This is a genomic window from Mesorhizobium sp. WSM4837 (assembly GCF_055811435.1).
In genome coordinates this window covers 110298-167554 of sequence record NZ_JBVVQE010000003.1, presented here as the reverse complement: position 1 = coordinate 167554, position 57257 = coordinate 110298, and the positions used below count along the sequence as shown (strand labels likewise).

Genomic DNA, 57257 nt, shown 5'->3' with positions numbered 1-57257 from the left:
CGATGGTCAGCGCACCGTTCAGTGCGAATTTCATGTTGCCGGTGCCGGAGGCTTCCATGCCTGCGGTCGATATCTGCTCCGAAAGATCGGCGGCCGGCATCATGATCTCGGCCAGGCTGACATTGTAGTTCGGTACGAACACCACTTTGAGCAAGCCGCGAACGGCCGGGTCGCGGTTGATGACCTTGGCGACGTCGTTGGCGAGTTTGATGATCAGCTTGGCATTGTGATAGCTGGGCGCCGCCTTGCCGCCGAAGAACTTGACGCGTGGCATCCAGTTGCGCTCGGGATGGGAGCGGATCTGGTCGTAGAGGGCGACTGTTTCGAGGATGTTCAGGAGCTGGCGCTTGTATTCGTGGATGCGCTTGATCTGGATGTCGAACAGCGCCGAGGGATCGATCCTGATGCCGAGGCGGTCGGCGACGAGATTGGCAAGCTTGGCCTTGTTCGCCCGCTTGACTGCCGCGAACTTGTCGCGAAAGGCGGCGTCGTCGGCAAAGGCATCGAGCTCCTTGATCGCGTCTATATCGTCGAGGAAGCGGTCGCCGATCGCCTCACGGGTGAGCGCGGTGAGACCGGGATTGCACTGGATCAGCCAGCGCCGCGGCGTGATGCCGTTGGTCTTGTTGTTGATGCGGTCGGGGTAGAGTCGGTGGAGCTCGGCAAACACCGTTTCCTTCATCAGCTCGGTGTGAAGGGCAGAGACGCCGTTGATCGAGTGCGAGCCGACAAACGCCAGATTGCCCATGCGCACCCGGCGCTCGCCGTTTTCCTGTATCAGCGAGATCTGGCTGATCTGCTCGTCAGAAAACTGATCGGAGGCGCGCGCCTCCAGCAGCACTTCGGCGTTGATGGCGTAGACGATCTGCATATGGCGCGGCAACAGCCGCTCGAACAGCGGCACCGGCCAGCTTTCGAGCGCCTCTGGAAGCAGCGTGTGGTTGGTGTAGCCGAAAGTGCGCTTGGTGATGCTCCAGGCCTGATCGAAATCCATGCCGTGGACATCCATCAACAGGCGCATCAGCTCGGGCACGGCGATGGCCGGATGGGTGTCGTTCAGATGGATCGCCGCCTTGTCGGGCAGCGACTGCAGGTCGCCATACTGGCTGAGATGACGCTGAACGATATCCTGCAACGATGCGGTGGAAAAGAAATACTCTTGCCTGAGCCGCAGCTCCTGACCGGCCTTGTGGGAATCGGCAGGGTAAAGGACGCGCGACAAGGCATCGGCCTTGTTGCTTTCGGCGAGCGCACCGATGTGGTCGCCGGCGTTGAACTTGTCGAGCAGGATCGGATCGATCGGCATGCCGGACCAGAGCCGCAGCGTGTTGACGCGGTTGGCCCGCCAGCCAACCACCGGCGTATCGTAGGCAACCGCCAGAACATGTTCGATCGGCTTCCAGACGTGGCGCTCAAGCCTGCCGTCCTTCGAGGTGATCGATTCCACCGAGCCGCCGAAACCGACCTCGAATGAGCGTTCGCGCCGCTCGAACTCCCAGGGGTTGCCGTGATCGAGCCAGGTCTCGGGCAGCTCAACCTGCCAGCCGCCATGGATTTCCTGCCGGAACATGCCATTGGCGTAGCGAATGCCATAGCCATGCGCGGGAATGTCGACGGTTGCCATGCTTTCCATGAAGCAGGCGGCGAGCCGGCCGAGACCGCCATTGCCAAGCGCTGCATCTGGTTCGAGGGCCGCGATGAGGTCGAGGTCGACGCCGAGAGACCGCAGTGCTTCGCGCATATTATCCATCAGGCCGAGATTGGAGAAGGCGTCGCGCATCAGGCGGCCGATGAGGAATTCCAGTGACAGGTAATAGACGCGCTTTTCCTGATGGGCGTAGGCCTCTTGCGTTGCCTGCATCCAATGATCGACGATATGGTCGCGCACGACCTTTATCGAGGCGGTGAGCCAGTCGTATTGCGTCGCGACGCTGGTATCCTTGCCGAGCCTGTATTTGAGGGCCTTCAAGACTTCGTCGGCAAGCGCCTTGGGATCGGAGTTTTCGAGAATGGGAGTTTTGGATGTCATCGCGCGCGTCATGCTGCCTCTCGTGCGGTTGCCATGATCATACCGGCTTTCACTATTCCTCCCAGCCCATGCTAGCGCATATTGTTATGCGTTCAATCGAGTTAGATTGCCGCGGGGAAGCTTACCCAGCGGCAGTTTAGCAACTTGAAGTGCGTCGCGTTTGGGCGGCGTCTGCGACGCATCTTAGATTCTAAGTTATGTGCATATCGTCCCAAAACCGCTGTGCACCCTCGGTTCGCGCCCGAGGGCATGCTTTTGGGCGACATGCATCAGGCCCCCAGTGCCGCCTCCGGCGGAAGCTTCGCTCCGGTCATGAAGGCGACGGCGTCCGACATCGTATATTGCTTGGGATCGATGACACAGAGGCGACGGCCCAGCCGATGGATGTGAATGCGGTCGGCCACCTCGAAGACATGCGGCATGTTGTGGGAGATCAGCACGATCGGCAGGCCGCGCTTCTTCACGTCGAGGATCAGTTCGAGCACGCGGCGGCTCTCCTTGACACCTAACGCCGCCGTCGGCTCATCCATGATGACCATCTTCGAGCCGAAGGCGGCGGCGCGCGCCACCGCCACGCCCTGGCGTTGGCCGCCCGACAGCGTTTCCACGGCCTGGCTGATGTTCTGGATGGTCATCAGGCCAAGTTCGGTGAGCTTGTCGCGGGCGCGCTTTTCCATTGCCGGGCGGTCGAGCATGCGCAGCCAGTCGCCCAGAAAACCCGGTTTGCGGATCTCGCGACCGAGGAACATGTTGTCGGCGATCGACAGCGCCGGCGACAGCGCCAGGTTCTGGTAGACGGTTTCGATGCCGGCTTCGCGGGCTTCGATGGGCGACTTGAAGAGCACCTGCTTGCCGTCCAACTCGATGATCCCCTCGTCCGGGACAACGGCGCCCGAGATCGCCTTGATCAGCGTCGACTTGCCTGCTCCATTGTCGCCGATCACGGCCAGGATCTCTCCCGGATAGAGATCGAAGTCGCAGCTGTTCAGTGCGGTGACGCGGCCGTAGCGCTTGACGAGGCCGCGCGCGGTGAGGATGGGCTCCTGGGTCATGGTTACACCGAAACCTTTCTGATCCACTGGTCGATCGCCACGGCGCCGATGATCAGCACACCGGTGAGCAGCACTTTCCATTGCGGATCGGCGCCCAGCATGTTGAGGCCCATCGAAACGACGCCGACGATCATCGCGCCGAACAGCGTGCCCAGAATAGAGCCGCGCCCGCCGAAGAGGGAAATGCCGCCGATCACTGTCGCAGTGATCGCCTGCAAATTGTAGTCGGTGACGGCGGCGGATGGCGAGATCGAGCCGTTGCGGCCGATGGAGACCCAGGCAGCGAAAGCGGCGATCAGCCCGGCAAGGGTATAGACCGAAATCAGCACCTTCTTGGTCTGGATGCCCGACAACTTGGCCGCCTCCGGATCGTCGCCGACGGCGTAGACATGGCGGCCCCAGGCCGTGTGATTGAGCACGTACCACAGGATCAGCACCAGCACGACCATGGCAATGACGCCGAACGTCAGCACTGCCGTGCCGACCTTGAAGTTCAGGCCGAACAGATGCAGCAGCGGCGCCTCGACCTCGACGTCGGCGTCACGGATCGTCTCATTGGCCGAATAGATGAAGTTGGTGGCCATGACGATGTTCCAGGTGCCGAGGGTGACGATGAACGGCGGCAGCTTCATGTAGGCGACGAGCAGCCCGTTGAGCAGCCCGCAGGCCGCGCCGGCGCCAAGCCCGATCACCACGGCAAGCAAGGTCGGCAGACCATAGGTGACGGCGCAATTGCCCATGATCACGGCCGAAATCACCATGATCACGCCGATTGATAGGTCGATGCCGGCTGTAAGGATGACCAGCGTCTGCGCGGCTCCCAGAATACCGACGATGGCGATCTGCTGAAGGATCAGCGTCAGCGTGTAGGACGAAAAGAACCGTCCTCCGATCGTGACCCCGAAGACAGCAATTGACAGAACCAGCACGATCAGCGGCACCGCAGCCGGAGTGGAATGCAGGAAATGCTGGATGCGCTTGACGAACGACGTGCCGTGCTCGTCAAAAGCAGCAACGCTTGTCTCGCTGTTCGCGAGAGCCTTTTCGAATTCCTGAACCTGAGACATGTTTCCTCCCATGAGGCTTCAGCCACGCGCCGACGCCCGTCCAACCGTTCCCGATCTGCCGCCGGAATTTTCGCGCTTGCGATTACCGCATCGTCCAACCGAAACGGCCGGGGATCAAGCCCTGGCCGCTTCGGTCTGTTGCCTGTCAGACCGGCATCAGCCCCAGCACTTGGCGAGGCCTTCCTTGGTGTCGATGGACTTCACGCCCTCTGCCGGCTTGTCGGTCACGAGATTGACGCCGGTGTCGAAGAAATCCTTGCCTTCGGTCGGCTTGGGCTTCGTCCCGTCCTTGGCGTAAGCGGCGATCGCTTCAATGCCGAGTGCCGCCATCTGCAGGGGATACTGCTGTGAGGTCGCACCGATCACGCCCTCGGCGACCGACTTCACGCCGGGGCAGCCGCCGTCAACCGACACGATCAGCACATTGCCTTCGAGGCCCACGGCCTTGAGTGCCTGGTAGGCGCCAACCGCTGCGGGCTCGTTGATGGTGTGGATGACGTTGATGCCGGGATCCTTCTGCAGAAGGTTCTCCATGGCCTTGCGGCCACCCTCTTCATTGCCGTTGGTGACATCGTGCCCGACGATGCGAGGATCATCCTCGTCGCCGATCTTGTTGGGGTCCTTCACGTCGATGCCGTAGCCCATCATGAAGCCTTGGTCGCGCAGCACATCGACCGTCGGCTGCGAGGGCGTCAGATCGAGGAAGCCTATCCTGGCATCCTTCGCTTTGTCGCCGAGCGTCGCTGCGGCCCACGCGCCGATCAGCTTTCCGGCCTCCAGATTGTCGGTCGCGAAGGTCGCGTCGGCAGCGTCGAGCGGGTCAAGCGGCGTGTCCAGCGCGATCACCAGCAGACCGGCGTCACGTGCCTTCTTCACCGCCGGGACGATGCCCTTGGTATCCGACGCGGTGATCAGGATGCCCTTGGCGCCGTCGGCGATGCAGCTTTCGATCGCCGCCACCTGGCTTTCGCTGTCGCCGTCGATCTTGCCGGCGTAGGCTTTGAGTTCGACGCCGAGTTCCTTGGCCTTGGCGCTCGCGCCTTCTTTCATTTTGACGAAGAACGGGTTGGTGTCGGTCTTGGTGATCAGGCAGGCGCCGACATCGGCGGCGGACGCAGCCGAGGTGAACGCCATCAGACCCAGTCCGGCCGCGGCAAAAACGGTGGATCTTAGCAGTGCTGTCTTGGTCACGATTTTCCTCCCAGTGGAACCAGTTCGGACGCCGGCCAACCGGCATCGCATGAGCATCCAGCGACTTCTCCCAGCGTGGACGCTTGCCCCAAGAGAATACCAGACTGAGGTTTCTGTCAATAATTAAATCACTCTTATTTATTATTGACACCGTGGCGTCGGTCACTCATTCTGGCCAAAAGCATTGAGGGAACGACGGGAGGAGAAGGGGTGGAGACCGGCATCACAAGGCACGGTTCGCCCGAGGCAGCCAAAAGCCGCATTCACCGCGGCACCAACCAGAGCGGCATGCGGGACCACAATGAGCGGCTGGTGCTGTCGCTGGTGCGTCAGCACGGCAGCCTGGCGAAGTCCGACATTGCGCGCATGACCGGACTTTCGGCCCAGACGGTTTCGGTCATCATGCGCGAGCTCGAGGAGGACAAGCTTCTTGTCCGCCAGGCGCCGTTGCGCGGCAAGATCGGCCAACCTTCCATTCCGATGGCGCTCAATCCCGATGGCGCCTATTTCATCGGCCTGAAGATCGGCCGTCGTAGCGCCGAACTCGTGCTGATCGATTTTCTCGGCAATGTGCGCTCGATGCTGCAGCATTCCTACCGCTATCCGGCACCGCGCGAGACGGTCGAGTTCGTGACCTCCGGCATGAAGACGATGCGCGGCGAACTCACCCCGGCGCAGGACAAGCGCATTGCCGGACTTGGCATCGCCATGCCATTCGAATTGTGGAGCTGGGCCGATACGGCAGGTGCGCCGCGCGACGTCATGGACGAATGGCGCGAACGAGACATCCGCGCCGACATCCAGGCACAGTGCGAATTCCCGGTCTACCTGCAAAATGACGCCACCTCTGCCTGCGGCGCCGAACTGGTGTTCGGCAAAGCGGGCACGGCACGCGACTTCGTCTATTTCTATATCGGTGCCTTCGCCGGCGGCGGCATTGTGCTGAACGGTCACCTTTTCGGCGGACCGACCGGCAATGCCGGCGCGCTGGGTTCGATGCCGGTGCCTGGACCGGACGGCAAGCCCGCCCAATTGATCGACGTGGCGTCGATCGCCATGCTGGAAAAGGCACTCAACGCGCGCGGCGTCGAAGCCTCACATCTGTGGACTTCACCGGAGGATTGGGGCGAAATCGGCGTCGAGCTCGACGATTGGATCGCCTGCGCCTCGCAGGCGCTCGCCTATGCCATTGTGGCGGCGTCATCGGTTATCGATTTCGAGGCGGCGGTGATCGACGGATGGATGCCGAAGGCCGTGCGGCGCCGGCTCGTCGATGCCGTTATCGAAGCCATCGGCAAGATCGACGGTGAAGGCCTGAAGCTTCCGGCCGTGCGCGAGGGGACTGTGGGCATTCATGCACGCGCCCTGGGCGGTGCCAGCCTGCCGCTTTCCGAGCGCTTCCTCATCGGTTCGACCACGATTTCCAGGAGCACCTGAATGCTGATCGGAATCCCGGCCCTGCTCGGCCCGGAGCTGCTGGCGTTGCTGCGTGCCATGGGCCATGGCGACGAGATCGCCGTTGTCGACGGAAACTACCCGGCGAAGGAACAGGCACACCGGCTCATCCGCGCCGACGGTCATCATCTTGTTCCGACGCTCGACGCCATCCTCAGCGTATTGCCTGTCGATGACGCAGTGCCGGAGGCGCTGTTTCGCGCCTCGGTCAAGGGTGATCCCCTGATTGCCGATCCCGTTCATCACGAGATGGAGGCGATCTGCGCCAAGCGTGCTCCGGGCCGCAGGGTGGTTGCGCTTGCCGGCGCCGACTTCTATTTACGGGTGAGGTCCGCGCACGCGATCGTCGCGACAAGCGAGCCGCGGCTCTACGCCAACATCATCATCCGCAAGGGTGTGATCTATCCGCCGGAGAACAGGAAATCATGATCCTCTGTTGCGGCGAAGCCCTGATCGACATGCTGCCACGCACCACGACTGAGGGCGAGCCGGCCTTTGCCCCCTATGTCGGCGGCGCGGTCTTCAACACCGCAATAGCGCTCGGCCGACTGGGAGCACCCGCCAGTTTCTTTTCCGGCCTGTCGACGGATCTGTTCGGCGGCCAGTTCAGGGACGCGCTGGCGGCAAGCAAGGTCAGTTCCACCTATGCGCACACATCGCCCCGGCCGACCACGCTTGCCTTCGTGCGGCTGGACAACGGCCAGGCGACTTACACGTTCTACGATGAAAACACAGCCGGACGGATGCTGACCATCGACGATCTGCCGAAACTCGGCAGCGAGATCGAAGCCATGCTGTTCGGCGCCATCAGCCTGATCTCGGAGCCGGCCGGATCAGCCTACGAGGAATTCATGCGGCGCGAGCACAGCCACCGCGTCATGATGCTCGACCCCAACCTCCGGCCGAATTTCATACCGGACAAGGCCAGGCATCTCAGGCGTATCCGCTCGATGATGGCCATGGCCGACATCGTGAAACTGTCGGATGAGGACCTCAACTGGTTCGGCGAAGCCGGCTCGCACGAGGACGTCGTCCGCAACTGGCTGGAGCGCGGCCCGACGCTGATCGTCGTTACCCATGGCAGCGAAGGCGCCATCGGCTACACCAGGGATCACAACGTCACGGTCGTGCCGGACAAGGTCGAGGTGGTCGATACGGTCGGCGCCGGCGACACGTTCAACGCCGGCATCCTGGCCTCGCTGCACGAGCAAGGCCTGCTGTCGAAGGAGGCGATCGCCGATCTGTCGGAAGACGCGATCCACAAGGCGCTGGCGCTCGGCGCCAAGGCTGCGGCGGTAACCGTGTCGCGGGCCGGCGCCAATCCGCCCTGGCGGCATGAAATCGCCTGATTGGACGGCGATGCGCTGAAGATGCGCTAAACATCGATCACTTTATGTTTCGCCCAGCCCAGCGCGTGCGACACGAAGGCCGTGTCGTGCGCAACAAAGCCCCGGATTTCCGGCGTCTGATGGGGACCTGTCGGACTGAGAGGTAACAGGCTGCGACATTTGAGCAATTCGTGGTTTGGTCCGTGCAGCTTTCTCGGCCGCGCCAAGTCTGATACCAGCGGCCGGTTATCTGGCTAGTACCGTTTTGAGGCCTACATGCAGTTCATCGATCTTGGCGCGCAGCGCGAACGAATCCGCGACAGGCTGAAAGCCGCCATAGACCGCGTCGTCGACGAGGGGCGCTACATTCTCGGACCTGAGGTCACCGAATTCGAAAACAAGCTCGCCGCCTATATCGGCACCAAGCATGTCATCGCCTGCGCCAACGGCACTGACGCACTGCTGCTGCCGCTGTTTGCGGCCGGCATCGGCCCAGGTGACGCGGTGTTCGTGCCGAGCTTCACCTTCGCCGCCACGGCGGAAGTGGTGGCGCTTGCCAAGGCCGAGCCGGTTTTCGTCGATGTCGACCCCGAGACGTACAATATCGACATCGCCAGCCTCGAAGCCGCCATCGCCATGATCAAGGCGGAAGGCCGGCTGAAGCCAAGGGCGATCATTCCCGTCGACCTGTTCGGGCTAGCCGCCGATTACGACGCGATCATGGCCATCGCCAACCGCGAAGGGCTGATGGTGATCGAAGATGCCGCGCAGGCGATCGGCGGCTCGAGCGACGGCAAGATGTTAGGTTCGTTCGGCGCGGTCGGCTCGACCAGCTTCTACCCGGCAAAACCGCTCGGCTGCTATGGCGACGGCGGCGCGATGTTCACCAATGACGATGCGCTGGCCGAGCAACTTCGCTCGTTCGCCTTCCACGGCAAAGGCGAAACCCAATATGACAATGTCCGCGTCGGCATCAATTCGCGGCTCGACACTCTGCAGGCGGCGATCCTGATCGAGAAGCTGGCCATTCTTGAAGACGAGATGGTTGCCCGGCAAGCGGTCGCCAAACGGTATGCCGAAGGCCTCGGCGACATCGTCAAGGCAGCGCGCAACCTGGACGGCGGCCGTTCGGCCTGGGCGCAATATGCCATCGAGACGCCGAAGCGCGACGGGCTGAAGGCGCATCTCGGGGAAAAAAATATCCCGTCGGTGATCTATTATGTGAAGCCCTTGCATAGCCAGATCGCCTACCGCGACTATCCACACACGCCGACAGGTCTTGCCGTTTCTGAGGAGCTGCCGAAGCGTATCCTGTGCCTGCCCATGCATCCCTATCTGAGCGAGGCCGACCAGGACCGGATCATCGAGACCATTCGGAACTATATCGGCTCGAATTCGGCGCAAATCGCCGCCGCGTAGGCACGCACCCTTGAGGGGGGAGATTACTGGCCCGCGCTCTTCCCGCTGGCGATGAAATGCGGATTGGCAAAATCCACGTCATCGCTCTGGTTGCGCTTGCCGTAGGCCAGCGGCTGACCATCGAGCAAGCGCGTCATCCCGCCTGCGGCGCGCAGCACCGCGTCACCCGCCGCGGTGTCCCACTCCATGGTGCGGCCGAAGCGCGGGTAGACGTCGGCCTCGGCGCTGGCGACAAGACAGAATTTCAGCGACGAGCCGACCGAGACGATCTCGGCAGCGCCCACCGTGCGGATATAGGCTTCGGTCTCCGGCGTGTTGTGGGACCGGCTGGCGACGACGGTCAGTGGCGCCACGCCCGTTCTGGCAGAAATCGGCCGACGGCCGATGATCTGGTAATCGCCATTGATATCGATTGCTTCCGCCCTGCCCGGCCGGCCGGAAAAGAAGCGTCCGGTGCATGGCGCAAAGACCACACCGATCTCCGGCACGCCGTGGCGAACGAGCGCGATGTTGACGGTGAAGTCGGTCCTGCGGTTGACGAATTCCTTGGTGCCGTCGAGTGGGTCCACCAGGAAGAAGGCGTCATCGAGGTCCGGCGGCACGATGCCGGCCGATGCCTCTTCCTCAGCCACGCAAGGGATATCAGGGAACGCCGCGCGCAGCCCGGCGAGAATGATCTTTTCGCTCTCGCGATCGGCTTCGGTCACTGGCGAGCTGTCAGATTTCTGGTCGACTGCGCAGCCGGCATCAAAAACACGCATCACCTCTCGCCCCGCCGCCAGGGCAAGGCGCTCGAACACCCCGAGCATCGCTTCGTCGTCAGATACCGCCGCCGCTATCGTATTGGTTTTCGGCAATGTCGCGCTCGTTCAGCCAGAGTTCCAGGGCCTCTACCATCTCCTCGGCCGACTTGCCGAGTGTCTTGAGATGGATTTCGGGATTTTCCGGGGCTTCATACGGTGAATCGACGCCGGTGAAATTCTTGATTTCGCCATTCAATGCCCGCGCATAGAGGCCCTTCGGATCGCGTCTGGCGCATTCCTCAAAGGGAGTGTCGACAAACACCTCGACGAATTCACCGCTGGCCATCAATTCCCTGGCCATGCGCCTTTCGGCGCTGAATGGCGAAATGAAGGAAACAATGACGATCAGCCCGGCATCGGCCATCAGGCGCGCCACTTCGGCCACGCGGCGAATGTTTTCGACGCGGTCGGCGTCGGTGAAGCCAAGATCGCGATTGAGCCCGTGGCGGACATTATCGCCATCCAGGATGTAGGTGTGGCGGCCGGTGGCGAACAGCTTCTTCTCGAAAAGGTTGGCGATGGTCGACTTGCCCGACCCCGAGAGCCCGGTGAACCAGAACACGGCAGGCCGCTGGTTCTTCAGATCGGCGCGGCCATGCTTGCCGACATCGAGCGATTGCCAATGGATGTTTTCGGCGCGGCGCAGCGAATGCAGGATCATGCCGGCGCCGACCGTGGCGTTGGTGATGCGGTCGATCAGGATGAAGGCGCCGGTCGTGCGGTTTTCAGCGAAAGTATCGAAGGCGATCGGCGCCCGCGTCGAGATGTTGCAAATGCCGACCTCGTTCATTTCGAGCGACTTGGCCGCCTCATGGGCAAAATCGTTGACGTTGACGCGGTATTTCAGGTCGGTGACGGTAGCGCTGGTCTGATCGGTCTCGGTCCGCAGGATATAGGAGCGGCCCGGCAGCAGCGCGTGCTCGTCGAACCAAACGATGTTGGCGGCGAACTGGTCGGCGACCTGCGGCCGCGCCGCCGGCGACACCAGCATGTTACCGCGCGAGACCTCGACCTCGTCGTCGAGGACAAGAGTGATGGCCTGGCCGGCCACCGCCTGGCTCAGATCGCCGCCATACGAGACGATGCGCCTGACATGAGCGGACTTGCCGGATTTGGCGACAACGACCTCGTCGCCTGGTGAGACCGAGCCGGACGCAATCGTGCCGGCAAAACCGCGAAAATCGAGATTCGGGCGGTTCACATACTGCACCGGAAAACGGAACGGCAGTTCGACAACGGCTTCATCGACTGACACGGCTTCCAAATGTTCGATCAGCGTCGGGCCGGAATACCACGTCGTCTTATCCGAGCGGCTGGTGACGTTGTCGCCGTAACGGGCAGACATCGGGATGGGTACGATCGTCTCGAAGCCAAGCTTGTGCGAAAATTGCCGATAGTCCTCGATGATCCGTTCGAACACCGCCTTGTTGAAGCCGACGAGATCGATCTTGTTGACGGCGAGCACAATGTGCCGGATGCCGAGCAGCGAGGCAATGATCGAGTGGCGCCTTGTCTGGCGCAGCACGCCCTGCCGGGCGTCGATCAGCACAATGGCCAGATCGGCGGTCGACGCGCCCGTCGCCATGTTGCGCGTGTATTGTTCGTGGCCGGGTGTGTCGGCAACGATGAATTTGCGTTTTGGCGTGGCGAAAAAGCGATAGGCGACATCAATGGTGATGCCCTGCTCGCGCTCGGCCTCGAGGCCATCGACCAGCAGCGCGAAGTCGACGTCGTCGCCCGTCGTCCCGTGCTTGCGCGAATCACGCTCGAGCGCAGCAAGCTGGTCCTCGAAAATCTGCTTGGTGTCCGAAAGCAGGCGCCCGATCAACGTCGACTTGCCGTCGTCGACGGAACCGCAGGTCAGGAAGCGCAGCAGCGATTTTTGTTCCTGCACCGCCAGATAGTCGCGAATGCCGTCGGTGGGGGCGAGGCTCTCGGCCGTGATGTGGCGCATGCTCAGAAATACCCCTCGCGCTTCTTCTTTTCCATCGAGCCGGCTTCATCACGGTCGATCAGGCGGCCCTGCCGTTCGGAGGTGCGCGCCGTGAGCATTTCGCCAACAATGGCCTCCAGCGTGTCGGCGGCCGATTCGATCGCGCCGGTCAGCGGATAGCAGCCGAGCGTGCGGAACCGTACCAGCCGGTTCTCCACCGTCTCGCCGGGACGCAATTGCATGCGGTCGTCATCCCTCAGAATGAGCATGCCGTCACGTTCGACGACCGGCCGCTCCTTGGCGAAATAGAGCGGCACGATCGGGATGTCTTCCTGGAGAATGTACTGCCAGATATCGAGTTCGGTCCAGTTCGACAACGGAAAGACCCGGATCGATTCACCGGTCGCGACGCGGGTGTTGAATATCTTCCACATCTCCGGCCGCTGGTTCTTCGGATCCCAGACGTGGTGGGCATTGCGGAAAGAGAATATCCGTTCCTTGGCACGCGATTTCTCCTCGTCGCGCCGCGCCCCGCCGAAGGCTGCATCGAAGCCGTATTTGTCGAGCGCCTGGCGCAGCGCCACAGTCTTCATCACATGCGTATGGGTGTTGGAGCCATGGTCGAAGGGGTTGATATTGTCGCGCACACCATCGCCGTTGACATGGACCAGGAGATCGAAGCCGAGCTTTTGCGCCATCTGATCGCGAAAGGCGATCATCTCGCGGAATTTCCAGGTCGTGTCGACGTGGAGAAAGGGAAAGGGCGGCTTGGCCGGATAAAACGCCTTCATCGCAAGATGCATCAGCACGGAGGAGTCCTTGCCGACCGAATAGAGCATGACCGGCTTGGCGAAGGTCGCCGCAACCTCGCGAAAGATATGGATGGATTCGGCTTCAAGCCGCTGCAGATGCGTAAGCGCGATGTTCATGGACTTTAAGCGTTCTCTCGTGCCGCCCGGATCTTGCATCGATGCATCAGGCGCAATTTTTCAGCGGCCCGTCCAAGCTTCACCTCTGGACGATGTTCTTTTCGTGCAGGGGTTCTAGCAGATCGCCATTATCTATAACAATGCAAGACAGGCCTGCGCTGGAATGGTTCGAGAAAGAATTTTCCACGCAGGGACCAGAACCCGGAAATTCCTGCCTAGATCGCAGGGCCGTCGCCAGGAGGCGCTAGGACGGCGTTCCGATGGGAACAAGTAATTTTTCACCGTTGTGGTCGATCTCGATCAATTCACTCTTCTGGCGGGCTGCAAATCCTTTGTGGAAGATAATGGCGTTCATAAAGGCAAAAGTCATTGCAAGCGCCTCGGTCCGCAACGGATAATCGACGAGTGAATGAATGAGAAGAAAAAACACGGAGAGAAACGCCGCCTTTTGAAGGGGATCGCGACGAACTCTCGCAAGCGCCATAAAAAGAATCACGAAATAAAGCGCCATCAATAGAACAGCAAGAACTCCGCCTTCGAAAGCGATTTCAAGATACTCGTTGTGAGCATGATTTACATACTGCCTGAAAATCATCCCTTCCTTTTCATATATCTGGTAGGCCTTTTGAAAATTTCCAAACCCGACGCCGGTTGCCCAATTCTCTTTGATCCCCTCAATGGTGGTGCGAGCAATCTCTCCTCGTCCGAAATCGGGGTCGATAGCTTCGGCCTCGATCTTCGTCCACGCGCCTATCGTAAACACCGAGAGTCCTATGAAAACTGCAAGGATGCTGAGTCCACCCACCCTGGAACGCGTTGAAAGGAAGACTATGGATAGCACGGTGATCGCTAACCCGATCAGAACGCCGGCACGCGAACCGACGGCCAAAAGGAGCAGCAAAAGCGTGGCCAGCCCGAGCGATCCCGACAAAAGATGTCCGCGGAACAGACCGTAATAAACGACGAAGGGAATAGATACAAAAAGTAACGCCGCAAAATGATTCTCGTTGGCAAAAAGCCCGGCGTTTATCGTGAACGGCAATAATCCCTTTATGGCAATGTCGTCCGAGAGCGAATATTGAATCGCGCCTGCCAAGCCGTTACAGATAACACCCATAAAAAAGAACGGCAGAAGCGCAGGGACTTGCTCGGCACGCAAACGCAAAACGCTCAAAAAAAACGCCGCCAACGCCACCAGATACAACAGACATTCGATCGTCCGTCCAACGCCGACACTGACGAAACGAAATTCGGATTCCCCAACAAGCTCGGAATCTGCGAGCAACAGTTCCGGTCGCAATCCGCTGAATATCGCCGCAGGCAGCGGAACGATTTGCAAAACCACCAGCGCCACAGCGAAGACAAGCAGCCACAGAACAGAATGGGGGGTCCTTTGGCCAGAGGCCTGTGAAAAGACCGCCGCTGCCGAGACAATTGCCGCAACCTCGATCAGCGTGTCCGTGTAAAGGCCGCTCGCAGTGCCGCCGCCGGTCAGCAGCGCTATAAACAGAACCGATCCGAGGAGATATTTGTCCCATTCCGACGGACGGTCGCTCAAGATGAAAGTCTCTCGATGCTCAATTTGTGCATTACCAATGTGCCGACGTAGCGAAAGCGCCAGCTCTCGGCAATGGCGGCAGTTTCCAGCTTCAATAATTGCATGGGGCACCCAGCCGATCCAACCGAAAAATCCTGACTGAGCGCCTGACGATTATATGTACCCTCCGGAATATTGAACCGCGCTATTTCGCCGGCAGGCCCCACGCACCTGATCGACCAGAACAACTCCTTTGGAAGCTTCAGGTTTCTTGCGGACGCAGCCATAGAAACCTTGTAGGAGCCCGGAGGCAGTTGGATATACTGCTGAAGGGCTGCGTTCTTGACCGGCGTATTCAGGAAGCGGACCGTCGCCCCCCCCTCACCTTCAACCGCATTTTGAGCCGTTGCAAGCGTAACTTCGAGACCCGACTGATCGCCGACCTGCCAATCGAAAGGCTTGCCGCCGGACACAGGCTCAAATGTGCTGTTGAAAATGTATCCGCCCAATTTCCGTTCTTGATCGGACAGACTGAAAAGAAACAACCGATACGCTTGTTCATATTTTTTCTGACCAAAATAGCTGTGGATCAGATAGGACACCTCGCTCGAGTTTGGTGGCGCACTTGACCCAGTCAAATCGAGCAGCAACCGATTTGCGAAATCGAGCCCGTCGGGGGTTTTCCCCAGCGTGACCAACAGATTGGACCTCCAGGGCGCCGCGGCCCTGATGGCTGCCAGCACAGCCTGATATCCATCGGGATTCGAGAGGATTGTCGGCAGCCCCTCGGCGATATCAGGAAATTGATCTGGCCATCGCCGCAGCAAAATATCGATCTCGCGGACGGCCCCGGACAGATCGCCTATTTCGATGGAGCGGCCTATTGACCTCTGGAGCGCGAGGATTTCGGTCTTGGATAAATTTCTAGCTTGATCGAAAAACTCATAGGCCTGATCTTTTTCACCCTTCCGGTACGTGATCTCGCCGATCAGGCTGTAGAGACGTGCGTCCGCAAGGTCAAAGCGAAGCGCGCTTTCGAGCTTGGCAAGCATTGCGTCGAGATCGGGAGCATTGCTTGTATCGTTCAGGTCGTGAGTAATCTCGCCTATCAAGGCATTGACGTTCAACGGATCCAGCGCGAGGGAAACGGTTGGCGTTTCGGTTTCAAGAAACCGACTTAGCCCGATCGACGAAGCCGCCAACACTAGAACGGATGCGGCGAACCAAACGCCTGAACGCCGGAGATTTTGCATAAGCGGGCTGGTCTGCTCCGTCATCGACTTTGCCCTCAAGCTTCGGGGTGCCATAGTCGTAATACTGGTAGTTCATATATTTGTAGGCGTAGTTGTAATCGAACTTGTTCACTGCAAACTTCGACATTGCGGCTCCGACCACATTCGCGCCGGCAGATCGCAAGCGCTTCAACGCTGTCTTCGCCGACTTGCGCGTGACCTGGTGGGTAGAAATGACCATCAATGTGCCCTCGGCAAGCCGGCTGAGGATGGGCGCATCTGAAAGGCCGACGACCGGCGGGGCATCGATTATGACAAGGTCGAAGCGCTTGCCGAGATTGGTGATGATCAGCGCCATCTTTGGTGAAGAGAGAAGGTCCGCGGGGTTCGGCGGGATCGTTCCGGAAGTCAGGACGGTCACATTGGGATATTTCGTCGCCCTGAAAATGCTTGCCAGATCCTCCTTGCGGACGGTGTTCGTCAAGAGATTGCTTAGGCCAATCGTGTTGTCGAGTCCAAACAGCCGGTGAAGGTTGGGTTTTCGAAGATCGCCGTCGACAATGAGAACCCTGGCGCCGAGCGCGGCAAAGTCCTGTCCGAGCTTGAACGAGGTGGTCGACTTGCCCTCGGAGGGTTCCGAACTCGTGACCAGCAACGATCGCGGCGCGCCTTCGGCCCCGGAAAACTGAAGCGATGTTCGAAGCGAACGGTAGGCCTCGGACAGTCCTGATTTTGGGTCGGCGATGCTGGCTATGAGTTCCCGGTCATCGACAAGCGGCAGGATACCGAGCATCGCCAATCCCAGTTCCTTTTCGATCTGCTCAGGATTGGTGAAGGTGTTGTTCAACAACTCGATGATGTAAATAATTGACGCGCTGAGCGCCAGGAAAAGAGCCAGAGCGACCGCAAGATTGATGGTCAATCGTGGAGAATAAGGGCGATTGGGCAGCGTCGCGAAATCGACGATTGCAGCGCTTTGTGTCTTGAGCTCCGAGCTCACGCCAACCTCGTTCAACTTGGCAATCAAATTGTCATATTGCGAGCGGTTCGAATCAACTTCTCGCTTCAAGATTGTGTATTTAATGTTTTTATCGTTGAAGATGACTTGCTGCATCTCCATCTCGGCAAGTTTTGACTTAAGGTCGGATTCCTTGTTCTGAGCCTCCTGGTATTTCTGCCGCAGTGAATCGGTTATCGTCAAAACGCCGTTGTTATAAAGCCGCTGCAGTTCCTTGATCTGCGCCTGAAGCTGCTGCATCTCTGGAAAACCGGGCTTCAATATACCCAACTTCTGCTGGTACTGGCTGGTCAAATCCGACAGCTTCTCGGTGATTTTCTGCAGACCTTCGCTCTCCAGAACTGGGCCGAGACTCGATCCGCGGCCCTTGTCTATCTGGTCCACCATCCGTCCGGCATCGAGACGTTCCTGGATTGCTGTCGCGAGTGCGGTGTTGAGAGTCTCGATGTTCGACCCTATCAGCGATTTTTCTTCGCCGGTTATCGTGATGCCCGCATCCTTTGCATAGGCGACGAGTTCCTCTTCGGACTTCTGAAGCTTTTGCTTTACCTGCAAGACCTGTTCCTGGATGAATTGCCGCGCCAGGTCGGACGTTTCGCTGGTTTGATCGAGGCGCTGGTCGATAAAACTTTGCGCAACTTGATTGGCTATATCACTTGCATATTTCGGGCTCTGGTCGACAAACGCAATCGACAGCAGGCTTGTGTTCGTGACCAGAGTGACCGTGAGGTCATTCATAACCCGACCTATCGCAATTTCCTCACGTTCCTCCGGGGTTTTCTCCTCTATGGAAGGCGATTTGGAAATTCCGAACGCACGATAGAAAATGTTGCTAGGCGAGAAATTCGGGGTCGGGAACAGGAAGTCCGGCTTTTCGCTAAGCCCCAGTTGGAACACCACGCGCTGCGCCAAAGCCCGGCTCTTCAGCTTTTCCCGAGCGGTTTGAAAGGCGCGCATGTCGCTGGTTTCAGAAACCACCTCAATGTCCTGAAACACCTTGGCGGAAGGAACCAGCACTTCCAATTGCGTTGTCGCCCGATATTTTGGTGTCTGCATCATGGTTACGACGACGCCAGCAACAAGTCCGCCCGCTACCATCATCAGTATCAGCCACCGATACTGGACAGCGTAAAACAACAGTTTGAGTGGATTGAAGCGCTCGTCCTGCTCGGCGTGATCGCGACCATAGGGGTTATAGTTTTGCGCACCGTCATAATACAGGTCGGCAGACAAGGCTTGGCCATGTCCGGGGCCTGCAATTTGATGCTGTCGATTGCGATCGAGCATTGCGTGACAACCTTGGGTTTGTCTCTGGGCTTAATTTTAACCGGCCGTGATTTACAATCCCGGGACGACCGCAATTCTGGCTGCACTCGAGGCGACGCCGAGGGCGTCCTTGAGGTTGTTCATGGCAATTTTCGATTTCGAGGCGAAGACGACAATCTTGTCGCCACCATAGATGCGTGGGTTGCGGCTCTTGCCGGCACGAATCTGCTCCACATTGTAATTTGCGACCAGAGTATTTTGGCCGACATTGCGATAGACAAAGACCTTTTTCGCATCGCCAACGGCATTGAACCCTCCGGCAAGGGCGATCGCATCGATGAGAGACGAATTGCTCGACACCGGAAAAATACCAGCCTTGGTGACTTCGCCGTCGACGGTAATGCGCTGCCCGATCGATTCCTTGACGAAGACCGACACATCGGGCGACTGGAGATAGTTGGCGCCGTAGGCCGTTTCGATTTCCTGCTCCAGCTGACGGACGGTCTTTCCTGCCGCGGTGACGGTTCCGATAAGTGGAAGCGAAATTTGTCCGCCAGCGTCGACTTGAACGGTTCTGTTCAGATTGTCGACCTGGAACACATTCACCTCCATCACATCGTTAGGCGACAACGGCTGCTCGTTGCCGTTCTGGCTGTTTTGTGGCCCAGGCAGTTCCTTTACGACCTTCAAGGCGCCTCCGCCGGAGAGCGGCGCCGACGATGACGTCAGTTGCAGCGCATCGACCGATGTCGGCGAAGATGACGATGTCGTCGACGAGCTGGTCGTGCAGGCAGATATCGAGAGCGAAGCGAGCAAGGCACATATCGCGCCGATATAATCTTTTGAGAAATGAAAAACGCCCATTACGCCGTCCCACCCTTCAACAAGCGACCCAATCCTGCAAAGCGACCGACATTGCCGGGGCCTGGCTTTTTCGAGCGTGCCTTTCCGACCGGCTCGAGGGGCCGGTTCGCCAATATTTCGCCTGGGCGTTTCAACACCATATTGCGGGCCTCGTCTTCGCCGCATCGCTTCGCCGCCGCGGCGACGGCCTGCGCAAGTCCAGGACGCCGGCGGGTGGCGCCATGGGTGTCCGATGCGATAATATCTACTCTACCCTCGTCAATCAGCCTTTCCGAATAGTAAAGCGCCGTGCGTCCAAAAGCACCAACAATCGAGTCTGCGGTAAGTTGAATCAGGCAACCCACTGCATTCAATTTCTCAACAATGTCGTAGTTTGCCTTTATCCATGTCAGCCGCTCAGGATGAGTAAGAATCGGAACGAACCCGGCGTTTATGAGGCGCAGAGCGAAATCTTCCAGCCTTGGCGGCAAGACGTGATGCGGCGGCTCGAATAGAAAATAACGCGATCTGTTCAAGGTCGGCACGCTACCCAGCGCCAATTGCTCCGGCAGATCCGGCGCTATATGCACGTCGGCGCCAACGTAAAGAGCAAGCGGTATTTCCGCGTGGCGCAGCGCCTGTTCCAACTCTTGAACCGCGCGGGCAATATTTGCCGATCCGTTTTTGTACATGCCTGGCACGATATGCGGCGTGCACGCCATATGGGTCGTTCCGTCGGCCACCGCCAGCCGCGCCATTTCAAGCGATTCAGCAAGACTGGGCGAGCCGTCGTCAAGACCAGGCAAGATGTGGGAATGCAGGTCGATCATTGACGTTTGTGGCCACACTGAAGCAACGTGACGATTTCTCCCGAATAAAAGGTAAATGCGCCACCCGCACGATAGCGAATGACGCATTCGTCAAGTCCATACAATGCGGCAGATGCCAGATTCAAGCTATTCGCTGACAGCGAGCGGTATGGTGAATGAATTCCATCAACACCTCCAGCTCCAGCCAGTGCGCGAAGGCACTGCGGCACCGGCAATACAGCGGAGGCAGTCACACGCCCCTGCTATATTGTCTACTGGGCGGCTTAAGGGCTGACGCCGCCGCCGCCTTTGCCGTCATCCTGCGTTGCAGCAAGGATACCAGCCGCACCTGCCATGCCGCCAAAAATAAAGAGCGGAGTGTTGGACCGGTTGTTGTCGCCCGGGGGAATCTGACCCGTATGCTCGGAACTCACAGCGGCAGCCGTCTGCTCGGAGCCCACAACTTTCAAGCAGATATTATTCTCGACACGAGAAATGTCCAGGCTTGAATTCGCAGGCACCTCCAGGTTGCAGCCACCGACATTGACGGAAGCCGACCCCTTGGCACCGACCACTATGCGGCTGCCGAAATCCAGCGCATTTCCTGCTTTTGCCGGGCCATAGCCGGCGGCTTGCGAAACCATTACGTCGCCATTGGCCTGCCCGATGGAACCAATCGAACTCGCCGCTCCCTGATAGGGTGTCATGCAGGTGCAAGACGCATCCTGAGCGAAAGACGAAACCGGGCCGAAACCGATCGAGGCGACAATTCCGGCCAAAGCAACTTTTACGGTGAGGTTCATTCGTTTCGATCCTTTTTGTCCCGCCGTACCTCGGCCCCACCCGGGCACCAAGGTATTGATCATGCGCGTAACAGCTTTTTGCGTTGATTCCAACATGCTACGCAGGTGCGAGATGATTTTTTGGTTTCTCATGTGTTTCATTGGACACACTCGCTTGCCGGATTTGAATCTACCATTTTTCGTGCCGGACCCCTGTGGAAATTGTTGGCAAGGCGAGTTCAATTCGTGGCGTTTGAGGGCCATCGCGCCGATGCTTTGGTATAGGGATTGTGGTGGACTCTGTTTAACGTGGGGCGTTATCGCACATTCTGTCTTTCGTTTTATGACAGGCAGTCGGCGTGAACTATGAGCCTGACAGGCAAGATTTGTAGGTCGAACCTGCCTGCGCCGGCTGTCCGCACAAGATGCCGTTCTCGGCAAGTTTGGCGGCCAAATCCGCGCCATCGGACGTGAGGCATTGCACAACGATGGCATCACCGAACTTCGAGGCGACATTGCCGTCGCAAGGCGTCCCCATGCCGACCGGCTTGCAAGTCAGGGCGAGCCCCTGGTAGTCCCGGCGCGCCGCGTCCGTTACGATGGCACGCAGGGATTGAGGCTTGGTAAACGCCACGCCGAATAGCACAATTTTGCGGTTGCCGACGCGAAGATCATCGACCGCCTGGATGAAAAGCTTGCCATCAAAACGCTCGATGGCCGCTTGCGGCTTTGGGGGTGGGGGACGACGAGGCGTCCCTTTTTCCACGATGATGGCAAAGAAGCCAACCGCAAACGCCAGGGCAAGGAGTGCCAAAAAGCTTAGTTTGTTGAACGACAAAAATCCTCACTCCCGCCGCTGCCAAGCATGTCTCTATCACCTCTGGCGGAGACGTCCGGACGACGACTTATCGTGGCATCCATTTCAATCGAAGAAATTTCGTCAACTGCCCTATCGTGCTTCGCCGGCGGTGCTGTCAAGATATTGGGTCAGCGCGCAAACCAGATGATAAAAGATGCTTGCCGGCACATCGGTCGCCAGCGAGCGGCCTCGCTCGTCGATCCGGTCTATCCACAGGCCGAGCGGCGCCGGATTGATGTGCCAGCGGAACAGGCGGCCGACACGCGCTTCAATCTCGGGCTTGAGGTCGGGGCCGCCCGAACCGTCCAGTGCAATCGCCGCCTTGATTGCTTCCGCCTGCGGCCAACTGCGCGAGACAAGGTCGAGCGGCAAGCCTTGCCGCGAGACGGCGCCATAGGCGAGGCCGGTGGCGCGATTGAGGCCGTTGGCGATGGCCGACGCATAGAGCTTTCTGGCAAAGCCGGCCAGGTCACTCTGGCCGCTGCGCCCGGTGAAGTCGACCAACAGCGAGGCCCATTCGAAATGGTGGCCGGGTTCCGTCCAGGCACCTTTCTCGCCCTCCGCCGGCCTCCACTCGGCATCGAAATACTCGCCTAGCGTCCAGCTTTCCGGATCGAAGAAATGGCTGCGAAACAGATCGACGATGCGCGCGGCGCGACGAAGATAGGCGAGCTCGCCGGTCGCCTGATGCCAGGCCAGAAAAGCCTCGAGCAGATGCATGTGCGGGTTGGAACGGCGTTCGCCCACGCCGCTCGACGTTTCGAGAAAGCCGGTCATGCGGTGGTCCTCGAGATGCGCGTCGAGGAACGAAAACGTTTCTGCGGCAAGCCGCAATGCATCAGGATTGCCGACCATATGGGCATGCGCCAGCGCCAGCAGCACGCAGGAATGATCATAGGCATCCTCGGCTGCGTCGGCGACCGTGCCGTCGACATTGAGCGTGCGCACCCAGCCGCCATTGTCGGTGCGGCCGTTCCTGGCCATGAATTCGAGGCCGTGGCCGATCAACAGGTCGGCGGGCCCGTCCCAGCCACGCGCCCTGGCGACAGCGAAGGCGTAGACTTGCCTGGCCATGGTGCGCATGCGCTTGGGCTTCTTCAGCGGAGTGGCGTCAAAACCAAGCGCCTCGTGAAATCCGCCATGGCGCTCATCGACCCCGACCGTGGACCACAGCGGCACAGTCTCTTCAAACAGCCAGTGATGCACTCGGCGCCGCCAGGCGCCGCTTTCGATGACGCGGTCGTCGGCGGGCGTGAATCTGGTTTCCAGCCGGCCGCTCTTTTCGAGCTGCTCGACGATCTTCTTGACGTTCTGGCTGCGGCTGACCGGGGCGACGAAGGTGGCATCGGCGGTCGAGACGATGGCAACGTCCTTCAAGCCAATGGCCGAGAGCAGGCGACTGTCGCTGCGGATGTAGGAGTTCTCGCAGTCGATGGCGACGACATCGCCGACGATGACATTGCCGTCATCGTCTGAGGGGCCGACATCGAGCAGCGATTGCCAGGAACCGAGATCGTTCCAGCGGAAGCTGGCCGGCACCATGGCGATATGGCTGGCGCGCTCCATGATCGCATAGTCGATCGACGTCGACGGAATGGCGGCGTAGAGTTCCAGAGGCATATAGAGACCGGAAAGATCTGACGTCGCCGCCTGATAGGCATTTTCGGTGGCCGTCCAGATTTCGGGCTCGAAAGCCGTGAAGGCGTCGCGCATGGCGCTGGCGCGAAACAGGAAGATGCCGGTGTTCCAGTAGAAGTTGCCGGCCGCCAGATAGCTCCGCGCGGTCGCGAGGTCCGGTTTCTCGACGAAACGCGAGACATCGCAGATGCCATCCTTTTCGCCGGCGATCTCGATATAGCCGTAACCGGTTTCGGGGTGGCCGGGCTTGATGCCGAATACCACCAGCCGGCCGGCACGCGCCGCCGCGGTGCCGTTTTCCACGCTCTGCCAGAATTGTCGCGCGGTCGTGATCTCATGATCGGACGGCACCACCAGCACCAGGCTGTCGCCAAATTCCGAGAGCGTGCGCAGCGTCGCCAGGGCGACGGCGGCGGCGGTGTTGCGTCCGGTCGGCTCGAACAAGGGGCCGCCGCCGGAAAGGTCGATGCCGGCGAGATCGGCGTGGACGCGGTCGGCGTGCCGCTCCGAGGCGATCAGGAAGACCGGCGTTTCGCCGTCCGGCCGCGCCGTCAGCCGCCGCAGCGTCTTGACCAGCATCGAGCCATCGCCGGAAAAATCATGGAACTGCTTGGGATTGTCCTCGCGCGACAGCGGCCACAGCCGTGAGCCAATACCGCCGCTCATGACAAAACTGACGATCCGCTCGGTCATGGGGTAACACCTCTGGCATTTTCGAACAAAGCAAGGAGCGCTGCGGCATAGTCTCGGCGGCGCATTTGTTGCCGACTTTGCAGCGCGGCGACACTGTCGCGGGCCAAGCGGGGGCGCCGCCCAGCTTCGAGGAGACGCTGTGCCAGCGCTTTCGCACTATCGGGTGCGAAGAAGAGCGATTCCGGCGCCTGCTCGCGATGCAGTGGAATGTCGGACAGCAGCATCGGCGTGCCCAGCGACTTCGCTTCCTCGACCGTGGTCGACCACCCCTCGAAGTGCGAAGGATTCAGAAGGTAGTCAGCAGCGCCGATCAGGGCGACGACATCGTCATAGGGAATCAAGCCGAGGTGTCGAAAATGGCTTCCAAGTCCATCTGTTTCAGCAAGGCCCATCAGACGCTTGAAAAATGTCGGATCGCGGGGATCCGTGGTGCGGCCGGAGAGGATTACCGGCGGCAAGGAGGCCAGCGCTCCGATCTGGTTTATATGCTTCAATGCCTCTATGACCAGCCTGTGGTTCTTGTGGACCCAGAACTGATTGGGGAGATAGAAGAAACGCCCGGGCAGCCCATGCGCCTGGCGCGCCTCATCGGCACGCGCCAGGATGGCGCCTGGATCGAGATCGATAGCGAAGCGTACAACGGCGGTCTTGTTGCGCGAGGCTGGATAGAATGTTTCGCAGTCCGCCAGCGCATCCCCACTCGAGAGCATTATGGTGCGATTCCCGGACGTCTGCAGGCGGTAGCCGAGATCCCTGCGCCACCAGGCGCTGCGCGGAAAGAGGTGCGGCAGGCGACGGTGCTGGAAATCCGGAATCCAGGAAACAACCGGTATTGGAAACCGGTTGCCGAACCACTGGGCGACTTCAAACACAACATCGATACCTTGCGCAGCGACAAGGTCCGCGAAGGCACGGTCACTTCCGCCAGCGAGTGCGATCAGCCCTCGCCTGCCGAGGCCGGCGCCCGTGACCCGGTTATCAACGATAGCGGGTGCGGCCAACATATGATCGAAGGACGCGCCAATGCTTGAATGCTGCTCGGGTGTGAGAAACAGTTTCGCCTGCACCTTGCCACACAGCTCGGAGGCGACGACGCTCAGCATGTTGCGTAGATAGGACTCGCCGCCTGACCAAGTTCCGCGGCCGATGAGAGTGAAGCCGACGGTAATCAAGGCGCGGAGCGTCGCAAATGGCCGACCGGCTCGGCGAGAATTTCAGCGCGATACCAATCGACATAGCCAGCAATGCCCCTGCTGAGCGGCACCCGCAACTGAAGCCCATCCGGGACGCCGGATGAATCCGAGATCAGATTGACAGGGTCGCCCCGACGAGATTTTCCAGAAAACGAGAGGCGATGGTTCCCTCCCCATGCCTCCAGAACCATGCTGGAAATCGTGCTGACGGGTGCAGCAGCGCCCGCACCGCCATTATAGATGGCGAAGCGCGGTTCGCCGGCAGGCAAGATGTGATGGATCAACCGCACAACGTCCGAGATATGGTGCCAATCCCTCATTTCCGTACCCGTGCCGCCAAGCACAATGTCGGTTTCGCCTGCCGCGAGCCTGCCGCAGAGATCCCAGAGCAGTTGCTTGCGCAATCCTTCTCCATAGACCGAAAAGGGCGAGCCACCGAGACCGGCTGGCCGTACGCGGCACAATACGACCGGCCAAGCTCCTCAACCATTCGCTTGTGATGACCATAAGGTGAGTACGGCTCGAGTGCGGCATCGACGCTGATGGGGCCGAAGTGGCCGCCGCCATAGACGGCGGCGGAGGACGCCAGAACGACTGAGGCATCGGGTGCGTGGCGACGCAGGAAATCGAGGACACAAGCCGCGGAAACGACGCTTTGTTCAAAATCCTTCAGCGGATCGGCAATCGACTGCCCGACGGTAGCGCCGCCTGCCAGATGGTAAACGGCTGCCGGTCGGCCGTGTACGGCCAGAGCCGCGTCCATCGTTTGCGCGGTCACTCCGCCGGAAAAGAATGCGCCGCCGGTCGCCGCCGCGAACCCAGGGGCTTCGCTTCGGCCGAAGCCGAGGACATGATGGCCTTCTCCGGCAAGAAATCGCGATAAATGCAGGCCAATGAAGCCGCCGGCTCCAGTCACCCAAACAGGCCTCGCCTCTTTCAGCTGCGCCACCAGATCAGCCCTTCCCTTGCTTGTAGCAAAGGAAAGAGACCAGGCGCCCAGGCCGGCGGTCCAGCAATGCCGCTGCTCGGGCAACGGCACCGAAAGGCAGTGGGGACAGGGCCGTGCGGACCAGCCCCGACACTGGGCCGAAGACTGCCGCGAGCCTTTCTCGAATTTCGGAAGCTGTCATCGGGTCATAGTTCACAACCGATTGGAAAGAGTTCATTTCGCGATCGATCGTAAGCCCCGCCCCCTGCAACGCAGCGCGGTAGGCCGCCAGCGTGAAAGCGTTCTCCCCGCCGTAGAGGTGATGCAGCGGATGAGAGCGCAGAAACGGTTCCAGCTGTTGCGGCCCGGATATCACATGGTCGCGCAATGACAGGAACGTCGCGCCCTCGCGAGAGAGGCGCGCAACCTCACCGCAGAACGCCGGAAGGTCATGCGCGTGATGCAGCACTTGCCTGGCGACGACCAGGTCATAGCCGGCGGCGGTCAACGGGATAGCCTCGCCGAACGCTTCGATCACATCGATGCGCGTGCCTGTTTTGTCGGCAAGCGTCCGGATTGCGGCGGCACCGACAAGGGCGCTGGGATCGGGCTCGACGGCGGTTACCGACCAGCCCTCGCGCGCCAGGGCATAGGAGAGGATGCCATTGCCGGCGCCAAGGTCGAGAGCACGGCCGACCTTGCGCGGGATCATGCTGCGAACCTCATCGAACTCTGCGCTTTCATGATAGCGCTGCGCGGCCACGACCGGATCGTCGAAATAGGCGGCGCGGGCGAGCTCTTTCATCGAAGGCTCGCTCATGCACCAGCGGACGGCGTCTTCCCAAGTCATGGCCGCGTCAGGCATCGAGAGAAACCATATGCTGGATCAATCCCCGTGGTTTTCCGGCAACAACTGCGTGAGGCGGCACGTTCTTGGTCACAACGATCTCACTCTCCCGTCGATATCTCGGATACGTCCACAACAGCCGCCATCAATGCTCAGCTCGACGAGCGCGACAACGCTTTCGCGTCACAGGCTTGCATGCTTTCCCGTCCGTCATTCAAGGCAGGTTGTTTCCGGCGCTCGTGAGACGTAGTACGCTGCCCATCGCCTCAAAGCGGCACATCGTCGATCACACTTCAGCCAGGACGTTATTCTAGCGAACAGCTACGCTACCGTCTGTTGCCTCGTCAAGTTCAGATCACGAGAATTCGAATCGCGCGAATTTCGTCCGCGCAAAACGCCCTTGCACCCCTTACCTGCATTGAGTGCCCGCCGAGCGCCTGCCGCGAGGATTGCCCTTGGCCGGCGTATAAACCAGCCCCTTCGAACGTCGGGACGGTTGGAGAACAACGCAGGAACGTTTTTTATTCCAGTCTGGGCCGGGTTCGATCGAGGGACGGCCGATGTCGCTGTGGACGGCGAGTGTTTGACGCTGGGTTGCTTATCCGTGCTATCAAAAAAACCGGTCGAGGCCCGGCCAGGTCGAAATTGACAGATCACCACTTGCAAATCGGTCGCGGCTGTCTTTTGCTCGCGCGACAGTTGTCCCATGACTGTTGAATGGTTGGCGAACGGATGAACAAAATCGATCGGCGACGGCCGGAGTCCGAAGCGGACGCCACCGTAAATGCCGCGCGGCTTGGAACGCGGTTGCGCCTCGCCCGCCAGACGCGGGGCATGACGCTGAAGACGCTGGCGACAGCTGCGCACTGCTCTGAAAGCCTTCTGTCCAAGATCGAGAACGGCAAGGCTTCGCCATCCCTGCCCATGCTTCACCGCCTGGTCGAAGCTCTGGAGACCAATATCGGCTGGATGTTCGAACAGGTCGACGACGACGAGGCGATCGTGTTCCGCGCCGGCGCGCGGCCATTGATCTCGCTCGACGCGCTGAGGCGCGGCGAGGGCATCTCGCTCGAACGCATCATTCCATATTCGCCCGGACACCTGCTGCAGTGCAACATCCATCATATCGAGGCAGACGGCGAGAGCGAAGGTCCCATCCAGCATGTCGGCGAGGAAGTCGGCTACGTGCTCGCCGGCCGGATCAAGCTGATCGTCGATGGCAAGAGCCATGATCTCGCCACCGGCGATGCGTTCGTATTCAGGTCGGAGCTGCCGCACCATTACCGCAACATCGGCAAGGAGAGAGCCAGCATTTTTTGGGTCAACACACCAGCGACCTTCTGACGGCTGCTGTGAGATCAAATTCGTTGACAAATATTCAAGTCTCTTGAATGTTTGCCTTGTGCCTGTAGCACCAACGGCCAGCCTGACAGGTTTGGCCCGCAAGCAAGGGGAACCGTAAATGCGTCCGTTCAAACTTCTCGTCCGTTGCGCCGCCGTCCTAGCCATCTGCTCGACAGCGATGGGATCGGCGTTCGCCGATACGTTCGCTCTGGTCAACATCAACCAGCAGGCCCTGTTCTTCAACCAGATCAACGAGGGCGCGCAGAAGGCGGCCGACGCCGCCGGCGCCAAGCTGGTCATCTTCAATGCCAACAACGTGCCGAGCGCGCAAAATGACGCGATCGAGAACTACATCACACAAAAGGTCGACGGCATCATTCTGGTCGCCATCGACGTCAACGGCGTCAAGCCTGCAATCACCGCCGCGAAGGCGGCCGGCATCCCGGTGATCGCCATCGACGCGCAGATCCCTGACGGCGACAACGTTGCGTTCATTGGCGTCGACAACGCCAAGGCCGGCGAGGATATCGGCAAATTCTATGCCGATCATGTGAAGTCGGAGATGGGCGGCACTGCCAAGATCGGGATTGTCGGCGCGCTCAATTCGTTCATACAGAACCAGCGGCTCGACGGCTTCAAGAAGGCGGTCACCGACAGCGGCCTGGCGATCACCTTCCTCGACACGGTCGACGGCCAGAATGTCCAGGAGACCGCAATGAGCGCTTCGGAAAATTTGATGACCGCCAATCCAGACATGACGACGCTCTATGCGACCGGCGAGCCGGCGTTGCTCGGCGCTGTTTCGGCCGTAACCAGCCAAGGCCGCACCGGCGACGTCAAGGTGTTCGGCTGGGACCTGACCAAGCAGGTCGTTCAGGGCATTGACGATGGTTGGGTGGTGGCGGTCGTCCAGCAGGACCCGGCCGGCGAAGGCAAGGCCGCTGTCGAAGCCTTGGCCAAGCTCAAGAAGGGCGAAACGGTCGAGCCGATCATCAATATTCCGGTGACGATCGTGACCAAGGACAACGTCGACAAATATCGCGCGATGTTCCAGTAAACTGCGTCGATAACCGGTCCGCGGCGCCGCCTGAGGCTACGCCGCGGACGCTTCGCAAAGCCCGTGGATCGAAGATGAGCAGTAGCGAGACCTATCGGGTGCGGATGAGCGGCATCTCAAAGCGCTACAACGCCATTCAGGCGCTCGATGACGTGTCGCTGGTGCTGAGGCCGGGCGAGGTCCTGGGGCTGGTTGGCGACAATGGCGCCGGGAAGTCGACGTTGAGCAAGGTGCTGTCGGGAGCGGTGGTTCCCGATGCCGGCACGATCGAGATCGATGGAACGCCGGTGACCTTCACTTCGCCGGCGGACGCGCGTGCGGCGCGCGTCGAGATGGTCTATCAGGATCTGTCGCTCTGCGACACGGTCGACGTCGCCGGCAATCTCTTTCTCGGCCGCGAGCCGCGCCGCCGCATCGCCGGCATTTCCTTTCTCGACAAGAAGCGCATGCATGAGCAAACGCGCCAGATGCTCGACCGTCTCGGCATCGTTATCGCCGACACGCGGCTCAAGGTCGAAAACCTGTCCGGCGGACAGCGACAGTCGATCGCGATCGGCCGCGCCGCCTCGTTCGAGCCGTCCGTGCTGATTATGGATGAGCCGACGGCGGCGCTCGCCGTCGCCGAGGTCGAGGCTGTGCTGGACCTGATCCGCACCGTCAGCGCCCGCGGCGTCAGTGTCATCCTGATCACCCACCGGCTTCAGGATCTGTTCCTCGTATGCGACCGCATTCAGGTCATGTACGAAGGACGCAACGTCGCCGAGCGACTGATCGGCGAAACCAATATCGAGGATGTCGTCAACCTGATCGTGGGCCGCAAGTTCAACGCTCGTTCGGCCACCAACGCCTATCGCGATGGAGCGCCAGCATGAGCGAAGCGACTTCGACCCGCTCCGCGCAGTCTCGAAGGGTCCGCGAATCCACGTGGCGAGATGCGGTGCTCGCCAACGGCAGTGTCGTGTCGATCGCGCTGTTCTTTCTTATCGTTAGCGTCATCTTCTCGGTGGCGACGGACGCCTTTCTGACGTCGCCCAACCTGCTGAACATCCTGCGCCAGTCGGCACCGCTGCTGATCGTCGCCGCGGCGATGACCTTCGTCATCACCACCGGCGGCATCGACCTTTCGGTCGGCTCCGTGCTGGCACTGGTGGCAACGCTGTCGGCGACGCTGCTGCAACTGGGTTTGCCATGGCCGCTGGTCATCCTCGCCATGCTTGCGCTGGGCGCCTTGCTTGGCGCGGTGCAGGGCTATTTCGTCGCTTATGAGGGCATCCCGGCCTTCATCGTCACGCTTGCCGGCCTTTCGGTGATCCGCGGCGTGGCGCTGCTGATCACCGGCGGCTACTCGATCCCCATCGAGCCGGGCAGCCCTTTCACGGTGCTGGGCCGCGCCTGGCTGCTTGGCGTGCCGGCGCCGGCGCTGATCGCGCTGGCGATCCTGGCGATCGCCTATATCGCCTTCAACGAGACGCCGTTCGGCCGCTACGTGACCGGCATCGGCGCCAACGCCGAAGCGGTCAGGCGCGCCGGCGTGAACACGCGGCTGACGACGCTTTTCGTTTACGTGATTTCCGCCGCCGCGGCAGCTCTTGCGGGGATCATCATTGCTGCCCGGCTCGGATCCGGATCGTCGAATGCCGGACAAGGATTTGAGCTCGAAGTCATCGCTGCCGTCGTGCTTGGCGGCACCAGCCTGTTCGGCGGCCGCGGAACGATAGTCGGCACCGTGCTCGGCGCGCTTACCGTGGCCGTCATCGGCAACGGTCTTATCCTGGCGCATCTGTCGCCATTCCTGACGCCGATTGTCACCGGAACAATCATCCTGATCGCCATCTGGCTGAACTTCCGCCTGTTCCGCGGCGCCGTACGGAGCCGTTGAGCCCATGAGTGATCTTTTCGATGACGCGGCTCCCAGGCAGCGGCTGGCGATCGGGGTCGATACCGGCCATGTGATGACCGTTCTCGGCCCCGTTCCGGTCGAAGAAATGGGCATTACGCTGATGCACGAGCACATCTTGCTCGACGGCGCGCGCAGCTGGAAATGTCCCTGTCATCCCGACGACATGGCGCTCGCCGAGCAGCCGGTGAACATCGAGATCATCGGCGAATTGCGCATGAACCCTTACGTCAATCGCGACAATGTTTCGCTCGACGACAGTGACCTGGCGCTGTCTGAGCTGCAACGCTATCGCGCGCTGGGCGGCCACACCGTCGTCGACGCGACCAATATCGGCATCGGCCGCGAGCCGGAAAAGCTCGTCCGCATCAGCCGCATGTCCGGCCTGAAGATCGTCATGGGCACCGGCTTCTATCTGGAGCACACCCATCCCGAATGGCTGAAGGCGATGGATGTCGACGCAGTGACCGAGTTCATCGTCAACGATGTCGGCGGCGGCGAGACGCAGCCGCCGATCCTGGCCGGACTGATCGGCGAGGTCGGCGTCAGCAAGGATTTTACTTCAGAGGAGCGAAAGTCGCTGCGAGCTTCGGCGCGGGCCTCGCGCATCACCGGCGTGCCGCTGTCGATCCACCTCCCCGGCTGGGAGCGGCTGGCGCACGAGGTGCTCGATGTCGTGGAGGCCGAGGGCGCCGATCTTCGCCACACTGTGCTCTGTCACATGAACCCCAGCCACAATGATCTCGAGTACCAGACAAGCCTCGCCCGGCGCGGCGCGTTCCTGGAATACGACATGATCGGCATGGACTATTATTATGCCGATCAGGACGCGCAATCGCCCTCCGACGAAGAGAACGCGCGAACAATCGCCACACTTGTCGAGGCCGGCTTCGGCGATCGCCTGCTCTTGTCGCAGGATGTGTTCCTCAAGATCATGCTGACCCGCTTCGGCGGTTTCGGCTACGGCTACATCCTCAAGCATTTCATACCGCGCCTGAAACGGCATGGCGTCGAGCAGCCAGCCATCGACCGCATGCTGATCGCCAATCCGAAAGCCGTGTTCTCGCGGCAGAATCAAGCCCAGACTTACGGCTGAGACTTACGACGGAGTTCAAATGTCCAAGAAAAAGATCCTGCTTGCGGGTGAATCCTGGGTGTCGACCGCCACCCATATCAAAGGCTTCGACCAGTTTCCGACGGTCACCTACCACACCGGGGCGGACGAATTGCTGACGGCGCTGAAAGCGACCGACTTCGACGTGACCTTCATGCCGGCGCATGAGGCACAGCGCAGCTTTCCGCAAACAATGGAGGCGCTTTCGGCCTATGACGCGGTGGTGCTCTCCGACATCGGCGCCAACACGCTGCTTCTGCATCCCGACACCTGGGTGCACTCGAAGCCGACGCCGAACCGCCTGCGGCTGCTGCGCGATTATGTGCGCGATGGCGGCGGGCTTTTGATGTTCGGCGGCTACTACAGTTTCCAGGGCATCAATGGCGGCGCGCGCTACCGCAAGACGCCGGTCGAGGAGGCACTGCCGGTGAACTGCCTCGCCTTCGACGACCGCGTCGAGGTGCCGGAAGGGTTTTCGCCTGTCCTGAAAGCCTCCTCGGACCATCCGATCCTCAGGGGCCTCGGTTCGGATTGGCCTGTCCTGCTCGGCTTCAACGAGGTGACGCCGAAAGACGGGGCGGAAGTCCTGGCAACCGTGTCGTCGGATTATGGCTCGCTGCCGCTGCTCGTCACCGGTCACTATGGCAAGGGCCGCACTGTGGCCTGGACGTCCGATGTCGGGCCGCATTGGCTGCCACCGGAGTTCATCGCCTGGAAAGGCTACAAAACCCTGTTCGAGCAGATGCTGAGCTGGGCGATCGGTGAGAGCTGAGCGATGCATGTCCATGTCGTCGGCAATGCCTGCGTCGACACGATTTTTCGCGTCGGCCGCTTCCCTGCCGCCGGCGAGACTTTGAACGCCAGCAGCTACGCCGACTGCCTCGGCGGCAAGGGAGCAAACCAGGCTGTTGCGGCCGCGCGCACGGGTGCTGCGGTAACGTTTTGGACGGCGCTCGGCAAGGACCGCGCAGGCGCATGGATCAGGAGCCGCCTCGAGAGGGAGTTGTCTGACCTCGAGGCGATTGAATTCGACCTGCCAAGCGACCGCTCGACCATCGTCATTGGGGCCGGCGGCGAGAACTTCATCGTCAGCGGCGTCGCCTGCAGCGAGGCGTTCGATCCGATCGCACAAACCGCACTTGCGGGCCGAATCGCGTCTGGCGACATCGTTGTCTGCCAAGGAAACCTGCGAGGCGCCGCGATATATGCCTGCCTGCGGGCAGCACAGGAAAATGGCGCGCGCACCGTCCTGAATGCCAGCCCTATCGATGCGGCGGCTCTGCCTGACTTCGGCCTGGCGCAGGTGTTGGTGGTGAATCAATCCGAGGCGAAAGCGCTGACCGGCCAGGATGACATGGCAGCCGCCGCCGACGCGCTGGCGGCCAAAGGCGCCGAGACAGTCGTGATCACGCTCGGTGCGGAAGGCTGTCTCGCCCTTGGCCCGGACCAGGGAGGATCGTTTCGTTTGCCGGCACCACGTGTCGAGGCGCTCGACACCAGCGGCGCCGGCGATGTGTTTTGCGGCTGTCTGGCCGGCGGGTTTGCCAAGGGAATGTCGGTTGCCCCAGCGCTGACGTTCGCGCTCGCGGCTGCCGCAATTGCGGTGACTCGCCCGGGCACATTGATATCCTGTCCTTCCGCGTCTGAAATGGCCGCGCTCATCGATCAAACGGAGCTCTCATGACCCAACTCGGTCAATCAGGCGGCGACGCGCTCGTAGAACTTTTCGGCCGCACCAAGGTGGTGATCGGCGTCGTTCACCTGTCGCCGCTTCCCGGCGCGCCGCGCTATGACGGCGAGGCGGTCGAGGCGATCTATCAGCGCGGTCTGGACGATGCGAGATCTTATCTCGATGGCGGATGCGACGGCGTGATCGTAGAGAATCATGGCGACATCCCGTTTGCCAAACCTGACGATATCGGACCGGAGACAGCGGCCTATATGGCGGTTATTTCCGACCGTATCCGCCGCGAGTTCGGCAAGCCGGTCGGCATCAATGTGCTCGCTAACGCCGCGATCCCTGCCCTTGCGATCGCCAGCGCCTCCGGCGCGGGCTTTATCCGCGTCAATCAATGGGCGAATGCCTATGTCGCCAATGAGGGTTTTGTCGAGGGGGAGTCCGGTCGCGCAGCACGCTACCGCGCCAGGCTGCGCGCCAACGGCATCCGCGTCTTCGCCGATGCTCATGTCAAGCACGGCGCGCACGCGATCGTTGCCGACCGCCCGGTGGAGGAACTGGTCAAGGATCTGGTCTTCTTCGACGCTGACGCCATCATCGCGACCGGTCAACGCACCGGGCACGCTGCGGATCTGAGCTATATCAGCATGATCAAAGAGGCCGCCGGCCTGCCGACGCTGGTCGGCAGCGGCGTGACGCCCGACAATGCCAACGATATCCTTGGCATCGTCGATGGGATCATCATCGCCAGCGCGCTGAAGCATGACGGCGTCTGGTGGAACCAGGTCGACCCTGCCCGTGTAAAGACCTTCATGAGTGGGCTGAGGCGATAACAAGCCATTGAGACACGCGTGAATTGAATCTATCGCTTCGCGCCCTTGGGCTTGGTTTACGGAAGGGCTGACCTGCAGAGCCCATCCGGCTGCTCGAAGCTGCGGGGCTTCGAATGGAGGCGACGACCGGTTCGCCGCAAACGGCTGGAGGAATCAATCGAGAACCGTCGACGAAGACACGCGGACAACTCGCCCGGGCAAGCGGTTCGTCTGCGATGGCGCGACCGTCTGGCGCCGCTCGGCAACTTATGATTTCCAGGAGCCAGTCGCGCCCTGCCCGGCCGCCCACTTGGGACATTTCGGGTTCGCGGCTTGATCGCCGGCCTGAGATCGGCAACCGATATCGGCAATTGTGCTGACTTATGGCCTCAAATGCCTTACATTGCAGGTGATTGAGAGACGATTGAGATCGGCAAGAATGCTTGAAACACCTACCCGCATTGAGCGGCTGTTTTTGACGACGCGTACCGACCGTCCTGGCCGATCTCGCGATCGAGACGCAAAAGGCGGCCGATGAACTCGGACGAGCCCTGCATCCGGAATCGGCTGCCGAACTGGCCGATCTCGTGCGCGTCATGAATTCTTACTATTCGAATTTGATCGAAGGTCACAACGCCCGACCTCGGGACATCGAGAGTGCATTGGCCGGAGCCGAGATTGACCCTGAACGCCGATCTCTCCCTTGGAGGCCAAGGCGCATGTCGAAGTTCAGAGGATGATTGACGGCCTCGGTTTGCGTGGGGAGTTGCCGAGCCCGACTTCGATCGATTTCATCCGGCGGGTTCATCGCGTCTTCTACGACGAGATGCCGGAGGAATTCCGGTTCGTCGACAAACCCGACGGCACCAGGGCCGAGACCGTGCCTGGCGAGTTCCGGTCGTCTCCAGAGCATGATGTTGTTGTTGGCCGCCATCAGCCGCCATCGTCTGACTGGGTGTTGGCCTTTATGGAGCACTTCGAGAAACGGTACGCGATGACCGAAAAGCAGGCCAGCCTGCGCATCATCGCGATTGCGTCAGCTCATCACCGCCTCAACTATATCCACCCTTTTCCAGACGGCAACGGCCGCGTCAGTCGCCTGATGTCTCACGCTATGGCGCTCAAGGCCGGAATCGGCGGCAATGGCCTATGGTCGATATCTCGTGGACTCGCTCGTGGGTTGAAGATCGCGGCGAATACAAGAGCATGATGGATTACGCAGACAGTCCCAGACGGGGCGACCGCGACGGCCGAGGAAATCTTTCGGAATCAGCACTCAAGGATTTCGTCGAATGGTTCCTGACAGTCGCGCTCGACCAGGTGCGGTTCTCGATCACCATGTTCGACCTCAGACGGCTTGAGGCCCGCTATCGCGCCTTGGTGAAGGATATCGTTGACGACAAACGGGCGCCTGATCTGGTGGCGGCGGTATTGCGGCACGGCAGGCTGCCCCGTGGCGAGGCCAATTTGGTGCTGAAGACATCCGAGCGCACGGCACGGAACACGTTGTCGGAACTCGTCGACCGCGGTTTCCTGAAATCTGATACTCCGAAGGCACCGGTCCGGATCGCTTTTCCTCTCGATTTCAGGGAACGGCTGTTTCCCAATCTCTTCACCGATGCCGAAGTCGATGTCCCAGAACCACCGTCACTTGTCTTTCAGGTGAGTGGAATTTCAGGAATCATCCATTTCTATTTGAGGATGACAGTGATGGCCGTGACGATTCGAGGCCTTGGGGTCGTAGGAAGAAAGGCGCGCACCGCGACGACCCGCAGGCCGCAGTCACCTTGTCGTTGATCCAGCCCATTCCGACCGGTACCAGTCGACGAATTTTTTCAGTCCGTCTTCTGTCGAAACGCTCGGCTTGAAGCCGAAATCGCGCTCCAGCGCAGTCATGTCGGCATAGGTCCGCTCGACATCGCTGCTTTGCATCGGCTCGCTGTCGCGGATCGCTTTTACGCCGAGCAGTTTTTCCAGAGTGGCGATGAAATCGCCGAGCCGCACCGGCCGGTTGTTGCCGACATTGTAGAGCCTGCTCGGCGGAACTTCAGCCGATGGCGGCTTGTCGAGCACGGCAACGACAGCTCTCACCACATCCTCGACATACGTGAAATCGCGCCACATCTCGCCATTGTTGAACACCCGGATCGGCTTGCCTTCGAGCATTGCCTTGGTGAATATCCAATAGGCCATGTCGGGCCGGCCCCAGGGACCGTAGACGGTGAAAAATCGCAAACCGGTCTGCGGCACCCCGAAGAGATGGGCGTAGGTGTGGCTCATCAATTCATCGGACTTCTTGGTGGCGGCGTAGAGCGAGACGGGCTTGTCGACCTGATCGGTCTCGCTGAACGGCACCTTGCGGTTGCCGCCATAGACCGAGCTAGACGAGGCATAGACCAGATGCTCGAATGCGGGCTGCGCGCGACAGAATTCGAGCACTTCGAGATGGCCGACAACATTGGAACGGACATAGAGCCTCGGATTGTCGAGTGAATAGCGCACACCCGCCTGAGCGGCGAGATGGACGATCCTGACTATGCCTTGCCCGGCCAAAGCGTCGGCAAGAGCGCCCTGTTCGGCGATGTCGATCTGGTGAAATGAAAAATCCTTGTAAGGCTGCAAGCGGGCGAGGCGCCCCTTTTTGAGCGCCAGGTCGTAATAGTCGTTCATGTTGTCGACGCCGACGACCGCTTCCCCCCTGCTCAGGAGATGATGGCAAACATGGCTGCCGATGAATCCTGCGGCTCCGGTGACAAGTACAGGCAACAAGGTTCTCCATGCATATGCTGGCACATGATCGCGAAATCGAGATCGATTTCGGAGAGGATCATGGCAACATCAAAACGCTCATCAGAATGAACGGAACCGACCCAGTCCAATTCGTGTTTTAGCCGAAAGCCCCAATAGGCGCTACCGACAAGCTGTGCGTCGACGCGTCAGCTCGCCTCGCGCAGGGCCTCGGCCGCCTGCAGGTCGACCGACACGAGTTGGCTGACGCCCTGCTCGGCCATGGTCACCCCGAACAGCCGGTTCATGCGGGCCATGGTGATCGGGTTGTGCGTGATGATGACGAAGCGCGTCTCGGTGGTGGCCGCCATTTCGTCCATCAGATTGCAGAAACGCTCGACATTGTGATCGTCGAGCGGTGCGTCGACTTCGTCGAGGACGCAGATCGGCGCGGGATTGGTCAGGAACACGGCAAAAATCAGCGACATCGCCGTCAACGCCTGCTCGCCGCCGGAAAGCAGCGTCATCGTCTGCGGCTTCTTGCCGGGTGGCCGCGCGAGGATTTCGAGACCGGCCTCGAGCGGATCGTCGGACTCGATCAGTTGCAGTTCCGCTGTGCCGCCGCCGAACAGATGCGAAAACAGCCGCTGGAAATGGCCATTGACCACGTCGAAGGCAGCCAGCAGCCGTTCGCGGCCTTCGCGGTTCAGGCTCTGGATCGCCTGCCGCAGCTTGCGGATGGCCTCGATGATGTCCTCGCGTTCTGAAACGATGGTCTCCAGCCGGTCGGACAGCTCCTTCTGCTCTTCCTCGGCGCGCAGATTGACGGCGCCGAGCCGCTCGCGCTCGATCTTCAGCCGGTCGAGCTGACGCTCGATCTCAGTCATCTCCGGCATCGGGCTGTCGGCCTCCAGGCCGGTGTGGCGGATGACCAGATGCGGCGGCGTGTTCAGCGTTTCCTGGATGCGCGCCTCGACCTCGAGCCGTCTTTCATCGGCAGCGGTCAGCCGCTCTTCGGCGCGGACGCGGGTTTCGCGCGCCTCGGCCAGCGACTGGATCGCTGATGTCGCGGCCTTGTCCAGTTCGGACTGCCTGTTTTCCGCTTCCTGCAACCGGTCGCCGGCGGCCTGGCGCAGGCTTTCGGCCTCGGCAAGCTGCGACAGCAAGGCGCGCCGCTTGGCGTCGATCTCGTCGGGTGCGTCGGCCAGCCTTTCGCGTTCGGCTTCGGCCTCGGCCTTGCGTTCGCCGAGTGCGGCGATCTGCGTCGAGGCGTTTTCGGCGCGCTCCAGCCAGTTGCGGCGCTCCGCGCCGATGGCGTCGAGTCGGCGCGTGCGCGCTTCCGCCTCCCGCCTCAAGCCTTCATGGACGGCGCGGGCATCGGCGAGGGTGGCGCGGTCGCGAGCGACGTTGGCGGCCGACTGATCGAGCTGCACCTGCAGATCACCGAGATCGGGAGCGCTTTGCAGCAGCATCTCGGCCTCGACGAAAGCCGCGGCCGTCTCTTCATGGCTGTCGACGATGCGCGCGCGCGCCTCGTCAAGTGCGGCGCGCCGGCTCGACAGCTCGCCGCCGGCCCTCTCGGCCTCGGCCAGCGCGTTGCGGGCGGCGTCCAGCCCATGCTGGGCATCACGCCCGGCCTGACGGGCGTTGCGCTCGGCCTCGCTCGCCTGGGCAAGCGCCTGCTCGGCATCGGCAAGGGCCTCTTCGGCCTGGCGCAGGATGCGGTTCGCGTGGACCGCCTCGGCGTCGAGCTCGGACAGCCGGTTTTTCTGCGCCAGCCGCTGCGCGGCGGCGGTCGGCGCGTCGGCGCTGGCGGTGAATCCGTCCCAACGCCAGAGCGCCCCTTCGCGGCTGACCAACCGCTGCCCGGGAGCAAGCTGCGCCTGCAACCGTCTTCCCTCAGCAGTGTCGACGATGCCAATCTGCGCCAATCGGCGGGCGAGTTGCGCCGGCGCGCGGACGACGCTGGCAAGGCTCTTGATGCCTTCGGGCAGAGCGGCGTCGCCGGGCTGGACCTCGCTTTGGCCCCAATGCACCGGCGCGCTGCGGTCGAGCGGCACGTCGAGATCTTCGCCAAGGGCGGCGCCCAGCGCCGTCTCGTAGCCGCGCTCGACGCTGATCTGCTCCAGCACGGACGGGAAGAGGTCGCCGCTCGCGGCATTCAGGATCTTGGCCAGCGTGCGGGCCTCGGTTTCGATTCGCGCCAGCTCGGCCTTTGCATCCTGAACCGGCGGGCGGGCGGCGCTCTCCGCCACGCGCGCCTCGGCGACAGCCTGTTCGGCGGCAATCGCCGCGGCTTCGGTTTCCTCCAGCAGCGCCAGCGCCTGTTCAACCAGAAGTTGCTTCTCGGCAGGATCGGCCAGGCCGGCGACCCTGGAGGCGATATCGGACAATTCCCGGTCGACATCGGCGAGTTGGCGGGCGAAACGGTCGCGGCGCTCCGCGGTGTCGCGCAGCGTTCGTTCGATCTGGTTGCGGGAAGCGGCGGCCTCCGCCCGTTCGGCGGTCAGCCCGGCGAGTTTGGCTTCACTGGCGGCAAGCGTCGACGCAGCCTGTTCGACCGCCGCGCGGGTGCTGGCCTCGCGGTCGGCGGCGCCGGCGTTCTCGGTGTTGAGCGCAGTTTCTTCGGCGGAGAGACGCTCAAGAATATCCGCATTGTCGCGGACCATCCGCTCCTCGCGGACGATGTCGCCGTCGAGCTGCTGGAGCCGGCGGTCGAGCTCCAGTTGGCGGGCGCGGATGCGGCCCGCTTCTTCCTCGATCTGCGTCTTGGCGATCGACAGGCGCTGGAAGGCGGCAGCGGCGGCGGCTTCCGCGTCGCGCAGGTCCGGCAACCGATGGGCGCCGATCCCTTGCTCCCTGGCGGCAGCCATCTGGGCGGCGGCGCGGTCGCCGACCAGTGCCGTGGCGATCGCCAGCGCCGAGCGCGCCTCGCCTTCCTGCGTCTTGGCCAGCGTCCAGCGCAGATGCAGCAGCGTCGCTTCAGCCTTGCGGATATCGGCCGACAGGTTCTTGAAGCGCGAGGCCTGGCGAGCCTGGCGCTTCAGACTTTCGATCTGGCTTTCCAGCTCGCCGACGACATCGTCCAGCCGTTCCAGATTCTGTTCGGCCGCTTTCAGACGCAGTTCCGCCTCGTGGCGACGTGTGTGCAGACCCGAAATGCCGGCCGCCTCTTCCAGCAGCGCGCGACGCGCCTGCGGCTTGGCCTGGATCAGCTCGCCGATGCGGCCCTGCCCGACCATCGAGGGCGAACGGGCGCCGGTCGACTGGTCGGCGAAAAGCAGCTGCACGTCCTTGGCGCGGGCTTCCTTGCCGTTGATGCGGTAGAGCGAACCCGCCTCGCGCTCGATGCGACGCGAAACCTGCAACTCGTCCGCGTCGTTGAAGGCCGAGGGCGCGCTACGGTCGCTGTTGTCGAGGAAAAGCGTGACTTCGGCGGTGTTGCGGGCCGGACGCGTTCCGGAACCGGAAAAGATGACGTCGTCCATGCCGGAGGCGCGCATGTTCTTGTACGAGCTTTCGCCCATCACCCAGCGCAGCGCCTCGACAAGGTTCGACTTGCCGCAGCCGTTGGGGCCGACGATGCCGGTCAGGCCGCGTTCGATGACGAACTCACCGGGTTCGACGAACGACTTGAAACCGAGCAGGCGAAGGCGCGAGAATTTCATTCGCGCCGCCCCAAAAGCGGGTTCTGCAAAAGTGTTCCGCGGTTTGGCGACAAGAACTCGCGGCGCAACAAAAAGTTGCGCACGCCGAAGCGCAGCCGCTTCGGCGCTGCCGAGACGTCAGAGCAGAGGGTCGATAATGGCCGAGATTTCCTCAATCGACAGCGCCCCCTTGTAGGTCTTCCCGTTGATAAAGAAGGTCGGCGTCGAGTCGACCTTGAATTCATCGGCGCCGCGCTTCTGGACCGACCTCACATCGTCCAGAAGTTTCTGGTCCGTCAAGCAGGCCGCGAACGACTCCTGTGTAAAACCGGCCATCTTGGAGATTTGCAGCAGGGCGTCCTTGGTATTGGCGACACCTGCCCAGTTCGCCTGCTGCTTGAACAGAACGTCCACCATTGGGAAATAATTGTCCTTGGAGCAGCGCGCCAGCATGAAACCGGCCTCGGCGCTGGGATCGAAGGGGAACTCGCGCAGGATAAGGCGGGCCTTGCCGGTATCGATGTATTTCGTCTTCAGCGCCGGGAGCGTGGTTTCATGGAAATGCGCGCAGTGCGGGCAGGTCATCGAGGCATATTCGACGATGGCGACCTTCGCGTCGTCCTTGCCGAGCTGCATGTCGGGCAGTGCGCCGGGCTTCAGCAACGCAGCCATGTCCACCGTGCCCTGGGCCTCAGGCGCCTTGGCCGCGGCAGGAGCGGCCGGCTTTGCCGGATCGGCCGGCTTCATCGCATCGGCGGGGGCCGCAGGCTTCACATCCTCCGCCACGGCTTTCTCGCCCGAGTCGCTGCAGGCGGCGAGCAGAGCCACCGCCGGAATGGCGGCCAGTGACGACAGGAGGTTTCTGCGGGACAAAAGACGGGGCATACGAATCACCTGACAATGGTTGGATTTTGCAATGCAAAGGCTAGAAAAGGCGAGAGTTGGCGCGAATTAAGGCATCGCCGTCCCCATTCCAATCGCCAAACTTGGCTATGCGATCACGAAAGCGCGAGATTATGTTTTCTTTTGACCGAGAATGGTGGCGCCGAGCCGCTCCAGCGAGGCGCGCAGCCGATCATCCTCGATCATTCCGACAGTGCCTGATAGCTTCACCTTCTCGGCCGCGGTCAGCGGCCGGATGCTTGGTTTAAGCCGCCCTTTGTCAACCGTGACCGGCTTTTGCACGATTCTGATCCGGCCGATAGCGTTGAAGCCGAGGAAGGCGTTGACCCGGTTGATGATCTCGCCGGTCTCGTGCTGCAGATGGAGCGCCGCGATGCCTTCGCAGGCGATGACCAGCACCGCCGGCTCGAACGGATCATCTTCATGCATTCGGCGCGGCCACTGGATCTTTTCAGGGCGCGAACGGCTGGCAAGCCGCGGCCCGGCAATCTCCTCCCATGACTGGACGAGCCCGATCGACATGCCGGCTCGCTTGCGCAGCACCGGATCGAGGATCTGGGTTGCGAGATCACTCACCGGAACGGGATTGCCGAAGGGCCTTTTCCCTGCCATGTGCGTTCTCCAGTCACGACCTTCACCATGCATCGGTTAGGCCAGTCCTCGATCAATGGCACTGCACGACCAGACCCGCAAGACCGCATCCGGAGACAGCGGCAAAGCCGCATCCGGAGAAAGTGGCGAGATCGCGTCCCGCCTGCTCGCCTGGTACGACGCGCATCATCGCGACTTGCCGTGGCGCATTGCGCCGCGCGAGTTGGCACGCGGCATACGACCCGATCCCTACCGGGTCTGGCTTTCCGAAGTCATGCTGCAGCAGACCACGGTCGAATCCGTAAAATCCTATTTCCGGGCCTTTGTCGAGAAATGGCCCGATATCGAGGCGTTGGCCGCTTCAGCGACCGAAGATGTCATGAAGGCCTGGGCCGGACTCGGCTATTATTCCCGCGCGCGCAATCTCAAGGCCTGCGCCAATCTCGTCGCGCGGCAAGGCGGCAGGTTTCCGGATACGCAAGCTGGCTTGAGAGAGCTGCCCGGCATCGGCGCCTACACGGCGGCGGCGATCGCCGCGATCGCCTTCGACCAGCCCGCCGCGGTCGTCGACGGCAATGTCGAGCGGGTGGTTTCCCGGCTGTTTTCGATCGTCACGCCGCTGAGCGAGGCCAAGGGCGACATACGCACCTATGTCGAGCGCATGGTTCCAGCGACCAGGCCGGGCGACTTCGCCCAGGCGATGATGGATCTCGGCGCGATGATCTGCACGCCGCGGCGGCCGCGCTGCGGGCTCTGCCCGCTGCGCGAGGATTGCAGCGCCATTATTTCCGGCGATGCCGAACGCTTCCCTGTCCGCCTGCCGAAGGGCGAGAAACCATTGCGGCGCGGGGCTGCTTTCGTTGCCGTACGCGGCGATGGCGCCATCCTTTTGCGCAAACGTGGGGATAAGGGCCTGCTCGGCGGCATGACCGAAGTGCCGACGACCGGCTGGACCGCGCGGATCGACGGCGGCACCACAGCGGCGGCGGCGCCCTTCCCCGGCAACTGGCGGCCAGCCGGGAAGATTGGCCATGTCTTCACCCATTTTGCGCTCGAACTCGAAATCTTCAAAGCGATGGCCGATGTCGCCGCCCCAGCGGGGCATTTCTGGTCGCTGGCCCATGAAATTTCCGGCGAAGCACTGCCCACCGTCATGAAAAAGGTAATCGAAGCAGCGATACCGGGCGCAACGAAGAAGCAGCGCGCACATTGAATCGCCCACGTCGCCCCATTTGAACTGCGTTGAACGAGGACAAGAATGACCGAAATCCGCCACATCGTTTTCGACATCGGCAGAGTGCTGATCCACTACGATCCGAACCTGCCGTTCAGCCGTATCATTCCGGATGCCGAGGAGAGAAAGTGGTTTTTCGACAATGTCTGCACGCATGACTGGAACATCGAGCAGGACCGCGGCCGCACCTGGGAAGAGGCCGAGGCGTTGCTGATCGCCGAATACCCGGACCACGCCGAAAACATCCGCAACTTCCGCCGCCTCTGGCACGAGATGGTTCCGCACGCTTACGATGACAGCGTCCAACTCATGGACAAGCTGATCGAGAGCGGCCACGACGTCACCATGCTGACCAATTTTGCGTCCGACACGCTTGCCGAAGCCCGGCAGCGTTTCGACTTCCTCAACCGCCCGCGCGGTGTGACCATTTCGGGCGAGATCGGCATGATCAAGCCGGATCGGGGCATTTACGACCATCACGCGACTGCATTCGGCCTCGAGCCCGCGGCCACGCTGTTTATCGACGACAGCCAAAAGAATGTCGACGGCGCCAAGGCGGCCGGCTGGCAGTCGGTGCTGTTCACCGACGCAAAGACACTCGAGGCGGACCTCGATCGCCTGGGGGTCAGAGTGTGATCACTGTGACGGGCCTGACCGCAGTCGCTGAGACGCGCGGTCCATGGCGCTGCCATTGGATCCGTCTCGGGCGCTACTTGACGTGAGAAGCGTAGATGCGATCGAACTCACCCGTCGCCTTGGCAAGATGCAACCATTGGTCGACATAGGCCTTGAAGACAACGGCACCCTCAGGAAGCATATAACCCATTTCGCCATATTGGAGCGGCTTCTCGGGGTTGATCGCGCAAAGGCCGGGGTGAAGTTTCTCCTGCAACTCGGTTTCGACCGATTCGGCGATCATGATATCGGCTTTGCCGTCAAGGATTTGGCGGAAGATCGTGACGTTGTCCGGGTAGATCTCAATTTTAGCGTCACTGAGTTTTTCACGCACGAATTTCTCATTGGTCCCGCCGGGATTAACAATCACAGTCACATCCGGCTTGTTGATGTCGGCAATCGGTTGGAATTTTGCCTCGTCCTCGCAGCGCGCAATCGGTGCCTTGCCATTGACGAGATAGGGCTCGCTGAAGAACACCTGCTTCTGGCGTTCCAAGGTCACCGAAATACCGCCCATCGCGATGTCACACTTGCCGGTCGTAAAATCGGCAAGCAATTTTTTCCAGGTAGTCGCCACGAAGTCCGCCTCGACCCCTAGTGAACTTGCCAGAGATTTTGCGAGATCGATATCGATGCCCTGGTAGTTGTTCGCGGGCTTGTCATGAAAGGTGAAGGGCTTGTAGTCGCCGGTCGTACAGACGCGCAGCTTGCCGTTCTTGATAACCGCATCAAGCTGGTTTTCTGCGCCGGTGTTCTGCGCAATCGCCGGAGAGGCCAACAAACCCATGACGAGGGCCGCGACAAACGGCGAGGCAAGAGCTTTCATGGATCTGGTCTCCGATGGATAAGAGAATCGAGCATTCGAGAAACGGTGGGCAAAGGTCAATAACTCTTCCTGGGGAATCGCTCACCGTGATCCTCCGGCGGCGCCGAAAACCCGAACCGGCTACCCGCGCTAGTGGTACCCACCTGACATAAGAGTCCGGCTCGGGATTCCTCTTGGCTGCACGCGAAGGAGCGGCATTTAGTTTGGGCCACTCAGTCTGTCACCGTCGTGAAAACTTCGAGTACCAATTCCATTCCCACGTACTGCCTGCATCAGCGGAGAACGCACGGCTGTAAATCGGGGTTTTCGGGTTGCGCTTATCCCAGTGGAATTTCACGATAACGTCCTTGCCGGCCACAACCTCACGGCCGAAGAATTCGCCTTCGTCGCCATTGAACGAGCCCACCTTTCCGTCGTCGAGTTTGCCCGCGTTGCTGTCGGCCCAATAGATCGTCCAGAGACGCGTCTTTGGATCGAACAATCGCACGGTGAGGCCCTCGAACGGTTTTCCTCCCAACTCCGTATGAAAAATGTCGAAGTTGCCCAAACCCACTAGGATTTGGCGGAACTCCTGGGTCGCGTCGAATTCCTCCCACTCGTCGCTGCCGGCCAGTGGTTCCTTCAACGTACGATTCCTGATGTTCCAGTTGCCCACCAAATAGTCGAAATCATTTTTGGACGACGTCTCGCTCGCCGTTATCGCAAGTTTCCCGTCCGATGAAAGAGAGAACGCACTCATCTACTTTCCTCTGGATTGACGTCGTGCCAGCACTCCCATCGCCGCGGACATGACGAATGTATGGGCGTTTTCTTCGATGACTGCGGCGCGCTTCGCATGTCCGATCGCGGCAACAATTGGATGGGAACCCAACAGCGCGTCGTGATGCACGCCAGCCGGCACCTCCACGTTGCAACGCGTAAGCCGAAGACCCGTTCCGGGCACGGTCCACTTCGGTTAGCTCCGCACTCCGTCGCGAAGTCGCGTTGCTCCGCGCTCCACTCAGGATTCGCTAACCGCCCTGAACCCCTGAACCGACCTCCCAACCGGGTACCAAGTGTCAGATTCTGACCACTAGGTGTCGAAGATGTCCTCTCTTTCGTCGTGACGGCTTGTTGGTCAGGAGCAAAATGTGTATATTTAGTCCAATCTATACACATCGAGAAGCACCATGCGAACCAACGTCGAACTTGACGACGAATTGATCGCGGAGGCCATGGCCGCCTCCGGCCTCAAGACCAAGAAAGCGACGATTGAGGCGGCGCTGCGCACTCTGGTGCGCCGGCACAGGCAGGATATGGCTATCGCCGCCCTTGCTGGCGCCGGCTGGGAGGGCGATCTCGACGCCATGCGGGAAGGCCGTTCGCCCGATCGGCAGCGATGATCGTCGTCGACAGTTCCGTGTGGATCGCCCATCTCCGCAATACGGACAGCGTCTCGGTCGGCAAGCTCAGGCATCTCGATGACACACAGGAGATTCTGGTCGGAGACTTGATCCTGCTGGACGTGCTGCAAGGCGCGCTCAACGAACCGCATGCCCAACTGATCGAGCGAAACCTCCGACAATTCGCCATCGTGCCGATGCTGGATCCGGCGACGGCAGTCGAAGCTGCCCGAAACTACCGCATGCTCCGGCAGCGGGGCATCACCATCCGCAGGACAGTCGATATGATTATCGGCACATTCTGCATCCTGGGCGGACACGCGCTGTTGCATGATGACCGAGACTTCGACCCGATGGTTCGTTACCTCGGCCTGCGCGCCGCATGAGAACGATGTGCAACGAGACCTCTGTAGCGGTTATCGTCAGGCCCCTGCCCGCTCCATGCCGAGGCGGGCGATGCGGCGAAGCTCGTCGATCGGGGTCAGGCCGCCGCTGCGCTCATAGTGCCAGAAGGTCCAGCCGTTGCAGGCATCCAGCCCCTGCACTTCCGCGCCGATCTTGTGGATCGATCCGGCGCTGCCGCCGACCGCCACAGTGCCGTCGGCGCGCACCCTGGCCGCCCAGCGCTTCTTGGCGTCGTAGAGCGTGGCGCCCGGCAGCATCAGCCCGGTGTCGATGAGGCTGACGAAAGCAACGCGCGGCTCGGCGCGCTTGCCGGTAAGCACAGTAAGAGCAGCGCCGTCCAGCGGCCGGACTGCATCGATGCGCTCGTTGGCGGCGTCGATATAGGCCTGCTCGCGCTCGATGCCGACGAAATGGCGGCCGAGGCGCTTGGCCACGGCGCCGGTGGTGCCGGAGCCGAAGAAGGGATCGAGCACGATATCGCCGGGCTTCGTCGAGGCCATCATGATGCGGGCGAGCAGCGCTTCGGGCTTCTGCGTCGGGTGCAGCTTGTCGCCATTTTCGTTCTTGAGGCGCTCAGCGCCGGTGCAGATCGGAAACAGCCAGTCGGACCGCATCTGGATGTCGTCGTTCGACGCCTTCAGCGCTTCGTAGTTGAAGGTGTAACCCTTCCCCTTCTGATCGCGCGAGGCCCAGATCATCGTCTCATGGGCGTTCTGGAAGCGGCGGCCGCGGAAATTCGGCATCGGATTGGTCTTGCGCCAGACGACATCATTGAGGATCCAGTACCCCAGATCCTGCATCTTGGCGCCGACCCTGAAAATGTTGTGGTAGGAGCCAATGACCCAGATGGTGCCGTTGGGCTTCAACACGCGGCGCGCCGCCAGCAGCCAGGCCCGGGTGAAGGCGTCGTAGACCTCAAAACTTGCGAACTGGTCCCAGTCGTCGTCGACGGCATCGACCTTGGACTGGTCGGGCCGGTGCAGATCGCCGTCGAGCTGCAGATTGTAGGGCGGATCGGCAAAGATCACGTCGATGGATTTTTCGGGCAGCCGGTCGAGCGCGGCGACGCAATCGCCCTTCAGGATCGTATCGAGCCATTCGGATTGCTGGGGAGCATGGGAAAGCTCGTCGAGAAGACGCACGGCAGACATTGTTACACCCAAAGCACGCGTTACTGTTTACTCCCTGTTATGGTTACCGATCAGCGTAAATATTCGGTGAAGGCCTGGGGTGCGGACCCCGGGTAATTTGCGAAGATCGGCCTGGTGGTGTATGCCGCGCCGCCTGAACCGTCCCAGCCTCCTCCCTCCCGCTTTTCGGATCGCTATGCCCCAGCCAGACCTTGTCATCTTCGATTGCGACGGCGTGCTCGTCGATTCCGAGATCATCGCCGCGCGCATCGAAGCCGAGCTGTTGACGTCGGCCGGTTACGAGATTTCGGCTGAGGAGATTTCCGAAACCTATGCCGGGCTGACCTTCAAGGACATCATGATGCGGGTCGAGGAAAAATCCCGCGTCCCATTCCAGGCCTCGCTGATCGATCGCGCCGAAGACCTGGTCGACCGCCGCCTGCGCAGCGACGTGCGCGCCGTCGACGGGGTGCACGAGGCGGTCGCCGCGGTGACGGCGCCGCGCTGCATCTGCTCGAATTCGCGCACCGAGCGGATCGAATTCATGCTGGAGAAGGTGCATCTGCTGCCGTTTTTCAGCGGCCGGATTTTTTCCTCGCTGGAAACACCAAGCGGGAAGTCCAAGCCGGCGCCCGACGTGTTTCTCTTTGCCGCGGCAAAGCTCCAGGCCGATCCGGCGAACACCTTCGTCATCGAGGATTCCGTGCATGGCGTGACCGGCGCCAGGACAGCCGGCATGCGTGTGATCGGCTTCACCGGAGCGGCGCACAGCTATCCCGGGCATGCCGACGCGCTGACCGAGGCCGGCGCCGAAACGGTCATCCGCCGCTGGGCGGAACTGAAAAGCGTGATCTCCGCCCTGTCGGAGTGGTCGGCGGATGCGTGAAGCAGTCGTCCAAATGGACGCGCAGATCCAAAGCCGCGGCTATTCGGCCGCGGCAACCTTCTTGTCGGTCTTCTTCGGCGGGCCTTCGTCATAGCCGGCGAACACCTGATAGTCTCGCGCGGTGGGCTCGGGAACGACAACGTTCGAATCGGTGAAGACGAACTGGGTGGCACTCGAGGGATTGGTAACCTGGACCTGATGTTGGTGAAGCTGCGAGTAAAGGACCTCCTTGCCATGCATCACAGCGATACGGATCGGCATGGTGATGGTGCCAGGGCTGAACATCGGTCCCGGGACGACCTTGCCGGCGACGGCGATCTTCATCGTCAGCGAGCCGTTGGCGCGGATGCAGTCGCGGGTCACATCGGTGATCGAGGCCTGATAGATGATCTTGGCGGAATCGTCTTGCTGGCGGCTGCTCGCGTCAAGCGCGGCAGCTTCTGCATCCAGGGTGGCGGCTTTTTTCTTGGGCTTTTGACTGCCCTTGGCATAGGTGTTGAAGAAGGCGGTGCCGTCGCGCAGCGTCACTTTCGGACAATAGGCCAGCAATTGGCTGGCGAGAACCTTGGGGTCCGGCGGTGGTGGCGGTGTCGTGTCCTTCTTTCCGAAGCCCAGCATGCTGCTGCCGCCTGATTGGCAGCCGGCGGCGGTAAGCATAAAGCCGGCGAGCGCCAGACCCGCGACAAAACGACCGTTAAATGTATGAAACGCCATGAACTGCACTTCCCTCTCGCAAAGCGGGTGACGTATATCAACCGCGCGGCAAAAATGCGACTGAGCAAGTACGGAAATTAACCACTTTGCCGCGGACAGTACCGCCCGGCAGCAATGGAACATGACGATGCGATATGTGAGCACCCGCGGGGAAGCGCCCGTGCTTGGATTTTCCGACGCTGTGCTGGCGGGCTTGGCGCGTGATGGCGGACTTTATGTGCCTGATATCTGGCCGCAGTTTTCGGCAGCTGAGATCCGCGCGATGCGCGGCCTTGCCTATCCCGACCTCGCCATCCGCGTGCTGTCGCCGTTTCTCGGCGGCGAGATCGCGATGCCGGTGTTCGAACGCCTGGTGCGCGAAGCCTATGCGACGTTCCGTCACGAGGCGGTCTGCCCGCTGGTGCAGACCGGCTCGAACATGTTCGTTCTGGAACTCTTCCATGGCCCGACGCTTGCCTTCAAGGACGTCGCCATGCAGCTTCTCGCCCGGCTGATGGACCATGTGCTTGCCGAACGCGGCCAGCGCGCCAGCATTGTCGGCGCCACCTCCGGCGATACCGGCGGGGCCGCCATCGATGCCTTCGCCGGGCGCAACCGCACCGACATCTTCGTTCTTTTCCCGCACGGCCGGGTCTCGCCGGTGCAGCAGCGGCAGATGACGACGTCCATCGCCGCAAATGTCCATGCACTGGCGGTCGACGGCAATTTCGACGATTGTCAGGGCCTGGTGAAGGACATGTTCAACGATCACGGTTTTCGCGACCGAGTATCGCTGTCCGGCGTCAATTCGATCAACTGGGCCCGCATCATGGCCCAGATCGTCTATTACTTCTCATCGGCGCTGTCGCTCGGCGCGCCCGACCGGCCGATTTCGTTCACCGTGCCGACCGGCAATTTCGGCGACATCTTCGCCGGCTACGCCGCCAAGAAGATGGGGCTGCCGATCGAGCGGCTGATCATCGCAACCAACGACAACGACATTCTGGCGCGCACGCTGTCGAGCGGCGAGTACCGCACGAAAGGCGTCTTTTCGACCACGTCGCCGTCGATGGACATCCAGGTCTCTTCGAATTTCGAGCGCTTGCTGTTCGAGGCGGCCGGCCGCGACGCCTCGACCGTGCGGCGCTACATGAGCGGCCTCAAGCAGTCCGGCGCCTTCACCATCGAAGCGGGCGAGATCGCCAGGATCCGCTCCGAATTCGACGCCGGCCGCTCGACCATGGACGAAGTCGCCGCCACGATCCGCTCGACGCTCGCAGCCAGCAACTATCTGCTCGACCCGCACACGGCCGCGGCCATGCACGTTGCGGTTGCAAGAGCCACCAATGCCGTGCCCATGGTGGTGCTGGGCACCGCCCATCCGGCAAAGTTCCCGGCCGCCGTCGAAGCGTCCAGCGGCGTGTCGCCTGCCCTGCCCGCATGGCTAGGCGGGTTGATGACTTCAGAGGAAAAATACACGGTACTTCCATCCGACCTGAAAATGGTGGAAGATTATGTTAGCCGCCACACGCGGGCGGCAAATTAGGGAGTATCAGCTATATGGGTGTTGAGGTAAGCCGTCTGTCGAACGGCCTGACAGTCGCCACCGAAACCCTTCCAAGCCTCGAATCCGTCGCTCTTGGCGCCTGGATCAAATCAGGCGCCCGCAATGAGCGTAGCGAAGAGCACGGGATGGCCCACCTGCTTGAACACATGGCGTTCAAGGGAACCAGAAGGCGCAGCGCCTTCGAGATCGCCTCCGAAATCGAGGATGTCGGCGGCGAGATCAATGCCGCCACCAGTGTCGAGACCACCTCCTATTATGCCAGGGTGCTGAGCGACGACGTGCCCCTGGCCGTCGATATCCTGTCCGACATCCTGCAGGAATCCGAGTTCGACCCCCAGGAGCTGGAGCGCGAGCAGCATGTGATCCTGCAGGAGATCGGCGCCGCACACGATACACCCGACGACGTCGTCTTCGACCACTTCACCGAGACGGCCTTCCGCCACCAGACGATCGGCCGCTCCATCCTCGGCACGCCGGAAACCGTCAAATCCTTCACCTCGAAGCAATTGCACAAATTCATCGAACGGCAATATGGCGCCGAGCGCATGGTGGTCGTTGCCGCCGGCGACATCAAGCACGACAACTTCGTGCGCGAGGTCGAGAAGCATCTCGGCGGTTTCCGCAGCAAGTCCGACAACACCATGCCGCAATATGCGCAATATGTCGGCGGCGATTTCCGCGAGGACCGCGACCTGATGGACGCGCAGATCGTGCTGGGGTTCGAGGGCCGCGCCTATCATGTACGCGACTTCTACGCCTCGCAGGTCCTGTCGATGATCCTTGGCGGCGGGATGTCGTCGCGTCTTTTCCAGGAGGTCCGCGAAAAGCGCGGGCTGTGCTATTCGGTCTATGCCTTCCACTGGGGTTTTTCCGATACCGGCATATTCGGCGTCCATGCCGCGACCGGGCAGAGCGATATCGCCGAATTGGTGCCGGTGGTCATCGGCGAGTTGCAGAAGGTCGGCGAGACCATCCTGCAGGAGGAACTCGACCGGGCACGCGCCCAGTACCGTGCAGGACTGATCATGTCTGCCGAAAGCCCAGCCAGCCGCGCCTCGCAGATCGCCCGGCAAATGCTTCTGTTCGGCCGGCCGATCGCCAAGGAAGAGCTGATGGAACGGCTGTCGGCGTTGACGGTCGAGCGGTTGACGGACCTGTCGTCACGGCTGTTTTCGACCAAGCCGACGCTGACTGCCGTCGGACCGGTGGGCACGCTCGCTCCCTATGAGGCGGTCCTCGAGTCGCTTTCGGGCACGCAGACCACGGCCCGAAAGCTCGCCGGCTAAGTCCATCAAAGCGTCATGTTCGCGCTCCCTTTCTTTCGCCGTGACCTGCCGGCACTGAAGGGTGACCGGGTCACGCTGCGCGTGCCGCTGACCAACGACTATCGTGAATGGTCGGTGCTGCGCGGGGAAAGCCGCGCCTTCCTGGAGCCGTGGGAGCCGCGCTGGAACCCCGACGAGCTCGACCGCACGGCCTGGCGGCATCGCCTCAGCCGCTATCGCGAAGACTATGCGCAGGGAACGGCCATAGCCTTCTTCATCTTCGACAAAAGCAACGCCAAGCTTGTCGGTGGAATCACCCTCGGCAATATCCGCCACGGCGTCGCGCAAAGCGGCCATATCGGCTACTGGATCGGCGAGCGCTACAGCGGCCGTGGCCTGATGACCGACGCGGTCAAGGTGGTGACGCGCTTCGCCTTCGATACGCTGAGGTTGCACCGGATCGAAGCTGCCTGTATTCCCGACAACGCCCGGTCGATCCGCGTGCTTGAAAAAGCCGGATTCCGGCGCGAAGGACTTCTCCGATCCTATCTCAGGATCAACGGCATCTGGCAGGACCACTACCTCTACGCCCGGATCGAGGACGATCCGCCGGGCGCGGAAACGAAGGACTGATTTTGACGAATTTCCTGCGAATCGGGTCGTTGTTCGCCTTTGTGCTGACGGCAATCGTCGTGCTCTGCGCGGCGTCCTCGGCCTTCGCCGTCGAACCGATCAAGATTGCCCGCGACGATGTGGCGCTCGACCTTTCGGGCGCCGTCGAAATATACCGCAACCAGGGCGAGAATTTTCAGGTGTCGACGGCTCCGGGACCGGACGGCATCGTGCGGCGCATCGAGGTCGAGGCCAATGATGCGCGCTCGACCGGCGACTGGGCGGTGTTCGCGCTTGCCAACACCACCGACCAGCAGCTCGACAGGCTGATCGTCGCACCGCATTTCCGGCTGGTGAATTCCGGTATCTTCTGGCCGGATCTCGGCTCGACCCGCATTGCCGCGATCACGCCCAGCGAGGGCTTCGCGCTCGACCGCCAGAGCAGCCCCGACGCTGATGTGTTCCGGGTGACGCTGAACCCCGGAACGGTGATCACCTTCATTGCCGAACTGGCGTCGCCCAAACTGCCGCAGGTCTATCTTTGGGAGCCGGAATCCTACAAGGATTCGGTCAATTCCTACACGCTGTTTCGCGGCATCGTCATCGGCATCGCCGGCCTCCTGGCGCTGTTCCTGACCATCCTTTTCGTCGTCAAGGGGACCTCGATGTTCCCGGCAACCGCAGCGCTCGCCTGGGCGGTGCTCGCCTATATCTGCATCGATTTCGGCTTTCTCAACAAGGTCCTGGAAATATCGCCCGGCAACGAGCAGATGTGGCGGGCAGGAACGGAGGTGGCGCTTGCGGCGACGTACGTGGTGTTCCTGTTCGCCTATCTCAACCTTAACCGATGGCACGGCCATTTCAGCTACGGCGCTCTGGTCTGGATTCTGGGGCTGCTGCTGATCGCCGGCGTCGCAATCGTCGACCCGGCGGTCGCCGCCGGCATCGCCAGGCTGTCCTTCGCCGCCACCGCGCTGACCGGCCTCGGCCTGATCATCTTCCTCGGCATACGCGGCTACGACCGTGCCATCATGCTGGTGCCCAGTTGGGTCATGGTCCTGTTGTGGCTATGCGGGTCGTGGATGGCGATCACCGGCATGCTCGACAACGACATCGCCCAGCCGGCACTGGGCGGCGGGCTGATCCTCATCATCCTGCTTATTGGCTTCACCGTCATGCAGCACGCCTTTGCCGGCGGTGCGCTGCATCAGGGCCTGTTCTCCGATCTCGAACGGCAGGCGCTGGCCGTGGCCGGATCGGGCGACACGGTGTGGGACTGGGACGTGATGCGCGACCGCGTCGTCACCAGGCCGGATGTCAGCATCCAGCTTGGCCTTGCGCCCGACAGCCTGGGCGGCGCTGCCCGCAACTGGCTGCCGGTACTCCATGCCGACGACCGCGACACCTTCCGTACGACGCTCGACGTGGTGCTCGAACACCGGCGCGGCCGGGTGTCGCAGAGTTTCCGCCTGCGCGGCGCCGACGGGCACTATCACTGGTTTTCGCTGCGCGCCCGGCCGGTGATCGGATCGGACGGCGAGGTCATCCGCTGCGTCGGCACCATGGTCGACGTGACGGAGCAGAAGAAGTCCGAGGAGAGGCTGTTGCACGATGCCGTGCACGACAATCTGACCGGCCTGCCGAACCGCGAATTGCTTATGAACCGGCTGGAGGCGATCATCTCGATCGCGCGCACCGAAGAGAAGGTCCGTCCCACCGTCTTCGTCATCGACATCGACCGGTTCAAGCAGGTCAATGACGGGCTCGGCATCTCGGCCGGCGATACCATCCTGCTCACTGTTGCGCGCCGGTTGCACCGGCTGCTCAAGCCGAAGGATTCGCTGTCGCGCTTTGCCGGCGACCAGTTCGCGCTGATGCTGCTTTCCGAGCAGGACCCGGCCCGCATTGCAGCCGTTGCCGATGCCATCAAGCATGCGATCAACAATCCGATTACCTTTGCCAAACGCGAGATCGTGCTGACCGCCTCGATCGGTCTGGTCACCTGGACCTCGGCGCAGAGTTCGGCCGAGGACATGGTCAAGGACGCCGAGCTTGCCATGCACCAGGCCAAGCGTTTTGGCGGCGACAGGATCGAACCGTTCCGACCCGCCTTTCGGACCGTCGGCACCGACCGGCTGCAGTTCGAGTCCGACCTGCGCCGCGCCATCGAACGGCGCGAATTCACACTCGCCTACCAGCCCATCGTGCGGCTGGAAGACGGCAGTGTTGCCGGCTTCGAGGCGCTTTTGCGCTGGGATCATCCGCGTCGCGGCATGATCCCGCCAGGCGATTTCATCCCGGTCGCCGAGAGCTGCGGCCTGATCGTGCAGCTTGGCTTGTTCGCCATGCAACAGGCCGCCGAAGATCTGGCGGGATGGCAAAAGCAGATCGGCGACGCGCCGCTGTCGGTTTCGGTCAACCTGTCCAGCCGACAGCTCATCCGCCGCGATCTGGTCAGCGACGTCCGGTCGGTGATCGCGCGGGCCAATCTGAAGCCGCGCTGTTTCCGGCTCGAGCTCACCGAATCGCTGGTGATGGACAATCCCGAGCAGACAGCCCATGTGCTGAACAAGCTGAAGAAGCTTGGCATCGGCCTGTCGCTGGACGATTTCGGCACCGGCTACTCATCGCTGGCCTATCTGACGCGCTTTCCCTTCGACACGATCAAGATCGACAAGAGCTTTGTCGACGACACCACACCGAAGCGCGCGGTGCTGCTCAAATCGATGGTCAACATGGCGCATGAACTCGGCCTTTCGGTCGTGGCCGAGGGCATTTCGGACGAAAGCGATGCGCTCGAGCTGCGCCAGATGGGCTGCGAATATGTGCAGAGCTTCATGTTCGGCGCGCCGATGCCCGGCGATCAGGTGCTGAGGACGCTGAAGGAACAGTATCCGCTGACCCGGGCTTGATCTTGTTCATGTCGTTGTCCCAAAACCGCTGCCATTTTTGGGCGGCATGAGCCTGGCGATTGGCACCCGCTGGAGCGCATCGGCAAGGTCTCAGCTCCCGCGGCTCGGCACTCCATCAAAAGTACGACCGGCGGTCACGCGACTGTGAACTGGGAGTATTGGTTTACGGCTCGCGCTGTGCATCATACCGACTTCGCGAAATCGGTGCGAAGAGCTGACCCGCTGATAATTCAGCCTGCTGCCCGGAATCACCGGGTCATGATGGAGGCCCAACTGATGAATTTCGACAAGATTTCTGCCTGGGCTCCGGTGTGGTTAAGCGTCGTGAGGATCATGTCAGCGCTGCTGTTTCTGGAGCACGGAACTCAAAAGCTCTTCAATTTTCCGCCCGCTCCCGAGCCGATGCAACTGTCGGGGCTTATTGTGATCCAGGCATTGATCGAGCTGATCGGAGGCGCGCTGCTTGCCCTCGGACTCTTCAGCCGGCCCGTCGCGTTCATTCTGTCCGGCAACATGGCGGTCGCCTATTTCATGGCGCATGCGCCGCAAAACTTCTTTCCGGTTGTCAACGAGGGCGACTCGTCGATCCTCTACTGCTTCATTTTCCTGTACTTCTTTTTCGCGGGAGGCGGCGCGTGGAGCGTCGATGCGGCCCGTCGCGGGACCGGCCTCGCGACGCCCTGAACAGGATCGCGAGGGAACTTGCTGGGCGGCTACCAGCGGAGCATGTCCGACAGCCTGCCAGGTCGAAATGATAGGAAGTTCCGGCTCCGCTGATCGTCGCTTTCGGGCCCTTCGCTGGACATTCCCCAACACGAGATACGCGCCCTTAGGGCGGCCGTTGCCGCACTTTTAACCCGTCGCTTTCCCTTATGCGGGCATCAAATCCCGCATGATCGCGACCGTGCTGCTCGTGTCTAGGTGCCTTCTGTCGGCGATAGAGATAGTTCTCGGGAAGACCGAGGCGACGGCTCGACTGGACGGCCGGAGATGAAGGGAGCACGATGCGCTCGCAGATTGCAGCCGTCGTCTTCACAAAAGCACGCTCC

General features: G+C 61.2%; 52 protein-coding genes (2 of these 52 cut by a window edge). 24 read left to right on the top strand and 28 right to left on the bottom strand.

The genetic code is table 11. The features are described from left to right. The 4 genes from AC0L3D_RS03150 to AC0L3D_RS03135 form a co-directional block, all read right to left on the bottom strand. On the bottom strand, positions 1-2041 hold the 5' portion of the coding sequence (locus AC0L3D_RS03150) for a glycogen/starch/alpha-glucan phosphorylase (RefSeq protein WP_473643083.1). It extends 422 nt beyond the left edge of the window; 2041 of the gene's 2463 nt are visible here — the first part of the coding sequence; the start codon lies at positions 2039-2041; the stop codon falls past the left edge of the window. Between the two features lie 257 nt (positions 2042-2298). Continuing rightward, complete coding sequence (locus AC0L3D_RS03145; RefSeq protein ID WP_473643081.1) at positions 2299-3081, bottom strand: ATP-binding cassette domain-containing protein; 783 nt, start codon at positions 3079-3081, stop codon at positions 2299-2301. A gap of 2 nt (positions 3082-3083) precedes the next feature. After that, complete coding sequence (locus AC0L3D_RS03140; RefSeq protein WP_027152417.1) at positions 3084-4148, bottom strand: ABC transporter permease; 1065 nt, start codon at positions 4146-4148, stop codon at positions 3084-3086. Positions 4149-4304: 156 nt separating this feature from the next. Then, on the bottom strand, positions 4305-5282 hold the full coding sequence (locus tag AC0L3D_RS03135; RefSeq protein WP_236388945.1) for a sugar ABC transporter substrate-binding protein: 978 nt from the start codon (positions 5280-5282) through the stop codon (positions 4305-4307). 267 nt (positions 5283-5549) lie between these two features. Here AC0L3D_RS03135 and AC0L3D_RS03130 point away from each other — a divergent pair, with 267 nt between their 5' ends. The 4 genes from AC0L3D_RS03130 (at position 5550) to AC0L3D_RS03115 (ending at position 9541) form a co-directional block, all read left to right on the top strand. Then, entirely contained in the window at positions 5550-6776 is a 1227-nt protein-coding gene (locus AC0L3D_RS03130) for an ROK family transcriptional regulator (RefSeq protein WP_027152415.1), read from the top strand. After that, on the top strand, positions 6777-7223 hold the full coding sequence (locus AC0L3D_RS03125; protein ID WP_027152414.1) for an RbsD/FucU family protein: 447 nt from the start codon (positions 6777-6779) through the stop codon (positions 7221-7223). It abuts the gene before it with no gap. Beyond that, on the top strand, positions 7220-8143 hold the full coding sequence (locus tag AC0L3D_RS03120) for a carbohydrate kinase family protein (RefSeq protein ID WP_473643078.1): 924 nt from the start codon (positions 7220-7222) through the stop codon (positions 8141-8143). The genes AC0L3D_RS03125 and AC0L3D_RS03120 overlap by 4 nt, the downstream gene beginning before the upstream one ends. 255 nt (positions 8144-8398) lie before the next feature. After that, a complete protein-coding gene (locus tag AC0L3D_RS03115) occupies positions 8399-9541 on the top strand; it encodes a DegT/DnrJ/EryC1/StrS family aminotransferase (RefSeq protein ID WP_473643076.1) in 1143 nt (380 codons plus the stop codon). A 23-nt stretch (positions 9542-9564) separates the two neighbouring features. Here AC0L3D_RS03115 and cysQ read toward each other — a convergent pair whose 3' ends face one another. From cysQ to AC0L3D_RS03040, 15 genes are all read right to left on the bottom strand, one after another. After that, complete coding sequence (gene cysQ / locus AC0L3D_RS03110) at positions 9565-10350, bottom strand: 3'(2'),5'-bisphosphate nucleotidase CysQ (RefSeq protein ID WP_027152411.1); 786 nt, start codon at positions 10348-10350, stop codon at positions 9565-9567. Between the two features lie 10 nt (positions 10351-10360). Beyond that, complete coding sequence (gene cysN / locus AC0L3D_RS03105) at positions 10361-12298, bottom strand: sulfate adenylyltransferase subunit CysN (RefSeq protein ID WP_473643074.1); 1938 nt, start codon at positions 12296-12298, stop codon at positions 10361-10363. 2 nt (positions 12299-12300) lie between these two features. Continuing rightward, the gene (cysD, locus tag AC0L3D_RS03100; RefSeq protein ID WP_236388039.1) at positions 12301-13206 is read right to left on the bottom strand and encodes a sulfate adenylyltransferase subunit CysD; all 906 of its coding nucleotides are present in this window, start codon (positions 13204-13206) and stop codon (positions 12301-12303) included. 244 nt (positions 13207-13450) lie between these two features. Next, positions 13451-14764, bottom strand: coding sequence for an O-antigen ligase family protein (locus AC0L3D_RS03095; RefSeq protein WP_473643072.1), 1314 nt, complete (start codon positions 14762-14764; stop codon positions 13451-13453). Next, the gene (locus AC0L3D_RS03090) at positions 14761-16020 is read right to left on the bottom strand and encodes a tetratricopeptide repeat protein (RefSeq protein WP_473643070.1); all 1260 of its coding nucleotides are present in this window, start codon (positions 16018-16020) and stop codon (positions 14761-14763) included. The genes AC0L3D_RS03095 and AC0L3D_RS03090 overlap by 4 nt, the downstream gene beginning before the upstream one ends. Next, on the bottom strand, positions 15908-18280 hold the full coding sequence (locus AC0L3D_RS03085; RefSeq protein ID WP_473643068.1) for a GumC family protein: 2373 nt from the start codon (positions 18278-18280) through the stop codon (positions 15908-15910). The genes AC0L3D_RS03090 and AC0L3D_RS03085 overlap by 113 nt, the downstream gene beginning before the upstream one ends. Positions 18281-18331: 51 nt before the next feature. Then, positions 18332-19123 (bottom strand): polysaccharide biosynthesis/export family protein, encoded by a 792-nt coding sequence (locus tag AC0L3D_RS03080; protein ID WP_473643066.1) that lies wholly within the window; start codon positions 19121-19123, stop codon positions 18332-18334. Next, complete coding sequence (locus AC0L3D_RS03075; protein ID WP_473643064.1) at positions 19123-19932, bottom strand: tyrosine-protein phosphatase; 810 nt, start codon at positions 19930-19932, stop codon at positions 19123-19125. The genes AC0L3D_RS03080 and AC0L3D_RS03075 overlap by 1 nt, the downstream gene beginning before the upstream one ends. 263 nt (positions 19933-20195) lie before the next feature. Next, positions 20196-20855, bottom strand: a complete 660-nt coding sequence (locus AC0L3D_RS03070) for a hypothetical protein (protein ID WP_473643062.1) — start codon at positions 20853-20855, stop codon at positions 20196-20198. Positions 20856-21057: 202 nt separating this feature from the next. Continuing rightward, positions 21058-21531, bottom strand: coding sequence for a hypothetical protein (locus AC0L3D_RS03065; protein WP_473643060.1), 474 nt, complete (start codon positions 21529-21531; stop codon positions 21058-21060). Positions 21532-21642: 111 nt separating this feature from the next. Further along, positions 21643-23883, bottom strand: a complete 2241-nt coding sequence (locus tag AC0L3D_RS03060; RefSeq protein WP_473643058.1) for a mannose-1-phosphate guanylyltransferase/mannose-6-phosphate isomerase — start codon at positions 23881-23883, stop codon at positions 21643-21645. Further along, positions 23880-25055 carry a glycosyltransferase family 4 protein gene (locus tag AC0L3D_RS03055; RefSeq protein WP_473643056.1) on the bottom strand — a complete coding sequence of 392 codons (1176 nt, stop codon included), beginning with the start codon at positions 25053-25055 and terminating at the stop codon, positions 23880-23882. The genes AC0L3D_RS03060 and AC0L3D_RS03055 overlap by 4 nt, the downstream gene beginning before the upstream one ends. After that, positions 25052-25420: a hypothetical protein gene (locus AC0L3D_RS03050; RefSeq protein ID WP_473643054.1), complete on the bottom strand. Its 369-nt coding sequence runs from the start codon at positions 25418-25420 to the stop codon at positions 25052-25054. Before AC0L3D_RS03050 ends, AC0L3D_RS03055 begins: the two co-directional genes overlap by 4 nt. Further along, positions 25393-26025 (bottom strand): NAD-dependent epimerase/dehydratase family protein, encoded by a 633-nt coding sequence (locus AC0L3D_RS03045; protein ID WP_473643052.1) that lies wholly within the window; start codon positions 26023-26025, stop codon positions 25393-25395. The genes AC0L3D_RS03050 and AC0L3D_RS03045 overlap by 28 nt, the downstream gene beginning before the upstream one ends. A 4-nt stretch (positions 26026-26029) precedes the next feature. Further along, positions 26030-26809: a class I SAM-dependent methyltransferase gene (locus AC0L3D_RS03040; protein ID WP_473643050.1), complete on the bottom strand. Its 780-nt coding sequence runs from the start codon at positions 26807-26809 to the stop codon at positions 26030-26032. 774 nt (positions 26810-27583) lie between these two features. On the opposite strand from AC0L3D_RS03040, the gene AC0L3D_RS03035 reads away from it, so the two are divergent. From AC0L3D_RS03035 to AC0L3D_RS02990, 10 genes are all read left to right on the top strand, one after another. Then, a complete protein-coding gene (locus AC0L3D_RS03035) occupies positions 27584-28195 on the top strand; it encodes a cupin domain-containing protein (protein WP_287176654.1) in 612 nt (203 codons plus the stop codon). A gap of 118 nt (positions 28196-28313) precedes the next feature. Next, positions 28314-29252, top strand: a complete 939-nt coding sequence (locus AC0L3D_RS03030) for an ABC transporter substrate-binding protein (RefSeq protein ID WP_473643047.1) — start codon at positions 28314-28316, stop codon at positions 29250-29252. A 74-nt stretch (positions 29253-29326) separates the two neighbouring features. After that, positions 29327-30124 carry an ATP-binding cassette domain-containing protein gene (locus AC0L3D_RS03025; RefSeq protein WP_473643045.1) on the top strand — a complete coding sequence of 266 codons (798 nt, stop codon included), beginning with the start codon at positions 29327-29329 and terminating at the stop codon, positions 30122-30124. Continuing rightward, a complete protein-coding gene (locus AC0L3D_RS03020; protein WP_128172070.1) occupies positions 30121-31131 on the top strand; it encodes an ABC transporter permease in 1011 nt (336 codons plus the stop codon). The genes AC0L3D_RS03025 and AC0L3D_RS03020 overlap by 4 nt, the downstream gene beginning before the upstream one ends. Positions 31132-31135: 4 nt before the next feature. Then, entirely contained in the window at positions 31136-32245 is a 1110-nt protein-coding gene (locus tag AC0L3D_RS03015; RefSeq protein ID WP_473643043.1) for a phosphotriesterase family protein, read from the top strand. A gap of 19 nt (positions 32246-32264) precedes the next feature. After that, positions 32265-33035, top strand: a complete 771-nt coding sequence (locus AC0L3D_RS03010) for a glutamine amidotransferase (RefSeq protein ID WP_128172068.1) — start codon at positions 32265-32267, stop codon at positions 33033-33035. 3 nt (positions 33036-33038) lie between these two features. Further along, complete coding sequence (locus AC0L3D_RS03005) at positions 33039-33947, top strand: PfkB family carbohydrate kinase (protein ID WP_287172758.1); 909 nt, start codon at positions 33039-33041, stop codon at positions 33945-33947. Continuing rightward, positions 33944-34774 carry a BtpA/SgcQ family protein gene (locus AC0L3D_RS03000; protein WP_473643040.1) on the top strand — a complete coding sequence of 277 codons (831 nt, stop codon included), beginning with the start codon at positions 33944-33946 and terminating at the stop codon, positions 34772-34774. Before AC0L3D_RS03005 ends, AC0L3D_RS03000 begins: the two co-directional genes overlap by 4 nt. A gap of 715 nt (positions 34775-35489) precedes the next feature. After that, positions 35490-35963 carry a Fic family protein gene (locus AC0L3D_RS02995; RefSeq protein ID WP_473643037.1) on the top strand — a complete coding sequence of 158 codons (474 nt, stop codon included), beginning with the start codon at positions 35490-35492 and terminating at the stop codon, positions 35961-35963. Beyond that, on the top strand, positions 35960-36550 hold the full coding sequence (locus AC0L3D_RS02990; RefSeq protein ID WP_473643035.1) for a hypothetical protein: 591 nt from the start codon (positions 35960-35962) through the stop codon (positions 36548-36550). The genes AC0L3D_RS02995 and AC0L3D_RS02990 overlap by 4 nt, the downstream gene beginning before the upstream one ends. On the opposite strand, the gene AC0L3D_RS02985 is transcribed toward AC0L3D_RS02990, so the two are convergent. The 4 genes from AC0L3D_RS02985 to AC0L3D_RS02970 form a co-directional block, all read right to left on the bottom strand. Continuing rightward, positions 36536-37519, bottom strand: a complete 984-nt coding sequence (locus AC0L3D_RS02985; protein ID WP_473475035.1) for an NAD-dependent epimerase/dehydratase family protein — start codon at positions 37517-37519, stop codon at positions 36536-36538. The genes AC0L3D_RS02990 and AC0L3D_RS02985 overlap by 15 nt on opposite strands. Positions 37520-37689: 170 nt before the next feature. Then, on the bottom strand, positions 37690-41148 hold the full coding sequence (gene smc / locus AC0L3D_RS02980; protein ID WP_473643033.1) for a chromosome segregation protein SMC: 3459 nt from the start codon (positions 41146-41148) through the stop codon (positions 37690-37692). A 117-nt stretch (positions 41149-41265) separates the two neighbouring features. Beyond that, positions 41266-42012 (bottom strand): DsbA family protein, encoded by a 747-nt coding sequence (locus AC0L3D_RS02975; protein WP_473626435.1) that lies wholly within the window; start codon positions 42010-42012, stop codon positions 41266-41268. A gap of 129 nt (positions 42013-42141) precedes the next feature. Beyond that, entirely contained in the window at positions 42142-42642 is a 501-nt protein-coding gene (locus AC0L3D_RS02970) for a DUF721 domain-containing protein (protein WP_473643031.1), read from the bottom strand. Positions 42643-42697: 55 nt separating this feature from the next. Between AC0L3D_RS02970 and mutY the strand changes: the two genes are divergently transcribed. After that, positions 42698-43834, top strand: coding sequence for an A/G-specific adenine glycosylase (gene mutY / locus AC0L3D_RS02965; RefSeq protein ID WP_473626432.1), 1137 nt, complete (start codon positions 42698-42700; stop codon positions 43832-43834). A 45-nt stretch (positions 43835-43879) separates the two neighbouring features. Next, positions 43880-44491, top strand: a complete 612-nt coding sequence (locus AC0L3D_RS02960) for an HAD family hydrolase (protein ID WP_473626431.1) — start codon at positions 43880-43882, stop codon at positions 44489-44491. Between the two features lie 73 nt (positions 44492-44564). On the opposite strand, the gene AC0L3D_RS02955 is transcribed toward AC0L3D_RS02960, so the two are convergent. Beyond that, positions 44565-45356, bottom strand: a complete 792-nt coding sequence (locus AC0L3D_RS02955) for a transporter substrate-binding domain-containing protein (protein ID WP_473626429.1) — start codon at positions 45354-45356, stop codon at positions 44565-44567. Positions 45357-45576: 220 nt separating this feature from the next. After that, positions 45577-46095, bottom strand: coding sequence for a hypothetical protein (locus tag AC0L3D_RS02950; RefSeq protein WP_473626428.1), 519 nt, complete (start codon positions 46093-46095; stop codon positions 45577-45579). A 430-nt stretch (positions 46096-46525) separates the two neighbouring features. On the opposite strand from AC0L3D_RS02950, the gene AC0L3D_RS02945 reads away from it, so the two are divergent. After that, complete coding sequence (locus AC0L3D_RS02945; protein ID WP_473626427.1) at positions 46526-46738, top strand: type II toxin-antitoxin system VapB family antitoxin; 213 nt, start codon at positions 46526-46528, stop codon at positions 46736-46738. Further along, complete coding sequence (gene vapC / locus AC0L3D_RS02940) at positions 46735-47124, top strand: type II toxin-antitoxin system VapC family toxin (RefSeq protein ID WP_473626425.1); 390 nt, start codon at positions 46735-46737, stop codon at positions 47122-47124. Before AC0L3D_RS02945 ends, vapC begins: the two co-directional genes overlap by 4 nt. Before the next feature lie 36 nt (positions 47125-47160). Here the strand turns inward: vapC and AC0L3D_RS02935 are convergent, their stop codons facing one another. Further along, positions 47161-48294 (bottom strand): site-specific DNA-methyltransferase, encoded by a 1134-nt coding sequence (locus tag AC0L3D_RS02935; RefSeq protein WP_023799298.1) that lies wholly within the window; start codon positions 48292-48294, stop codon positions 47161-47163. Positions 48295-48469: 175 nt separating this feature from the next. On the opposite strand from AC0L3D_RS02935, the gene AC0L3D_RS02930 reads away from it, so the two are divergent. After that, positions 48470-49159, top strand: coding sequence for an HAD family hydrolase (locus AC0L3D_RS02930; RefSeq protein ID WP_027152381.1), 690 nt, complete (start codon positions 48470-48472; stop codon positions 49157-49159). 39 nt (positions 49160-49198) lie between these two features. Here AC0L3D_RS02930 and AC0L3D_RS02925 read toward each other — a convergent pair whose 3' ends face one another. After that, positions 49199-49873 carry a hypothetical protein gene (locus AC0L3D_RS02925; protein WP_473626625.1) on the bottom strand — a complete coding sequence of 225 codons (675 nt, stop codon included), beginning with the start codon at positions 49871-49873 and terminating at the stop codon, positions 49199-49201. A 127-nt stretch (positions 49874-50000) separates the two neighbouring features. On the opposite strand from AC0L3D_RS02925, the gene thrC reads away from it, so the two are divergent. From thrC to AC0L3D_RS02900, 5 genes are all read left to right on the top strand, one after another. Beyond that, complete coding sequence (gene thrC / locus AC0L3D_RS02920) at positions 50001-51398, top strand: threonine synthase (RefSeq protein ID WP_473643029.1); 1398 nt, start codon at positions 50001-50003, stop codon at positions 51396-51398. A 14-nt stretch (positions 51399-51412) separates the two neighbouring features. Then, positions 51413-52705, top strand: coding sequence for a M16 family metallopeptidase (locus AC0L3D_RS02915; RefSeq protein ID WP_027152378.1), 1293 nt, complete (start codon positions 51413-51415; stop codon positions 52703-52705). Positions 52706-52720: 15 nt separating this feature from the next. Beyond that, positions 52721-53317 carry a GNAT family N-acetyltransferase gene (locus AC0L3D_RS02910; RefSeq protein WP_027152377.1) on the top strand — a complete coding sequence of 199 codons (597 nt, stop codon included), beginning with the start codon at positions 52721-52723 and terminating at the stop codon, positions 53315-53317. A 2-nt stretch (positions 53318-53319) separates the two neighbouring features. After that, the gene (locus AC0L3D_RS02905) at positions 53320-56208 is read left to right on the top strand and encodes an EAL domain-containing protein (protein ID WP_473643027.1); all 2889 of its coding nucleotides are present in this window, start codon (positions 53320-53322) and stop codon (positions 56206-56208) included. 276 nt (positions 56209-56484) lie between these two features. Then, positions 56485-56892, top strand: coding sequence for a DoxX family protein (locus tag AC0L3D_RS02900; protein WP_473626424.1), 408 nt, complete (start codon positions 56485-56487; stop codon positions 56890-56892). A 145-nt stretch (positions 56893-57037) separates the two neighbouring features. On the opposite strand, the gene AC0L3D_RS02895 is transcribed toward AC0L3D_RS02900, so the two are convergent. Continuing rightward, positions 57038-57257, bottom strand: the 3' end of a protein-coding gene (locus tag AC0L3D_RS02895; RefSeq protein ID WP_473643025.1) for an oxygenase MpaB family protein. The gene runs 803 nt beyond the window's last position; only the last 220 of its 1023 coding nucleotides appear in the window; its start codon lies beyond the right edge, outside the window; it ends in the stop codon at positions 57038-57040.

What these genes read in the sequence shown, in the direction of transcription:
- AC0L3D_RS02935 (WP_023799298.1), bottom strand. Translation starts at nt 48,294, where the DNA reads ATGTCTGCCGTGCGTCTTCTCGACGAGCTTTCCCATGCTCCCCAGCAA.
- AC0L3D_RS03010 (WP_128172068.1), top strand. Translation starts at nt 32,265, where the DNA reads ATGTCCAAGAAAAAGATCCTGCTTGCGGGTGAATCCTGGGTGTCGACC.
- cysQ (WP_027152411.1), bottom strand. Translation starts at nt 10,350, where the DNA reads ATGCTCGGGGTGTTCGAGCGCCTTGCCCTGGCGGCGGGGCGAGAGGTG.
- AC0L3D_RS03030 (WP_473643047.1), top strand. Translation starts at nt 28,314, where the DNA reads ATGCGTCCGTTCAAACTTCTCGTCCGTTGCGCCGCCGTCCTAGCCATC.
- mutY (WP_473626432.1), top strand. Translation starts at nt 42,698, where the DNA reads ATGGCACTGCACGACCAGACCCGCAAGACCGCATCCGGAGACAGCGGC.
- AC0L3D_RS03015 (WP_473643043.1), top strand. Translation starts at nt 31,136, where the DNA reads ATGAGTGATCTTTTCGATGACGCGGCTCCCAGGCAGCGGCTGGCGATC.
- AC0L3D_RS02990 (WP_473643035.1), top strand. Translation starts at nt 35,960, where the DNA reads ATGATGGATTACGCAGACAGTCCCAGACGGGGCGACCGCGACGGCCGA.
- thrC (WP_473643029.1), top strand. Translation starts at nt 50,001, where the DNA reads ATGCGATATGTGAGCACCCGCGGGGAAGCGCCCGTGCTTGGATTTTCC.
- AC0L3D_RS02900 (WP_473626424.1), top strand. Translation starts at nt 56,485, where the DNA reads ATGAATTTCGACAAGATTTCTGCCTGGGCTCCGGTGTGGTTAAGCGTC.
- AC0L3D_RS03005 (WP_287172758.1), top strand. Translation starts at nt 33,039, where the DNA reads ATGCATGTCCATGTCGTCGGCAATGCCTGCGTCGACACGATTTTTCGC.
- AC0L3D_RS02995 (WP_473643037.1), top strand. Translation starts at nt 35,490, where the DNA reads ATGATTGACGGCCTCGGTTTGCGTGGGGAGTTGCCGAGCCCGACTTCG.
- cysD (WP_236388039.1), bottom strand. Translation starts at nt 13,206, where the DNA reads ATGAACATCGCGCTTACGCATCTGCAGCGGCTTGAAGCCGAATCCATC.
- AC0L3D_RS02970 (WP_473643031.1), bottom strand. Translation starts at nt 42,642, where the DNA reads ATGGCAGGGAAAAGGCCCTTCGGCAATCCCGTTCCGGTGAGTGATCTC.
- AC0L3D_RS02915 (WP_027152378.1), top strand. Translation starts at nt 51,413, where the DNA reads ATGGGTGTTGAGGTAAGCCGTCTGTCGAACGGCCTGACAGTCGCCACC.
- AC0L3D_RS02975 (WP_473626435.1), bottom strand. Translation starts at nt 42,012, where the DNA reads ATGCCCCGTCTTTTGTCCCGCAGAAACCTCCTGTCGTCACTGGCCGCC.
- AC0L3D_RS02925 (WP_473626625.1), bottom strand. Translation starts at nt 49,873, where the DNA reads ATGGCGTTTCATACATTTAACGGTCGTTTTGTCGCGGGTCTGGCGCTC.
- AC0L3D_RS03040 (WP_473643050.1), bottom strand. Translation starts at nt 26,809, where the DNA reads ATGAAAGAGCTCGCCCGCGCCGCCTATTTCGACGATCCGGTCGTGGCC.
- AC0L3D_RS02950 (WP_473626428.1), bottom strand. Translation starts at nt 46,095, where the DNA reads ATGAGTGCGTTCTCTCTTTCATCGGACGGGAAACTTGCGATAACGGCG.
- AC0L3D_RS03060 (WP_473643058.1), bottom strand. Translation starts at nt 23,883, where the DNA reads ATGACCGAGCGGATCGTCAGTTTTGTCATGAGCGGCGGTATTGGCTCA.
- AC0L3D_RS02945 (WP_473626427.1), top strand. Translation starts at nt 46,526, where the DNA reads ATGCGAACCAACGTCGAACTTGACGACGAATTGATCGCGGAGGCCATG.
- AC0L3D_RS03085 (WP_473643068.1), bottom strand. Translation starts at nt 18,280, where the DNA reads ATGCTCGATCGCAATCGACAGCATCAAATTGCAGGCCCCGGACATGGC.
- AC0L3D_RS03075 (WP_473643064.1), bottom strand. Translation starts at nt 19,932, where the DNA reads ATGATCGACCTGCATTCCCACATCTTGCCTGGTCTTGACGACGGCTCG.
- vapC (WP_473626425.1), top strand. Translation starts at nt 46,735, where the DNA reads ATGATCGTCGTCGACAGTTCCGTGTGGATCGCCCATCTCCGCAATACG.
- AC0L3D_RS03035 (WP_287176654.1), top strand. Translation starts at nt 27,584, where the DNA reads ATGAACAAAATCGATCGGCGACGGCCGGAGTCCGAAGCGGACGCCACC.
- AC0L3D_RS03080 (WP_473643066.1), bottom strand. Translation starts at nt 19,123, where the DNA reads ATGGGCGTTTTTCATTTCTCAAAAGATTATATCGGCGCGATATGTGCC.
- AC0L3D_RS03025 (WP_473643045.1), top strand. Translation starts at nt 29,327, where the DNA reads ATGAGCAGTAGCGAGACCTATCGGGTGCGGATGAGCGGCATCTCAAAG.
- smc (WP_473643033.1), bottom strand. Translation starts at nt 41,148, where the DNA reads ATGAAATTCTCGCGCCTTCGCCTGCTCGGTTTCAAGTCGTTCGTCGAA.
- AC0L3D_RS02960 (WP_473626431.1), top strand. Translation starts at nt 43,880, where the DNA reads ATGACCGAAATCCGCCACATCGTTTTCGACATCGGCAGAGTGCTGATC.
- AC0L3D_RS03090 (WP_473643070.1), bottom strand. Translation starts at nt 16,020, where the DNA reads ATGACGGAGCAGACCAGCCCGCTTATGCAAAATCTCCGGCGTTCAGGC.
- AC0L3D_RS02930 (WP_027152381.1), top strand. Translation starts at nt 48,470, where the DNA reads ATGCCCCAGCCAGACCTTGTCATCTTCGATTGCGACGGCGTGCTCGTC.
- AC0L3D_RS03135 (WP_236388945.1), bottom strand. Translation starts at nt 5,282, where the DNA reads ATGGCGTTCACCTCGGCTGCGTCCGCCGCCGATGTCGGCGCCTGCCTG.
- AC0L3D_RS03125 (WP_027152414.1), top strand. Translation starts at nt 6,777, where the DNA reads ATGCTGATCGGAATCCCGGCCCTGCTCGGCCCGGAGCTGCTGGCGTTG.
- AC0L3D_RS03145 (WP_473643081.1), bottom strand. Translation starts at nt 3,081, where the DNA reads ATGACCCAGGAGCCCATCCTCACCGCGCGCGGCCTCGTCAAGCGCTAC.
- AC0L3D_RS02910 (WP_027152377.1), top strand. Translation starts at nt 52,721, where the DNA reads ATGTTCGCGCTCCCTTTCTTTCGCCGTGACCTGCCGGCACTGAAGGGT.
- AC0L3D_RS03140 (WP_027152417.1), bottom strand. Translation starts at nt 4,148, where the DNA reads ATGTCTCAGGTTCAGGAATTCGAAAAGGCTCTCGCGAACAGCGAGACA.
- AC0L3D_RS03120 (WP_473643078.1), top strand. Translation starts at nt 7,220, where the DNA reads ATGATCCTCTGTTGCGGCGAAGCCCTGATCGACATGCTGCCACGCACC.
- AC0L3D_RS03115 (WP_473643076.1), top strand. Translation starts at nt 8,399, where the DNA reads ATGCAGTTCATCGATCTTGGCGCGCAGCGCGAACGAATCCGCGACAGG.
- AC0L3D_RS03070 (WP_473643062.1), bottom strand. Translation starts at nt 20,855, where the DNA reads ATGAAACACATGAGAAACCAAAAAATCATCTCGCACCTGCGTAGCATG.
- cysN (WP_473643074.1), bottom strand. Translation starts at nt 12,298, where the DNA reads ATGCGCCACATCACGGCCGAGAGCCTCGCCCCCACCGACGGCATTCGC.
- AC0L3D_RS03020 (WP_128172070.1), top strand. Translation starts at nt 30,121, where the DNA reads ATGAGCGAAGCGACTTCGACCCGCTCCGCGCAGTCTCGAAGGGTCCGC.
- AC0L3D_RS03000 (WP_473643040.1), top strand. Translation starts at nt 33,944, where the DNA reads ATGACCCAACTCGGTCAATCAGGCGGCGACGCGCTCGTAGAACTTTTC.
- AC0L3D_RS02955 (WP_473626429.1), bottom strand. Translation starts at nt 45,356, where the DNA reads ATGAAAGCTCTTGCCTCGCCGTTTGTCGCGGCCCTCGTCATGGGTTTG.